Origin of the sequence: Bradyrhizobium diversitatis (assembly GCF_016031635.1) — a bacterium.
In the GTDB taxonomy this organism is placed as follows: Bacteria; Pseudomonadota; Alphaproteobacteria; order Rhizobiales; family Xanthobacteraceae; genus Bradyrhizobium; species Bradyrhizobium diversitatis.
Genome location: NZ_JACEGD010000014.1, coordinates 112715 through 160002, shown reverse-complemented (window position 1 = coordinate 160002; position 47288 = coordinate 112715). Strand labels below are relative to the sequence as shown.

General features: G+C 62.8%; 42 protein-coding genes and 1 tRNA gene (1 of these 43 cut by a window edge). 13 read left to right on the top strand and 30 right to left on the bottom strand.

The window, feature by feature from the left end; all coding sequences use genetic code 11:
* A partial coding sequence (locus tag H1B27_RS17275) for a transposase (protein WP_197966642.1) occupies positions 1-298 on the top strand: 298 nt, incomplete at its 5' end.
* Positions 299-564: 266 nt separating this feature from the next.
* Here H1B27_RS17275 and H1B27_RS17270 read toward each other — a convergent pair.
* Entirely contained in the window at positions 565-1290 is a 726-nt protein-coding gene (locus H1B27_RS17270) for an outer membrane protein (RefSeq protein WP_061879523.1), read from the bottom strand.
* Positions 1291-1544: 254 nt separating this feature from the next.
* Here H1B27_RS17270 and H1B27_RS17265 point away from each other — a divergent pair, with 254 nt between their 5' ends.
* Both H1B27_RS17265 and H1B27_RS17260 read left to right on the top strand, forming a co-directional pair.
* Entirely contained in the window at positions 1545-1853 is a 309-nt protein-coding gene (locus tag H1B27_RS17265; protein WP_028177644.1) for a DUF3551 domain-containing protein, read from the top strand.
* A gap of 1 nt (position 1854) precedes the next feature.
* Entirely contained in the window at positions 1855-2121 is a 267-nt protein-coding gene (locus tag H1B27_RS17260; RefSeq protein WP_197966850.1) for a DUF3551 domain-containing protein, read from the top strand.
* Between the two features lie 54 nt (positions 2122-2175).
* Here the strand turns inward: H1B27_RS17260 and H1B27_RS17255 are convergent, their stop codons facing one another.
* Together H1B27_RS17255 and H1B27_RS17250 are read right to left on the bottom strand one after the other, a co-directional pair.
* A complete protein-coding gene (locus H1B27_RS17255; RefSeq protein ID WP_197966849.1) occupies positions 2176-2814 on the bottom strand; it encodes an HD domain-containing protein in 639 nt (212 codons plus the stop codon).
* 42 nt (positions 2815-2856) lie between these two features.
* On the bottom strand, positions 2857-3318 hold the full coding sequence (locus H1B27_RS17250) for a carboxymuconolactone decarboxylase family protein (protein WP_197966848.1): 462 nt from the start codon (positions 3316-3318) through the stop codon (positions 2857-2859).
* A 116-nt stretch (positions 3319-3434) separates the two neighbouring features.
* On the opposite strand from H1B27_RS17250, the gene pdxR reads away from it, so the two are divergent.
* The gene (gene pdxR, locus H1B27_RS17245; RefSeq protein WP_197966847.1) at positions 3435-4841 is read left to right on the top strand and encodes a MocR-like pyridoxine biosynthesis transcription factor PdxR; all 1407 of its coding nucleotides are present in this window, start codon (positions 3435-3437) and stop codon (positions 4839-4841) included.
* A 77-nt stretch (positions 4842-4918) separates the two neighbouring features.
* Here pdxR and H1B27_RS17240 read toward each other — a convergent pair whose 3' ends face one another.
* Together H1B27_RS17240 and H1B27_RS17235 are read right to left on the bottom strand one after the other, a co-directional pair.
* Positions 4919-8068 (bottom strand): GAF domain-containing hybrid sensor histidine kinase/response regulator, encoded by a 3150-nt coding sequence (locus H1B27_RS17240; protein WP_197966846.1) that lies wholly within the window; start codon positions 8066-8068, stop codon positions 4919-4921.
* Positions 8069-8335: 267 nt separating this feature from the next.
* Positions 8336-9109: a helix-turn-helix transcriptional regulator gene (locus tag H1B27_RS17235; protein ID WP_061879530.1), complete on the bottom strand. Its 774-nt coding sequence runs from the start codon at positions 9107-9109 to the stop codon at positions 8336-8338.
* Between the two features lie 108 nt (positions 9110-9217).
* Between H1B27_RS17235 and H1B27_RS17230 the strand changes: the two genes are divergently transcribed.
* Positions 9218-10297, top strand: a complete 1080-nt coding sequence (locus H1B27_RS17230) for a zinc-binding dehydrogenase (RefSeq protein ID WP_197966845.1) — start codon at positions 9218-9220, stop codon at positions 10295-10297.
* A gap of 94 nt (positions 10298-10391) precedes the next feature.
* On the opposite strand, the gene H1B27_RS17225 is transcribed toward H1B27_RS17230, so the two are convergent.
* From H1B27_RS17225 to H1B27_RS17190, 8 genes are all read right to left on the bottom strand, one after another.
* Entirely contained in the window at positions 10392-11096 is a 705-nt protein-coding gene (locus H1B27_RS17225) for an ABC transporter ATP-binding protein (RefSeq protein ID WP_061879531.1), read from the bottom strand.
* 7 nt (positions 11097-11103) lie between these two features.
* Positions 11104-12384 carry a lipoprotein-releasing ABC transporter permease subunit gene (locus tag H1B27_RS17220; protein ID WP_197966844.1) on the bottom strand — a complete coding sequence of 427 codons (1281 nt, stop codon included), beginning with the start codon at positions 12382-12384 and terminating at the stop codon, positions 11104-11106.
* Positions 12385-12474: 90 nt separating this feature from the next.
* The gene (gene proS / locus H1B27_RS17215) at positions 12475-13794 is read right to left on the bottom strand and encodes a proline--tRNA ligase (protein WP_197966843.1); all 1320 of its coding nucleotides are present in this window, start codon (positions 13792-13794) and stop codon (positions 12475-12477) included.
* A 361-nt stretch (positions 13795-14155) separates the two neighbouring features.
* Positions 14156-14692, bottom strand: a complete 537-nt coding sequence (locus H1B27_RS17210) for a copper chaperone PCu(A)C (protein WP_061879533.1) — start codon at positions 14690-14692, stop codon at positions 14156-14158.
* Positions 14693-14719: 27 nt separating this feature from the next.
* Entirely contained in the window at positions 14720-15217 is a 498-nt protein-coding gene (locus tag H1B27_RS17205) for a TlpA family protein disulfide reductase (protein ID WP_061879534.1), read from the bottom strand.
* Positions 15214-16425, bottom strand: coding sequence for a sialidase family protein (locus H1B27_RS17200; RefSeq protein ID WP_197966842.1), 1212 nt, complete (start codon positions 16423-16425; stop codon positions 15214-15216). Before H1B27_RS17200 ends, H1B27_RS17205 begins: the two co-directional genes overlap by 4 nt.
* Before the next feature lie 26 nt (positions 16426-16451).
* The gene (locus H1B27_RS17195; RefSeq protein ID WP_197966841.1) at positions 16452-18851 is read right to left on the bottom strand and encodes a TonB-dependent receptor family protein; all 2400 of its coding nucleotides are present in this window, start codon (positions 18849-18851) and stop codon (positions 16452-16454) included.
* A 95-nt stretch (positions 18852-18946) separates the two neighbouring features.
* Positions 18947-19324, bottom strand: coding sequence for a DUF2946 domain-containing protein (locus H1B27_RS17190; protein WP_197488716.1), 378 nt, complete (start codon positions 19322-19324; stop codon positions 18947-18949).
* Positions 19325-20308: 984 nt separating this feature from the next.
* Here H1B27_RS17190 and H1B27_RS17185 point away from each other — a divergent pair.
* The 4 genes from H1B27_RS17185 (at position 20309) to H1B27_RS17170 (ending at position 25147) form a co-directional block, all read left to right on the top strand.
* The gene (locus tag H1B27_RS17185; protein WP_028177658.1) at positions 20309-21331 is read left to right on the top strand and encodes a sugar ABC transporter substrate-binding protein; all 1023 of its coding nucleotides are present in this window, start codon (positions 20309-20311) and stop codon (positions 21329-21331) included.
* A gap of 21 nt (positions 21332-21352) precedes the next feature.
* Positions 21353-22855 carry a sugar ABC transporter ATP-binding protein gene (locus tag H1B27_RS17180; protein ID WP_061879538.1) on the top strand — a complete coding sequence of 501 codons (1503 nt, stop codon included), beginning with the start codon at positions 21353-21355 and terminating at the stop codon, positions 22853-22855.
* Positions 22856-22867: 12 nt separating this feature from the next.
* A complete protein-coding gene (locus H1B27_RS17175; protein WP_197966840.1) occupies positions 22868-23893 on the top strand; it encodes an ABC transporter permease in 1026 nt (341 codons plus the stop codon).
* 744 nt (positions 23894-24637) lie between these two features.
* A complete protein-coding gene (locus tag H1B27_RS17170; RefSeq protein ID WP_197966839.1) occupies positions 24638-25147 on the top strand; it encodes a hypothetical protein in 510 nt (169 codons plus the stop codon).
* A gap of 376 nt (positions 25148-25523) precedes the next feature.
* Here the strand turns inward: H1B27_RS17170 and H1B27_RS17165 are convergent.
* A tRNA-Val gene (locus tag H1B27_RS17165) sits at positions 25524-25599 on the bottom strand.
* An 804-nt stretch (positions 25600-26403) separates the two neighbouring features.
* Between H1B27_RS17165 and H1B27_RS17160 the strand changes: the two genes are divergently transcribed.
* Complete coding sequence (locus H1B27_RS17160) at positions 26404-27465, top strand: hypothetical protein (RefSeq protein WP_197966838.1); 1062 nt, start codon at positions 26404-26406, stop codon at positions 27463-27465.
* A 546-nt stretch (positions 27466-28011) separates the two neighbouring features.
* On the opposite strand, the gene H1B27_RS17155 is transcribed toward H1B27_RS17160, so the two are convergent.
* Together H1B27_RS17155 and H1B27_RS17150 are read right to left on the bottom strand one after the other, a co-directional pair.
* Entirely contained in the window at positions 28012-28935 is a 924-nt protein-coding gene (locus H1B27_RS17155) for a hypothetical protein (RefSeq protein ID WP_197966837.1), read from the bottom strand.
* Between the two features lie 369 nt (positions 28936-29304).
* Positions 29305-30165, bottom strand: a complete 861-nt coding sequence (locus H1B27_RS17150; protein WP_197966836.1) for a LysR family transcriptional regulator — start codon at positions 30163-30165, stop codon at positions 29305-29307.
* A 301-nt stretch (positions 30166-30466) separates the two neighbouring features.
* Between H1B27_RS17150 and H1B27_RS17145 the strand changes: the two genes are divergently transcribed.
* The 3 genes from H1B27_RS17145 (at position 30467) to H1B27_RS17135 (ending at position 32825) form a co-directional block, all read left to right on the top strand.
* Complete coding sequence (locus tag H1B27_RS17145; RefSeq protein WP_197966835.1) at positions 30467-31291, top strand: oxidoreductase; 825 nt, start codon at positions 30467-30469, stop codon at positions 31289-31291.
* 51 nt (positions 31292-31342) lie between these two features.
* Entirely contained in the window at positions 31343-32191 is an 849-nt protein-coding gene (locus H1B27_RS17140) for an alpha/beta fold hydrolase (protein ID WP_197966834.1), read from the top strand.
* Between the two features lie 103 nt (positions 32192-32294).
* Positions 32295-32825, top strand: coding sequence for a VOC family protein (locus tag H1B27_RS17135; protein ID WP_197966833.1), 531 nt, complete (start codon positions 32295-32297; stop codon positions 32823-32825).
* A gap of 619 nt (positions 32826-33444) precedes the next feature.
* Here the strand turns inward: H1B27_RS17135 and H1B27_RS17130 are convergent.
* The 14 genes from H1B27_RS17130 to H1B27_RS17060 all read right to left on the bottom strand — a co-directional run.
* Positions 33445-34134: an L-2-amino-thiazoline-4-carboxylic acid hydrolase gene (locus tag H1B27_RS17130; RefSeq protein WP_197966832.1), complete on the bottom strand. Its 690-nt coding sequence runs from the start codon at positions 34132-34134 to the stop codon at positions 33445-33447.
* Between the two features lie 45 nt (positions 34135-34179).
* Complete coding sequence (locus H1B27_RS17125) at positions 34180-34281, bottom strand: RidA family protein (protein ID WP_162131049.1); 102 nt, start codon at positions 34279-34281, stop codon at positions 34180-34182.
* Between the two features lie 91 nt (positions 34282-34372).
* Complete coding sequence (locus H1B27_RS17120) at positions 34373-35287, bottom strand: DUF1127 domain-containing protein (RefSeq protein ID WP_311976954.1); 915 nt, start codon at positions 35285-35287, stop codon at positions 34373-34375.
* A 191-nt stretch (positions 35288-35478) separates the two neighbouring features.
* Positions 35479-36567, bottom strand: coding sequence for a helix-turn-helix transcriptional regulator (locus H1B27_RS17110; protein ID WP_197966831.1), 1089 nt, complete (start codon positions 36565-36567; stop codon positions 35479-35481).
* A 482-nt stretch (positions 36568-37049) separates the two neighbouring features.
* Positions 37050-38831 (bottom strand): B12-binding domain-containing radical SAM protein, encoded by a 1782-nt coding sequence (locus H1B27_RS17105; protein ID WP_197966853.1) that lies wholly within the window; start codon positions 38829-38831, stop codon positions 37050-37052.
* Between the two features lie 453 nt (positions 38832-39284).
* Positions 39285-40595: an S-methyl-5-thioribose kinase gene (mtnK, locus tag H1B27_RS17100; RefSeq protein WP_197966830.1), complete on the bottom strand. Its 1311-nt coding sequence runs from the start codon at positions 40593-40595 to the stop codon at positions 39285-39287.
* Between the two features lie 141 nt (positions 40596-40736).
* Positions 40737-41345: a class I SAM-dependent methyltransferase gene (locus H1B27_RS17095; protein ID WP_197966829.1), complete on the bottom strand. Its 609-nt coding sequence runs from the start codon at positions 41343-41345 to the stop codon at positions 40737-40739.
* 128 nt (positions 41346-41473) lie between these two features.
* On the bottom strand, positions 41474-41827 hold the full coding sequence (locus H1B27_RS17090; RefSeq protein WP_061877851.1) for a hypothetical protein: 354 nt from the start codon (positions 41825-41827) through the stop codon (positions 41474-41476).
* Between the two features lie 216 nt (positions 41828-42043).
* On the bottom strand, positions 42044-42319 hold the full coding sequence (locus H1B27_RS17085; protein WP_194393708.1) for a DUF1467 family protein: 276 nt from the start codon (positions 42317-42319) through the stop codon (positions 42044-42046).
* 9 nt (positions 42320-42328) lie between these two features.
* On the bottom strand, positions 42329-42733 hold the full coding sequence (mce, locus tag H1B27_RS17080; RefSeq protein ID WP_131868161.1) for a methylmalonyl-CoA epimerase: 405 nt from the start codon (positions 42731-42733) through the stop codon (positions 42329-42331).
* Between the two features lie 66 nt (positions 42734-42799).
* Positions 42800-44470, bottom strand: a complete 1671-nt coding sequence (locus tag H1B27_RS17075; protein WP_197966828.1) for a ribonuclease J — start codon at positions 44468-44470, stop codon at positions 42800-42802.
* Positions 44470-45276 carry a biotin--[acetyl-CoA-carboxylase] ligase gene (locus tag H1B27_RS17070; protein ID WP_197966827.1) on the bottom strand — a complete coding sequence of 269 codons (807 nt, stop codon included), beginning with the start codon at positions 45274-45276 and terminating at the stop codon, positions 44470-44472. The genes H1B27_RS17075 and H1B27_RS17070 overlap by 1 nt, the downstream gene beginning before the upstream one ends.
* Position 45277: 1 nt before the next feature.
* Entirely contained in the window at positions 45278-46714 is a 1437-nt protein-coding gene (nuoN, locus tag H1B27_RS17065) for an NADH-quinone oxidoreductase subunit NuoN (RefSeq protein ID WP_197966826.1), read from the bottom strand.
* A 22-nt stretch (positions 46715-46736) separates the two neighbouring features.
* Positions 46737-47288, bottom strand: partial view of an NADH-quinone oxidoreductase subunit M gene (locus H1B27_RS17060; protein ID WP_061877845.1) — the 3' portion only. The gene runs 957 nt beyond the window's last position; 552 of the gene's 1509 nt are visible here — the last part of the coding sequence; its start codon lies beyond the right edge, outside the window; it ends in the stop codon at positions 46737-46739.

Below are 47288 nucleotides of genomic sequence, written 5' to 3'. Positions count from 1 at the left end.
AGCGCTCGAACCCGGCCGCGATCTCGTCGCCGATCGCGGCTATGATGCCCGTGCTCTCATCGACCTGGTCGAAAGCCGTGGTGGGCGGGCTCATATCCCGACCTGCCGCGACCGCAAGGTCCAGCGCTCGGTCGATCCCGCCCTCTATCGCCAACGCAATTTGATCGAGCGCTTCTTCAACAAGTTGAAGCATTTCCGCCGTATCGCGACACGATATGACAAGACCGCCCGCAACTTCCTTGCCGCCGTCTTGCTTGCCTCAACGCGAATCTGGATGCGGTTTGAGTCCACGACCTAGAGCTGCGGAATCACCTGCGCCCAGATCGCGATCATCCCGACGAACAGCGTGATAGACGCCAGTGCGGCGGCTTCTTCCACGAAAACCCTGAACATGGCCTGCTCCCTTGTTGGAACGTATGAAGAACATTGTTCTTCTTTTGTTCAGGGGAGTCAAGCGGTCCGAGACCGCGCGAAACGGGATGGTTAACTCGCTGAATGTACAAAATAAAAAAGCCCCGGCCGAAGCCGGGGCTTTCGTCAGCCGCTCGCGTTGAGCGATCTGTCTTAGTAGCGGGCCAGCATCGGGCCGCCGAACTTGTAGTTCAGGCGGACGAGGCCCATGTCGACGTCCTGCTTGATGCGGTCGACTGCACCACTGGCGAAGGTGACATTTTGGTCGCCGAGGAAGATGTGGTTGTACTCGACGCCGACTGTCCAGTTCGGCGCGAAACCGAACTCCAGGCCTGCACCAACCGTGCCGCCCCAGCGGGTCTCGTCCGCGTTGTCGATGTTTGCACCCGTGGCAACGCTGTAGACGTCGTACTTGTTGCTGACGACGGCCGCACCGCCCTTCACGTAGAGCAGGACGTTGTTCCAGGCATAGCCAACCTGACCGGTGATGAGCCCAAATGCGTCCATCTTGGTCCGGTTACGATTGCCGGGGGCGATCAGGCTGATGTTGTCGCCGGAGAAGTCGGCCCAGTTGCCCTGGCCTTCCACACCGAAAACGAACTGGCCGGTCTGAAAGCGGTAGCCGATCTGGCCACCGACCGTGCCGCCGGTCGAGTTGTGCGAACCTTCAGGACCGAAGTTGACGAGGTCCCACGACGTATCCGCCGAACCGCCACCGCCGTTGACGCCGATGTAGAAACCGCTCCAGTCGTAAACGGCAGCGATCGCCGCCGGCGGAGCTTTGGTGTAGGGCCGCGCCGCGAGGTCAGCAGCCATCGCCGGTGCAGCCGCGCTGAGCGCGACGAGGCTGACAGCGGCAAGCAACAAACTCTTCTTCATTTGATTCCCGTTCCAGTTTCTTCAGTAGGCCCCCGGGCCGTGCGCAATGTCTTAGCAGTGGACGACGGAATTGCTGTAACCGCGACGCAACAGTTTAGTCGAAAGGACCTCGCTCGTTAACGAATGTTTATCAGCGGGTGTGCGGAAACCCTATGAAACAAGTGTTTTCACGAGTTCCAATGTCGACTAGAGGACATAAGCTGCACGTGCGCGTAACGACGCCGCGCGCACATTCGCGTGATTGGAGAATCGAAATGCGCGGTCGAGTTCCCTTGCCTATTGTCGCCACATTTTCGCTCGCATTCGTCACATTTGCATTCGCATCGGGTGCAAGCACACCGGCGCACGCATTCGGCAAGAATCATCCATTCTGCCTCACCGGTGATGAATGGCCGGGACTGAGCAATTGCAGGTTCGACACCTACGCGCAGTGTCAGGAGAGCGCATCCGGTCGCGCGCTGACCTGCATCGCCAATCCGTATTTCGTCGGACAGAGCGACGATCCATACGCGTATCAAAATCGTCCGCGCGCACAGACGCCGGGCTACTTCCTGCCGCGCTGAGATGCGCGGCGCCTGGCTCGCGCTCGCCGCCATAGGCCTGCTTCTCCCGGGCGGACCTGCACGCGCGCAGACCTACGATCCGAGCTATCCGGTCTGCATGCAGATCTACGGCCCCGTCGGCTATTTCGATTGCCGCTACGGCTCGCTCGAGCAGTGCAGATATCTCGCCGTCGGGCGCTCCGCGAGTTGCGTGGTGAATCCGTATTTTCCGCCGAGCAAACCGGCGTCCCCTCACCACCCGAGACGCCCCGCCGCTCGCGCCGGATGATCAGAACCGTTCGGCTGATGCCGGGCATCCCGTGACGGAGCCCGTTGCATCCCCTCAGCTCTGCCAGGGCGTGCTGCGGATGCGCGTGCACGCGTTCGGCTTGCGGAAGCCCGGATCGTGATCTTCGATGTAATCGAAGTTGACCGTCCCGAACGTCGTCTGCGGTTTCTTCAGCGCTGAGCAGGTCTGCACCTTCAGGAATTCGTTCTTGAAGTCGCCGCGCGGGAACGCGGAGATCACCTGGTCGCGCTGCTCCGGCGTGTACTCGTCATATCCGATGCCCACGACGTCGACCAGGACGCCTGCGTTGGTGAGCGCGATCTCCGGTCTCATATATTGCGGAATGCCGGGGGTGGTGTGTAGCGCGATCGCTTCCCACACCAGGTCGGCTTGCGGCTCGGCAATGCCGCGGGCCCGCAGAAAGTCGCGCGCGGCGTCGGCGCCGTCGACCTCAAACCGCTTGGTCTCGGTGTGGTAGTGATCGACGAGACCGAGGTCGTGAAACAGCGCCGCGACATACAGCAGTTCGGGATCGAACTTCAGCTTCTGACGCAGCCCCTTGATCGCGCCGAACACGTAGACGCGAACCGAATGGTTGAACAACATCTCGCCTTCGTAGCTGCGCACGAGCTCGGCGGCCTCGCGCGCCAATTGACTGTCGGGAATTTTGACGCCGGAGATCACGCTCGTCATTTTCAGGCTCCTGCTTTCTGTTTCGGCTGATGCCATTCGCCGTCAGGCGGCACGCTCGAGCACGGCCTGCGGCGTTTTCCGGAAGCTGATCGACATGCGATTGTACGCATTCATCAGGCTGATCGCGATCGTGAGATCGACGAGCTCGCGCTCATTGAAGATCTTGCGGGCGGCTCGATAGGCATCATCCGGAACGTTGGTCTCGGCGACGCGGGTGACCGTCTCGGCCCATGCGAGGGCGGCGCGCTCGCGTTCGTCGAAGAGATTGCCGGCCTCCGCCCACGCCTGGACCAGCGCGAGCTTTTCGGTCTTCACGCCGGCCTTGAGCAGGTCGCGCGTATGCATGTCGAGGCAATAGGCGCAGTTGTTGATCTGCGACACGCGGAGATAGACCAGGGTGACCAGCGTCGCGGGAAGCCCGCTTTGCATGACATAGCCGTAGACAACACCCAGCGCCTTCGCGCCTGCCGGTGCAACGTGGTTGTAGTCGAGACGTTCACTCATCTGCTTGCTCCTTGATGATCGGAGGGATGAACACTCCCCGTTACCCCCCTTAGGTGTCCCTGCTCTGGTCTACGAAAAAGTACCAAGAATGCGCAAAAATCGTGTACCATGCAGGCATGACCAAGCCGCTGCGCCTGGAGCTGGATCGATCTGCGAAGACGCCGTTGGCCGAGCAGATCCACAGGGGAATCAGGGCCGCCATCGAGAGCGGCGTGCTCGCCCCGGGCGCGCGCTTGCCCTCCTGGCAGGATCTGGCCGCCCAGCTCGGCGTCGCGCGCGGCACCGTGCGAGTCGCGTACGAAAAGCTCTCATCCGCCCAACTGATCGTCGCAAGGCGCGCGACTGGAACACATGTCGCGGACCGGCCACGCTTTCCGGTGCGGCGGGACAAGGCGCCGGCCCCAGGCTCGTTCATGGAGATGTACCAGGAGCTCACGGCCGGGCCGGCGATCTTCCAGATGGGCGTGCCTGCGCGGGAGACCCTTCCTGCGACGTTGCTGGCGCGGATGCGCGCGCAGGCGGTCCGCATAGAGATGAGCGCGCCGGCGATCTATCCTGATCCGCGCGGTGAGCCGGCGTTGCGGCGCGAGATCGCGGCCTACCTTGCGCTGGCGCGCGGGATCGAATGCGGGCCCTCCCACATCATCATCACCGGCGGTTTCAGCGGCGGCCTTGGCCTGACGCTCCGCGTCCTCGGCCTCGAGCAGAAGAAGGCCTGGATGGAGGATCCGGGCTTTCCATTCACCCGGCACGGCCTCAAGCTCGCGCGAACATCGATCGTGCCGATCCCCGTTGACGCCGACGGCATCGATGTCGATTTCGGCCTGAAGCATGCTCCTGATGCGGCACTGGTGGTCGTGACGCCAGGGCAGCAGGCGCCGCTCGGAGCGACATTGTCGCTGGCAAGACGCTCACGCCTGCTCGACTGGGCCACGCGAAGCAAGGCGTGGGTGATCGAGGATGACTATCTGAGCGAGCTTCAGCTCAAGGGCCGGGCGACACCGGCACTCGCCTCGCACGACCGCGCCGGCCGCGTCATCTACATCGGCTCTTTCAGCAAGACCGTGACGCCTGCGCTGCGACTGGGCTTTGTGGTTGCACCCGCCGCTCTGGCGGCGCGATTTGCCGAAGTTGCGGCGTGCCTCGCGCCTGCGCCCGGACCTGCGGTGCAGCTCGCGCTGGCCGATTTCATCAGCGACGGCCATTATCTGCGGCATCTTCGGCGCACGAAACGGGTCTACGCAGCACAGGCCGATGGCTTGCTGAAATACCTGCGCCCGCGCACTGCCAACGTTGCGATTGCCGGATTGGCGGCGGTCCTGCGGTTGCCGGAGGGAGCACCCGATCTGGCCATCGCCAGGGAAGCGGCACCGCTTGGCCTCGCGCCTACGCCGCTATCGCTCTGGTCTGCGTCGAAGGACACAGCGCGCCCAGGACTGTTGCTCGGTGTCGCAATGTCTCCTCCTAAGAAGATCGAGGCGTCCTGCGATCGGCTCCTTCAGATCATCGATCGACTGACGTGATCAACGCGCGTCGGCAACGACGGAGGTGCACTCCCTCTCCCGCTCGCGGGAGACGTGAACACCCTGCGGCAACGTGCTCAACACTCGTCGAGCAGATTGCGAATTTTGGCGGCCAGGTCTTCGATCGCGAAGGGCTTCGACAACAGATGCTTGCCGGCGTCGAGCATGCCGTTGTGAACGATCGCATTGCGCGTGTAGCCGGTGGTAAACAACACCTTCAGGCCGGGATGTCGTTTCGACAATTGTGCCGCGAGTTCAGCGCCGGTCATCTCGGGCATGACGACATCCGTAAACAGCAGATCCGGAACGGTGCCGTTTTCGATCGTCCTGATCGCCTCCATGGCGCTCGCAGCTTCGATGACGGTATAGCCGAGCTCGCGCAGGCTTTCGGATGAAATGCTGCGAACGCGCTCGTCGTCTTCCACGACGAGAATCGTCTCGTTCTGATGGCTTGCGCCGGGATGGATGACCCCGCGCGACGAGTCCGGGATTGCCTCCTCGCCGATAAAACGTGGAAGGTAGATCTTCACGGTCGTGCCAACGTCGACTTCCGAGTAAATTTTGACATGGCCGCCCGACTGCCGCACGAAGCCGTAGACCTGACTAAGTCCAAGGCCGGTGCCCTTGCCCACGACCTTGGTCGTGAAAAACGGATCGAAGACCTTTCCCAGCATGTCCTCCGGAATTCCCGTGCCGTTGTCCGTCACGGCAATGAGAACATACTGCCCGGGCGCCAGTGCATATTCGCGGGCATATTTTCGATCTATCGACGCGTTGCTGGTTTCGATCGTCAGCCTGCCGCCTTTCGGCATCGCGTCGCGCGCATTCACTGCGAGATTGATGACCGCGCTTTCCAGCTGGGCGGGGTCGGCCTTGACACGCCAGAGACCCGCAGCGAGGACCGTTTCAAGGTGGACCAGTTCGCCAAGCGATCGCTCGAGCAACTCGCTCATCTCGCCGACCATCCTGTTGATGTCCAGGACCTCCGGCGCAAGAGGCTGCTGACGCGAGAACGCGAGCAGCCTTTGTGTCAAGGTCGCCGCACGGTTTGCGCCGTCGATGGCACCCTCGAGGAAGCGGTCAACGTTGACCTCGCCCTTGCTGAGCCGCCGCTTTGCAAGATTCAGGCTACCCAGTATCACGGCCAGCATGTTGTTGAAGTCGTGGGCGATGCCTCCCGTCAATTGCCCGACGGCTTCCATCTTCTGCGATTGCCGCAATTGCTCCTCGGCCTTCATGCGCTCGCCGATCTCATCGGCGACACGCTGCTCAAGCTCGGCATTGAGCGCCTCGAGCCTGGTCAAGAGCCGGGCGTTGTCGATGGCCGTAGCGGCATGACCGGCAATGCCTAGCAATGCGGCCTCATGCTCTTCGTGGAATTGACCTACCTCCGCATGACCGAAGAAGAGCCCACCGAGTACTTCGCCGCTGCGCGAGATCACGGGGACCGCCAGGTAGGAGCGGACCGGTAGATGCCCCTGGGGCATGCCTTTGCGCGGCGCGTTGTTGCCATAGCGCGGGTCCTGCAGAATGTCTTCCGACCGCACCACGCCGGTCCCCTTGAACGTCGGCTCGAACACGGCCGTATTGCGCGGCATCGGAAAGTTCTCGAAAGCGGATCGCGGCGCGCCGGACAACGCATACAGCATGTAGCTGTCGCCGTCCGCCGCCACGACGTTGTAGAAAAAGGCTCCGAATTGCGCGCCGGTCAGCTCGACGCCGGCATCCGTCACGATCTGAACGATCTTCTCGAGATCGCGTTCGCGGGCAACCGATGCCCCTGTATCGTTGAGTATCCTGAGATGACGTTCCGTTTTCTTCTGCGCGGAGATATCCAGCACGGTCCCGATGAAGCGGGTAGCCTCGCCGTTGGAAAAAATTGCGTGGCCAGTTGCGGCGATCCAGCGCTCGACGCCGTCCTCGATCCCGACGGTTCGGTATTCGATGTTGTAGCTCGCCGGAGAAGGAGGTTTCAGGGCGGCCGATACAGCCTCATGGGCGCGCTGCCGGTCCTCGGGATGAATGCCCCTGAGGAATGATCCTTCATAGCTGACATCGGCGTCAGGTGGGAGGCCGAACACCTCCTTGCAGCGGCTGTCCCATCGGAGAATGTCGTTGACCGGATCGTAGTCCCAGGTGCCGATGCCCGCCGCCTTGTTGGCGAGGACCAGCCGTTCGGCAGATTCCCGGGCTGCCTGCTCCGATCGGACGCGCTCGATGTGCGCCCACGATCGCTCCGTCACCTCGGTGAGCAAGGCAAGCTCTCGCGGCGTCCAGAGATGCGGGCCCCGGTGATGTATCGCCATCAAGGCCGTCAGTCGCCCTTCCTTCACCCAGGGCATGCAAATGGTCGAACCTATGCCGATGCGCTGGAAAGCGGCGGCTTCCTCCGGCGCGATCTCCTTCCGATTGTCGTTGATGACAAGGGGCCTGCCGGCGCTCAGCTCTCGCACCGCCTTCTCACCGAAGTCGGCAAGGCTATAGTGCCCCAGGATGTGCATCGCGCCGGGGGCTGCCCAGTCCCCGCGTATGGTGAAGCCGTCCTGATCAGGATCCATGTCGGCATAGGCGCAGTTCGAGACGCGGAGATGCTCACCGACCATCCGCGTCGTCACCGCCATCACGCCATCGGCATCGCCGACCTTGGCCGTCTCCTTGTTGAGGGCGTCCAGGAAGAGCAGCCGGGCTTCGTTTTCGCGCACGGCCGTTTCCGCACGGCGGCGTTCGACCGCAGTGCGCGTGCGCTCGGCGACATCGCGGATGAGGTCCAGCTCATCAGGGCTCCATTCGCGCGGCGCGGCATTGTTGAGGTACAACAGCGCCACAACCCCGTCGGGCTCCGAGATCGGCATGTTGACGAGTGCACGTGCAGAGATCGCCTCGAGAGCACGGGCACGATCGCCGACGCGAGGGTCTTTCTCGGCATCGGCGCAGACGACCGTTTCGCCCCGCTTCAAGTCTTCGATGTAACTGCCATAGTCGCGAAAGCGCAGCACGCCGGCCAGGCTCGAGATCCCGGGAGCGTTCCAGTCGCGAGCGATCGTGATGGTTTCGGCGGAGGTATCGACCGTGCCGTAACCTGCCCGGCTGACATTGAGGCTGCGGCCAAGCAGCTCAGCCGCGGCATAGGCGAGATCGTCGGGGTTGCCGATCTCTCGAATGTAGTCGCCGAGGGTAGCTAAGACGGCATTGCGGTCGGCCGACGGCAGCCCGGTCGCTGTCGTCATCGGTCTTCCCCGGACACTTCCCTGCCTCCACTCAATAGGCTGATGAAACGGTATTCCGCGTTGCGCACTTCAATTCGATCGGGGCAGCCCGACCTGACGTCGATGTCGATTGACCGACCAAATAACCCTCCGGTGACATTTGGGTTCCCCGGCCCCTTGGGATCGGGCTGAAGGCGCTTCATTGCGCTCGGAACAAGATCTGCAGCGGTCGTATTCGAAAGCCTGAATGGCTTCGAAGACAGACGCTCTATTGAATCGGTGTCCGTCCTACACCGGCGTATAGATCACGAGCTTCAGCGCGGGATCGTCGTTGGCCTGGAAGCTGGTGTGCTCGAAGTGCAGCACACCTTTGGTCGGATGGTTCATGGTCTTGCGGCCCGAGATGGTGCTGCGGATATCGTGTGCTTCCCACCATTTGACGAATTCCGGACTGCCCTGGCGCAGCCGCGTGAGCAACTCCGTGAAGGCGGGATCGCCGGCCCAGACGTCGTGGGTCGCGCGAAACATCGCCACCATGGCCCTGGCGACATCCGCCCAGCCGGCGCCGTAGGATCTTCGCGTCTGCTTGTTGGTCATCATGAGGAGCAGCGTGTTGCGATCCTGCTCCGGCAATCGCCCGAAGCCGAAGACGTCCTCGGCCGCCTCGTTCCAGGCCAACACGTCCCAGCGCCGCCCGGTGATGTAGGCCGGCTGGTGCAGGCTCTCGATCATCCGCCGGATCGGCGGCGGCACGATTTCGCGCGTGAACGGGCGCTTGTCGCCGTCGCGCGCAAGCGCCCTCAGGTGCGCGTGCTCGGTCTTGCTGAGGCGCAGCGCGCGGGCCAGTGCGTCGATCGTGGTCACGGACGGGCTGACCGTGCGGCCCTGCTCGAGGCGGATGTACCAGTCGACGCCGATGCCGGCGAGCTGCGCAACCTCCTCGCGGCGCAGCCCCGCGGTACGCCGGCGCCGGCCCATCGGAAGCCCGACGGTCTTCGGCGACAGCTTTTCGCGGCGGGATCTCAGGAAATCGCCGAATTCAATCCGGCGTGGATCGGCCATGACGCGTGTCCTGCAATGGAGGGCCCAACGAATACTAGGATAATACCAGGCCTTCCTGTCCTCTCCAAGGCAGCGCATAGGGCTTTACCCGACCTTGAGGTGAACATCATGAAAGCTGCCGTGCTCAAATCCTTTGGATCGCCGCTCGTGATCGAGGACGTTCCGGACCCAACCATCGGCACCGGCGAGGTGATCGTCGACGTCGTCGCCACGCGCGTGCTGTCCTACATGAACGAGGTCCTCGACGGGACGCGCAATTATGCGCTCGACCTGCCGATCGTCCCGGGCCCCGGCGGCATCGGCCGGGTCCGCGCGATCGGTCCGGACGCGACCAGGCTTGCGGTCGGCGACTGGGTGTTCTGCGACCCGACGGTGCGCTCGCGCGACGACTGCGTTGCGCCCGATATCGCACTGCAAGGCCTCACCGCCGCCGGGCCCGGCGGCATGCTGCTGCAAAAGCACTTTCGCCATGGCTCCTTCGCCGACCAGATGCGCCTGCCGACCGAGAACGTCAAACGCCTCGGCGCGATCACGTCGGAGGAAGCGACGCGCTGGTGCGCGCTGGGCACGCTGCTGGTGCCCTATGGCGGCTTCCTCGCCGCAGATCTTCGGCCTGGCGAGACGGTGCTGGTGAGCGGCGCCACCGGCAATTTCGGCAGCGCTGCGGTATCCGTTGCGCTGGCGATGGGCGCGGCCTGCGTGGTGGCGCCGGGCCGCAACGAAAAGATCCTCGACGACCTCGTCCGCCGCTTCGGCGACCGCGTGAAGCCGGTCAGGCTCACTGGTAACGAGGACGACGACCGCGAGAGCATGAGGCGCGCCGCGCCGGGCCCGATCGACTGCGTGTTCGACATCATGCCGCCTTCGGTGAGCCCGACCGTCGTGCGGGCGGCAGTCATGACGGTGCGCGCTTACGGCCGCGTCGTGCTGATGGGCGGCGTCGGCATGGCGGGCGGCGCGGGCCTCGAGCTGCCCTACCCCTGGATCATGCGCAACTGCATCAGCATCCACGGCGTCTGGATGTACCCGCCGGATGCGGCGAGCCGCCTGATCGCGATGGTACGCGCGGGGCAGCTCAGGCTTGAGGAGTATCAGGCGACGGCCTTCGACCTCGACCACGCGAATGAAGCGGTAGAACACGCCGCGGCCAATGGCGGACCGTTCAAAATGACCGTGATCCGCCCTTGAGCCCTGGGGCGGCGGCCGAGCGCCGTCGCCGATTCTTTTCATCAGTCCCGCCAAGCACTTGGCTACTGTGCATGGGGTTGTTTTCGCAGTTTTGCTAGTCGAGCTCGACCACCTGGCCATTCGAGAGCGAGACTCGCCGGTCCATGCGGCCGGCGAGCTCCATGTTGTGGGTCGCGATCAGCATCGACACCCGCGTCGCCTTCACCAGCTGCATCAGCGCCTGAAACACGTGATCCGCCGTGTGCGGGTCGAGATTGCCGGTCGGCTCGTCCGCGAACAGCACGCGCGGCGCGTTGGCGACCGCACGGGCGATCGCAACACGCTGCTGCTCGCCGCCGGACAGTTCGGCCGGGCGGTGGGTGATGCGGTCGCCGAGGCCGAGATAGCCCAGGATCTCCTTGGCGCGCTTGACGCTCTCGGATTTCTTCAGGCCGCGGATCATCTGCGGCAGCATGACGTTCTCGAGCGCCGAGAATTCCGGCAGCAGCCGGTGCGACTGGTAGACGAAGCCGATGTCGGTGCGGCGAAGCTGCGTGCGCTCGATGTCGGGCAGCTGCGAGGTCGGCGCGCCCGAGACATAGACCTCGCCGGAATCGGGCGCTTCGAGCAGCCCCGCGATATGCAGCAGCGTCGACTTGCCCGAGCCCGACGGCGCCACCAGCGCAACGGACTGGCCTGCCCACAGCGCCAGATTGGCGCCGTCGAGGATCGTCAGCGGCACCTCGCCCTGCAGGTACTGCCGTTTTATCTCGTGGAGATAAATGACCGGTACATCTTCCGCCCCCTGCTGCTGCTCCATCAGCCCCTCACTCGTACCGCAGCGCTTCGACGGGATCGAGGCGCGCGGCACGCCACGACGGATAGAGCGTCGCCAGGAACGACAGCGTCAGCGCCATGACGACCACCGCCGTGGTCTCGCCGACGTCGATTTCAGCGGGCAGCTTCGACAGGAAGTAGAGTTCCGGCGAGAACAATTCGGTGCTGGTCAACCAGGACAGGAATTGCCGGATCGATTCGATGTTGAGGCAGATCACGAGGCCAACGCAGAAGCCGACCAGCGTGCCGACCACGCCGATCGACGCGCCCGTGATCAGGAAGATGCGCATGATCGAGCCCTGCGAGGCGCCCATCGTGCGCAGGATCGCGATGTCGCTGCCCTTGTCCTTCACCAGCATGATCAGGCCGGAGACGATGTTGAGCGCGGCGACAAGCACGATCATCGTCAGGATCAGGAACATCACGTTGCGCTCGACCTGGAGCGCATTGAAGAAGGTCGAGTTGCGCTGCCGCCAGTCGACCAGGAATACCGGCCGACCCGCCGCCTCCGTCACCGCCTTGCGAAAGGCGCCGATCCTGTCGGGGTTGGTGGTGAACACCTCAATCGAGGTCACGTCGTTGCTGCGGTTGAAATAGGCCTGCGCCTCGGCCAGCGGCATGAACACGAAGCCGAGATCGTATTCGGACATGCCGATCTCGAACACGGCGACGATCTTGTACGGCTTGATCCGCGGCGTCGTGCCCATCGGCGTGACCGCGCCCTTCGGCGCCACCAGCGTCACGCTGTCGCCGGCATGCAGCGACAGCTGGTCGGCCAGGCGCCGGCCGATCGCGACGCCTTGCCCGTCATCGAAGCCTTCGAGCGAGCCCTGCTTGATGTTCTTGGCGATCGAGGTGAGGTTGTTGAGATCGTCCGAACGGATGCCCCGCACCAGGACGCCCGAGGCGTTCCATGGCGACGACGCCAGCGCCTGACCGTCCACGACGGGCGCCGCGAGGCGGATGCCCTCGACCTGGCTGATGCGCTCGGCGACGTCCTTCCAGTCGGTCAGCGGCGATTCCAGTGGCTGGACCAGGATGTGGCCGTTGAGGCCGAGGATCTTGTCGAGCAGCTCTTTGCGGAAGCCGTTCATCACGGCCATCACGATGATCAGCGTCGCAACGCCGAGCATGATGCCGAGAAAGGAGAACCCGGCGATGACCGAGATGAATCCCTCCTTCCGCCGCGCACGCAGATAGCGCGCCGACAGCATCCACTCGAATGGCGCAAAAGGCGCAGTTTGCACGGTTTCGGTCATGGTCTCATCCATCGCTCGATAATCCCATGATTCGGGGTCAATTGTGGCCGGATTGGCGGCCGCGATCTCGGGCGATGAACAATATTCAGCCGACCAGCCTTATCAGCCCACAAGTCTTGCGACCGCGTCGGCAGGCGACATCGTCTCGCGCGCGCCGTCGCTGCGTCGTTTGATCTCGACCTTGCCGTCGGCGAGCCCCTTCGGCCCGATCATGATCTGCCAGGGAATGCCGATAAGGTCGGCGGCGGCGAACTTGGCGCCGGCGCGCTGATCGGTGTCGTCGTAGAGCACGTCGACGCCCTTGGCCGTGAGCTCGGCATAAAGCTTCTCGCAAGCCGCATCGACGGCCGCATCGCCCTGCTTGAGGTTGAGAATCGACACGCGGAACGGCGCGACGGCCTCCGGCCATTTGATCCCGGCATCGTCATGGCAGGCCTCGATGATGGCACCTAACAGGCGCGACACACCGACGCCATAGGAGCCGCCATGGATCGGCACGTCGACCCCGTCGGGGCCTGCCACCAGCGCCTTCATCGGCTCCGAATATTTGGTGCCGAAATAGAAGATCTGCCCGACCTCGATGCCGCGGGTGTTGACCCGCTTGTCCGCGGGCACTTCCCGTTCGAAGCGCGCGGCGTCGTGAACGTCCTCCGTCGCCGCATAGACCGAGGTCCATTGCTTGATGATCGGCGTCAGGTCGCCGTCATAATCGACATCCTCGCCCGGCACCGGCAGGTCCAGCACGTCGCGATTGATGAAGACGCCGGATTCGCCGGTTTCGGCGAGCACGATGAACTCGTGGCTGAGATCGCCGCCGATCGGGCCGGTCTCGGCGCGCATCGGGATCGCCTTCAGCCCCATCCGCGCGAAGGTGCGCAAATAGGCCACGAACATCTTGTTGTAGGCGACGCGCGCCGCGCCCTCGTTGAGGTCGAACGAATAGGCGTCCTTCATCAGGAACTCGCGGCCGCGCATCACGCCGAAGCGCGGGCGCTGCTCGTCGCGGAATTTCCATTGGATATGATAGAGATTGAGCGGCAGGTTCTTGTAGGACTTCACGTAGGCGCGGAAGATCTCGGTGATCATTTCCTCGTTGGTCGGCCCGTACAACAGCTCGCGCTTGTGGCGGTCGGCGATACGCAGCATCTCCGGGCCATAGGCATCGTAGCGGCCGCTCTCGCGCCAGAGATCGGCGAGCTGCAAGGTCGGCATCAATACCTCGATCGCGCCGGACCGGTCCTGCTCCTCACGCACGATCTGCTCGATCTTCTTCAGCACGCGGAAACCGAGCGGCAGCCAGGCATAGATGCCGGCGGCCTCCTGCCGGATCATGCCGGCGCGCAGCATCAGCCGATGCGAGACGATCTCCGCCTCTTTCGGATTTTCCTTCAGGATGGGCAGAAAGAACCGCGACAACCGCATGGTAATACTCTGGGAATCAGTGATCGCCCGCAGTGAAACCGGATTGGGAGCGAAAACACAAGACCGGGAATGAGGAAAAGCCGCTAACGCGGCGGAATTCCTGTCATTTTTCCGTCGACTTCAGGTTCGGCTTGAGCAGCAGCATGCCCTGCAAAGTCGGCGAGCCTAGGGCGGCGCCACCACGAGTTCATCTTCCAGCACGATCCTCTCGAAGTAAGTCACCAACGCGTCGATCCGCACATGCCAGCGGCCGGCGAAGGGTAACTCGACTCGAGCGGCGTCCCCTCGCCGGTCATGAGCTGAAGCACGAAATCGTCCGCGCCGGCCGACATGCTCGGTCTCCCGAGAGCAGAGACCGGTCTCACTTCATCTTCATTCCCGAGTGATCCGGCATTTTCTTCATGTCCATGTGACCCGAGTGCCCCGCATCGCCCGGCGCCTGCGCGCCGACGCCCTGGACGTCGAGAGAGACGGCGACCTTGCCGGCCTTCTCGAATTGCAGCGTCACGGGCACCTTGTCGCCCTGCTTGAACGGGCCCTTCAGCTCCTGGAGCATCAGGTGATGGCCGCCGGGCGCGAGCTTCACCGTCTTGCCGGGATCGATCGCCAGTCCCTTGTCGAGCTGGCGCATCTTCATCACGCCGTTGTCCATGGCCATCTCGTGGATCTCGGCCTTGCCGGCGATATCGGCGGACACGCCGACCAGCCTGTCCGCGGCGGTTCCCTTGTTCTCGATGATCAGATAGCCGCCGGCGACCTTGGCGCCGCCCGGCGTCGCACGGCTCCACGCCTGCGAGATGACGAGATCGCCGGCCTTGACGTCGTCGGCGATCGCCGGCGCTGCGCAGAATGCAAGAGCGAACGCAGCGAGCAGCACATCTTTCAGCCTTGTCTTCATATCGGTATTTCCTTTGCAAATTGAATTTCAGTGTTTGGAGAGCTGCTGCGCCGACCATTTCTCCAGGTCGGACATTTCGGCGGAGCCTTCGATCGTCGTGATGCTCCCGTCCCGAGAGATGAGCATCGTCCTGGGGATGTCGCCCTGCCAGGCAGGATCGATCTCGAACCGCAAGCGCTCGACAAAGCCGTCGTTGAAGATGAAGTTCTCGGTCGACGACAGCCCCGCCTTGTCGAGCATCGATTGCGTCGCCGCCGGCAGGTTCGGCACGAGGTCCGCGCTGACCGTGACGACATCGATTTCAGGATGGTCCTTCGCAAACTTCCCGAGCAGCGGCAGCTCGACTTTGCAGGGCCCGCAGGTCACGCCCCAGAAATGCACGAGCGTGGGACGACCTGCATGCCCCCTCAGCACGCCTTGCCACGTGCCGCGTTCGAACGGCTTGAGGCCCGGAGGCGCTCCGAGGGCAGGCGCCGATGCGATCAGGATACCCAGACCTACAATAGCTGCAAATCGACGTCTCATCGTTGTTCCTCGATCGCCGTAAGCCGGTACCCATCCGCTTTCGTCATCCATGACAGGTAGACCTGTCCGCCATTGGAGACGAGTAAGGGATGGTCGGAAGTGTCGGTCGTGCTCGATATCGCCTTCGGCGACGACCAGGTCTCGCCATCGTCGTGAGAAATCGTCATCTGGACCGTCGTCTTCTCGCCATCGAACTCCTTCCACACCATCACCGTCCCCGCCGGGCCCGCGAGCACGAAGGGGCGCGTCGGATTACGATCCGGCCGCCCCAACGCCATCGGCACAGAAAACGTGCGACCTTCGTCGCGCGAGTGCGCGTAGAATAATCCCTTCCGCACCTTCCCGTTCGTGTACCAGGCGACGTGATAGGTTCCATTCTGCCCGACGGTGAGGCTGGGCCCGTGGTGCGGGCAGGCATTGATCTGCCAGTCGTCGTTGCTGACCCGATGGATTTCCCCTGGCGTCGAGACGTCGGTGAACGTCATGATCGCGTGATCGCGCACGCCCCCCTCGAAGATGTTCCTGAAGATCACGGCCGGCCGTCCCGGGGCCGCGAACGCTATTCCCAACCGGCAGCACTCGCAGGTGCCGTCCCGGGCGAGATGGGCCTCGGTGTAGGTGGCGCCGCCATCGCGAGACGAGGCAAAGAACAGCGCTGCTCCCTCGTACTTCCGTCCCGCCTCTCTTGCGGGAACACGATTGCGCTTGTCGAGCCAGGCCGCAAAGACCGATCCGTCCTGATCGAGCGCCAGCGCTTCGAAACGCTGGCTCTCATTGCTTGCGGTGATGGGTTTCAGCTCCGCGAAGCTCTTTCCGCCATCGGTCGAACGCGTGTAGAGCACCTGGCCGTTGAAGGCTTCGTCCCTGAAGATCGAGAACGCGACGGCAATGCCGCCCTTGCGAGCGACCACGATCTTCGGCCGCGCATCCGGCCCCCAATCAAGGTTCAGCCGCTTCGTCGTGACCTGGACGGGGAACGAGAAATTGCGGCCCGCATCCTGCGAGCTCGCGACCGAGACCTGCCCTCCCGCCATCCAGACCAGCCACAGCGTTCCGTCCGGAGCGAATGCGGGCGTCGCCTTGGTTGCACAGCGCAGCGTCGGCTCCTCACACGCCGCTTCGGACGCATGCGGAGCACGCATCTGTCCGAGCGCCGCACCTTGCAGCAAGGCGAAAGCGACGATCCCGAGCAGGCCAGTTCGGATCAATGCCCTACTCCCTTCAATAGCTCGGTTCATTTGAACGCCACCTTCATACCCGCAACGAAGGCGCGCGGCGAGCCGGCATAGATCGATCCTGTGGTGTTTGCGAGCACACTCGCAGGATTTTGAAGGCCGGCCGCCGTCACCGTGTTGGCGATGTTGTTTGCCGAAGCGATGTAGGTCCGGTCGAATACGTTCCTGACCTCGAGAAACAGATTCAGCGATCTGAAGGTGTCCGACACCAGATCGGTCTTGTAGTGAACGTTCAAATTGACCAGCTCATAGCCGGGTGCCTTCAGCAGATTCGCATTGTCCATGTAGAAGGAGTCCTTCCACTGCAGTTCGACAAAGCCTCCGAGACCTGCAAGCGGCCCGGCGAACTCGTCATATCCAATTCGCGCCGTCAGCTCGTTGGGGGAGATGCCGGGAATCTTGTTGCCTGCCCGGTTGAAGCTGAACACCGCCCCATTGGTGATGTTCTCGACATACTCGGTGTAGACCTCGTCGAGATAGGTGTAGGCCGCCGTGAACCGCCAGCCCGGATAGAACTTCCAGTCAACGGCGAGCTCGATGCCGCGGTGCTCCGACCGTGGCGCGTTGAACGTATAGGATATGCCCGCAATCGGAGTCGCCTGACTGACGATCTCGTTGCGGAAGAACTCGTAGAAGCCGGTCGCGCTGAGCTTGAGCGTGTTGTTCGGCGTCCAATCGAAACCGAGGTCGTAACCCAGATTCTTCTGGGTTTGGAGCTGCGTATTGTTGCCGGACAAACCCGTCGGAAGGACGAAGAGGTTCGAAACCTGCGGAGTGCCGTATCCCGTGGCAACTCGTCCGCGGAAGAGCCATTCGTTGTTGAGATTGTACAGCAGCGCCAACTCCGGCGCGGCATTCTGAAACTGCCGGTCTGCGGTCGTCAGGGTTGTCGTGGTGATGCCGGTGGGACCCGCGTACGCATACGCGGTGTTTGTCCCCTTGAGTAGCGTGGTCTCCCAACCAATGCCGGCGACCGCCGTCAGCGAGGTCGTCAGCCTGAGCTCTTCCCTGGCACGCACACCATAATTGATCGTTTCGCTGAAGAGATTGCTCGAGAGCCTGCCGAGCGTGGCATTGCCCCCCGGCATCACATTTCGCGTGTCACTCGACGCCGTCAGAGTGTTGTAGAAGGCGCCGAAGAACGCGGTGGCCTCCATTCCGAGAATCTCGCCGCGCTTGGTGAGATCGCTCATGTAATTGTACGACGGAAAATCTCCGATCGAGCTGGTCTGTCCAGTCGGCTGGCTGATGTTCCTGTCGTCGAACACGAACTGGTTGCGCCACGTCATCGTGTTGTCGAAATCATGCTCCCACCGGCCGCCGACGATGGTCCGCCGGTCGTTGCGGCCGAGGCCCGCCTGCAGGGCCGTTTCCGTGTCGGTTCCGGCAGTTGCGTTGAAGCCGTTGTTGAACAGCCTGACCGTCCCGCATCCCGGCGCGGCGGTGGCACCAGTAGCACATCCCTGCTGGAACGGATTGACGTCGTACTGGTTCAGCGACTGCCGGATCGGCAATCGCGTGCTGAGGTCATTGTTGATGATCTTGACCGTGAAGCGGTCGTCCGGCGTCGCCTTGAGCGTGCCGAGGAAATTGACGGTCTGGGTATTGTACCAGCTGTTGCCGATATAGCCATCGCCCCGCACGTCGCTCGCGAACAGCGAGCCCTCGAAATTCCCGACCTTCTTGCCGGCGGCCAGGTAGTTGTTGAGATAACCGTAGCTGCCGCCGTCCACGCCATATTCGACGCCGTCGATCGTGCCGCCGGGCCTCGTCCGGAAATTCAGCGCGCCCCCGGTCGCGTAGTTGCCGTAGAGCGCCGAGGAGGGGCCGCGGATCACGTCGATCGCGCCATAGGCGTGGGGATCGATCAGGTCGCTCCGCGACAGGCCGTCCGGTTGCGTCACCGGGAAGCCGTCGTCGAAGATCACGAGATTGCGGATGGCGAAGCCGTTGCGGGCGTTGGATCCGCGAATCGAGATTCCGAAATCACGGGGGCCATTGCCCTGCTTGATCGAAATGCCCGGACTGTCGCGCAAGACGTCGCTGACCGAAAACGCGGGGCGATTGTCGAACTGGCTGCGATCGATGGTCGTCGCGGTCTGGCCGGCCGGCGATTGATTGAGTCCAGCCCGCGCTGCGCCGGCAGACCCGACCAGGTTTTGGGCCGGCGCGCTGGCGGTCGCGTTCTGCGCAACGGATCTGGCTGCGCGTCCCGCCGAAGCTGAGCGCAGTCGCGATGGCCGGGTGATTGGTTTGGGGCGCGAAGGCTGCGGCGCCTCAACGGTCACCGCGGGAAGCGCTTCCGAGGCGCCCTGAGCCAGCGCGTCCGAGCCGATCGAGGACACCAGCCCGCAAAGCACGGGCAGGCTCGCGCGGCTGATCGCACGAATGCGTAACATCTCTTGAATTCCTGACATCCGGCACGTCGGCCGGTCCATTGCACACGCCATCGGCACGGCAACGGCGCGCGCCAATGGTTCGGTTTGTCGCTACGTCAGGAGAATCGAGGGGGTGCGCGAGCTTGGGCGCTCGAGCCCTTGTAAGCGGGGATGGCGGACACATCCGCGGCGAGCCACACGACACGTTCGGGGTGACGCAAGGGAGTGGCGAGCGCAACCTGCGGCGGCGAATCGAGCGTCGCGTTGGCCTGGGCCAGGCAACAAAGGGCGCACGCGCCGGCATGCGCGGTCGGCGAGCCGGTCGGATCGTTCAGTCCGCCGCCCTGCTCGCCCGCGCTGTGGCAGATGACGGCGGCGGACAGCGGATCGGCCATAGCCTGGCCGGCCGCCCAGCACGCGGCAATCGGCGCCAGCACCTGCATCACCAGGGCGAGCAGGACGATGGGTAGGAATTTCTGTAGCCGTGCGCGCATCTGCCGAACCATTCGTTCGTCAGCCAACTAAACACTGCGGTCAGGGCTGAGTCGAGGTCAGTTCCGCCGCCTTCTTGGCCCAGCGCAAATTTCTCGAAGACTGTGGTCGGCGCGCTCCAGCACCGGTGCCCGTCCGCCATTTAAGGCAGGGCAACCATCCCCGTCTGTCCACAAATATCTTATACTTGTCATATATTTAGGTGAATTTGATCTCGATCGTTTCGTTAACTGCTCGAATTTTGAACATTCGTTGCCGAAAATGATGACAAGTGAGAAAAGTTGATCTAGCATCCCCCTTGCTCAGGCTGGCCGCGAGGTCGAAGTCTGGTGGTCCAAGTCTCGGGAGGAGCCCCTGGCGCGCAAAACGCAGCGTCGCCCCGTCAATCAAGAGCAAATCTTAGAATCGGGGATAATAGGGTCGACACAATTTTCGAGCGGGGCCAGGGCCCCGCTCTTTTTTTACCCGCGCAGCTGAACTGCCGATGAACGTGGCCTCTCATCCAATCCTAGACCACGCGCGGCGATCACATGCCGCCCGTTAACCAACGTCTGTTCGAGCTCCATCTGAAAACGCAGCGATGTTCCGCTCGAAGGCAGCGAGTTGGCGAGGGATCGACGCTCGCATAGACGATCGAAGCGATCCTCGACTTCGCCGTTGAGCGCCCCGCGGGCATTTCCGGCTGATCGCCTGCGAGGTCGCCTCGCACGATGCTTACGGCACGCCCGCGTCGTCAGGGATACGCTCCGCGATCTGCTTGACATAAGTGGACGCCGGAGATCGCGCAGGCCTGGGATACACTGCCTCATGGATATCGACGCATTCGCCGCCGCTCCGGCCCGACGCTTTGCGCTGCACCAACACTGGCTTGCTGCGATCTCGCGGTTGATTGCAGATTGAGTGCCAACAACTCTTGTGAGAGACTTTCGGAGATCGGTCGCGCAAGCAATGACGCGCCGACGACAAGATATACATGGGAGCGAGCGATGTCCGGGACGAAAGATTTCTCGACGACGAGGCGCGATCTTCTTCAGGCGGCAGCGACCGCCGGCGCCGCAACTGCCATCCTCGGCAGCATGGGCATAAACCCCGCACTGGCAGCCGCGGTCGGACGCAGCGAGAAACCGCTGAAGGCGGCCTTCTCCAATGCCGGCCTCCAGGCCACATGGTGCGCGCAAGGCAAGCAGGCCGCGGAATTCTGGGGCAAGCTGTTCAACGTCGAAGTCACCTGGTTCGACGGCCAGCTCGACGCGGTGAAGCAGCGCGCGGCGATCGACAACATGGCCTCGCAGAAATGGGATTTCGTCGCGATCCAGGCCTTCGGCATCGGCACCCTCACCCAGCCCGTGCAGAAGATGATCGACGCCGGCACGCCCGTGATCGACATGGACACGCTGATCGCGCCGCTCGACCAGATCAACGTCCACTCCTTCCTCGCGCCCGACAACGAGTTCATGGGCGCCTCGGTGACGCAGGCGCTGTGCAACGCCATGGGCGGCAAGGGCAAGATCATCATGACGCAGGGCGCGCTCGGGCATACCGGCGCGCAAGGACGGGCCAAGGGCTTCAACTCGGTGGTCAAGCAGTTCCCCGGCATCGAGGTGCTCGACACCCAGCCGGCCGACTGGGACGTCTCCAAGACCGCCCGCCTCTGGGAAACCTACCTGACGAAATACCCGCAGATCGACGCCGCGTTCTTCCACAATGACGACATGGCACTCGCCGCCGCCAACATCATGAAGGCGCGGGGCCGCACCAACATCCTGATCGGCGGCGTCGATGCCATGCCGCCGGCGATCCAGGCCGTGAGCGAGGGCCGCATGTTCGCCACGGTGCGCAATCCCTCCTGCCGCATCCATGGCGGCGCCATCATTGCAGGCGTGTCGGCCGTGGTCGGCGGCGAGAAGAGCGGACAGGGAATCCCGAAGAACGTCGTCACCGACGGCCCGGTCGTGACCAAGGCCAACGCCGCCGGCATGCAGTGGATGCAGGATCACTTCCTGATCTGAGCCTCCAAGACGTGAACTTTCATGCCTGAGGGACAACAGCCCATCCTGGAACTGCAGGGCATCACGAAGAGCTTCGGCGGGGTCGAAGCGCTTCGTGGTGTCGACTTCGCGCTCTATCCCGGCGAGATCCATGGTCTCGTCGGCGAGAACGGCGCCGGGAAAAGCACGCTGATGAAGATCATCGCCGGCGTGCACACCGAATTCTCCGGCCGCTTCCTGGTCGACGGGAAGGAGATGCATTTCCGCTCGACCCGCGATGCGCACGCCGCCGGCATCGCCATGGTGCATCAGGAGCTCAGCGTTGCGCCCGACCTCACCGTCGCGGAGAACGTCTTCCTGGGCAACCAGCCGACCAACCGGCTCGGCCTCGTGCAATGGCGGCGGATGGCGCGGGAAGCGGGCGAGCAGCTCGCCCGTTTCGGCATCGACGTCGACCCGATGGCGCGGCTCGGCGATCTCCCGATCGGGCTGCAGCAGCTGATCGAGATCGCGCGCGTGCTGTTCTCCGGCGCGCGCATCGTCATCCTGGATGAGCCGACCTCCGCCCTCTCCCCGCCCGAGGTCGAGCGCCTGTTCGCAACGCTCCGGCGGCTGCGCGAGGAAGGCACTGCGATCGTCTTCATCTCGCATTTCATCGAGGATATCCTGCGCGTCTCCGACACGGTGACCGTGTTCCGCAACGGGCGGAAGGTCGCAGAGACGGCCAGCGCCGCGACCAGCAAGGGCGCGCTGATCGAGGCCATGATCGGCCGCGGCGGCGAGGCGCTCGAGCATAGCTACACCGACGATCTGATGCTGCCGCAGCCGAGCGCTAGCAAGGTCGTTCTCAAGGTCGATCAGCTGTCGCTGTCCCGCAGCCTTCAGGACATCTCGTTCGAAGCGCGCGCCGGCGAGGTGCTCGGCATCTACGGCTTCATGGGCTGCGGCCAGCAGGAGCTGTCGCGCATCCTGTTCGGCAAGCTGAAACCGGACGGCGGCACGCTTGCCGTCGAGGGCACGCCCAAGACCTTCGCCAGCACGGCGGCGGCGCGGCGCGCCGGCGTGGCGCTGGTGCCGGAGAGCCGGCGCGACATGCTGTTTCACCAGGAGCCGGTCTACAAGAACATCTCGATCAGCATTCTCGATCGCATCTCGGCCCTGCTGCTCAAGCCGGCGCGGGAGCGCGACATCGCCAAGCGCCAGGTCGAGCAATTGCAGATCCGGCCGCCGGTGGTCGGCCTCGATCTCGGCATGCTCTCGGGCGGCAACCAGCAGAAGGTCGCGCTGGCGAAATGGCTGACCTATCCGCCCAAGCTCCTGGTGCTGTGCGAGCCGACCCGCGGCATGGATGTCGGCGCCAAGAACGACGTCATCAACATCGTCCGCGACCTCCGCGCCAGGGGGCTCGCCATCATCGTGCTGTCGACCGAGCCGGAAACGGTGCTGTCGCTGGCCGACCGCATCCTCGTGCTCAAGCGCGGCACGTTGGTGCGGGAATTCAGGAACGAGCCGGTCAGCAAGGACCGCCTGTTGGAAGCGGCGTGACGGAGAAAGCACATGAGCAGCGAGACGGCTTTGGCGGCGGGACGGAGGGCGCGGGGCCTTGCACCCTTCCTGCGCTCGCAGATGCGCAACATCGCCCCCTTCCTGACGCTGATCTTCCTGACCGCCTTCTTCGCCTTCGCCAGCCCCTCCTTCGCGACGCTCGACAATCTCGGCAACATCCTGACCCAGGTGTCTGTCACAGGCATCATCGCGGTCGGGCTCACCTTCGTGATCCTGTGCGCCGAGATCGACCTCTCCATCGCCAGCATCGCCAACGTCACGGGCATTGCGGTCGCCTACTTCACGCTGCAGGAATCCTACGTCAACATCGCCAACGTCCCCCTGCCCGGCGCGGTCGCGATCATCCTGTCGATCCTGCTCTGCGCCCTGCTCGGCCTCGTCAATGCACTTGGCCTGACCGTGATCGGCATCCCCTCCTTCATCATGACCCTGGCGATGATGCAGATTGCGGCCGGCATCTCCGCGCTCCTGGTGCGCGGCCAGATCGCCTACAAGGTGCCGAGCCTGATCACGACCCTCGGTTCCGGCTCGATCGGCGGCATCCCCTGGATCGTCATCGTCGCCGCCATCATGCTGCTCGGTGGCCACCTGGTGCTGACCTACACGCGCTTCGGCCGCTACGTCTACATGGTCGGGGGAAATCGCGAGGCTGCCGAATATTCCGGCCTTAACGTCAAGCTCATCCTCGGCGCTGTCATGGTGATCTCGGCGGTGTGCTCCGGCATCGGCGGCATGCTCGGCGTCGCCCATTTCGGCAGCGCGCAGCAGAACGAGTTCGACACCTATCTGCTCGACTCCATCGCCGCCGTCGTCGTCGGCGGCACCAGCCTGTTCGGCGGCCGCGGCGGCATCGGCAACACCATCGTCGGGCTGTTCGTGCTCGGCGTGCTCAACAACGGCCTCGACCACGTCAACATCGACAGCTTCCTGAAGATCCTGATCCGCGGCCTGATCCTGCTGGCAGCGCTGGTGATCAACGTCTATGCGCAGCACTTGAGGGAAAAAGCGGCGGAGTAGACGCCGCCAAAGCAAAAATACGAAAACAACCCCATGCACAGTAGCCGGGGCCAGCGGAATCAATGGCTTACCGGCGACCTCGCGAAATTGCGGATTTCGCGAAGTGAATTTTGACTCGTCGGGCAAAACAGGGGTATGGTGTCATCATGGCGGTGGCTTCGATGAGCCGTGGCTTGCCTCGTCATTGCGAGCGCAGCGAAACAATCCAGAACCTCTCCGCGGGTGCATTCCTGGATTTCTTCGCTGCGCTCGCAATGACGACGCGGCAGCGGCGGTGCTGAACAACGTACGGAATGCTGCTTAGCTCCCGATCTCCCGGTCGGCGGCAGCCGCGAGAAGCGGAAACTGCAGTGGCTCGCGTCGGCGGCCACGCTTTTCCAAGATCTATACTCCAGTCGATATTGGATATTGACCGGCACATTGCTTAGTAATCTTGGTGGTTTGCGCCACACTACTATTTGCCGCGACTGCGCACGCTCAGACACAGCCAGCAGCAGCGCCGAAACCAACTGGGGAGCCATCGGCCTATTGCCGCTCCGGCGCTCAGGCAATCTTCTCTGGTTCAGGTGAAGCGGAGCTAGCAAATCTGCAGCAGGCCTGCCGGCGCGGCGAAATCATCGCGGTGTCGACTGCGGGCCAGAGCACGGTCTTTGCGATCGGAAGACTGTGCGACTTCAGTAAGTCGATCATCAACGCCGGGAGCTTCGTGCTCTGTTCTCTTACAGCCACTCGGACCCTGAGATAGTGTTCGGTCTGTTCAAATCACATCGGAAGGTTGGTGCCGAAGCGGCCGTCAACGCCATTCGCCCCCTGATAGCGACGATCCAACACAACCAGGGACTGCCTTCGAGCTTTTGGACGAACTACTATATTCTCGGCTTCTTCACATTTACCGCCGGGCATCACATCAAGCTCGCGACGAGGGGATCGATCAAAGACGCTGAACTGAGCGCGGCGGTCGGTGACGTCCTTACGACGGTTTCGAACCTGAACGGACAGGAGTTGGTCCAGCGCACCATCCAGATGTCTCACAATGATGAGTTTGATTTTAATCGAGGCGCCGACGACGCGGCTGCTATTTGCTTTTACACAATGAGGATTTTGAAGAACGAAGCTGAGCACCCACTAGTGACAATGGCCTCTAAGGACGCACAGCGCTCTACTGACGGCGGTAATACCGAGGCAGAGAGGCGCGCATACATTGCGTCTATGATGATGCTGTCCCTCATGAACGAAGTGCACAGCCTCGCGTGAGGAAAGATGATGGTCGCGGCGCCCGGCAGCCGCAAATCAGACGGCCCCCTTCCCCCGAAACCGCGCCGCAACCATATGAAATGAGCCCGGACGGCTATGCACAAGAAAGCCGACGCCGACAAAGATAAGACATCTCGCATTGGAGTAGTTGCACGAAACTTTTCGGCCACAGCCTGGCCACTACCCTAACTTTGTCTTTCAAGACATGGCTGGAAAGCAAGCACTACAGCCACTACCTGCAATTCCGATCGCGAAGCGACGCCCGGGCCGAAGCCGAGGGTTGGTTTGAAGCCGAAATCCGCGACTACCCGGATTGTGCCGCCGGTGTGCATGAGCCAATCCTACGCCCGCGCCGGCCCGAAGTGAATCCCCTATTTGGTGCGCGCTGACGGAATCGAACCGCCGACATCCTGGATGTAGGCCAGGCGCTCGTTCCGCTGAGCTAAGCGCGCGGCTTCCGACTTTTCTGATCTGGCGACGCTTTCTTTGAAGCGGATGGTTTCGGCTGGCCGATCCAGCGGGATTACCCGACCAGCGGCGGCCGACAATAAATCTGCTCGAGCCTTTCCGGTTGGCCGCGCCGCCTCGATTACCAGATAGGAGGACCAAAACCATGCGCGATTGCGCGGCGGCCGCGTCGCCAAGGCCATGAATTTTGCAGCAGCAATGAGACGACCATGACTGAAACGGCGACGGCAGCGACGAAACAGAGCAACGACCGGCAAGCCCGCAGGGGGTGCGGCCGAAAGGTCGCCCGACCGACGAGACCCGGCGCGGCGCTTCAGCCGGTTGCGCAACCATGGGACGGCAAGCTGCTATTCCGCGCTAACCAGATCGCGCTGTTGGCGCGCGGCAACGCCCAAGGACGATTCCGGAGCGATGAGATTCGGATCCTACCCGTGCTGAGGCGGCGACCTCTCGCTGGCGATGCCGCCGACTGGTAGCACTGCTCAAAGCAGGCCGAGACGCTTCGAGGGAAGGATCATGCGGCCAACCTTTCCCGCTCGGGAGCAGCAGTAGTGGGACAGGATGGCTGGCGGAGCAGTGCGGAAATCTGCGCGCATCGCGCGAGGTGCGCAGCGATGAGCACAGCCCGCCAAACATCGAGCCGCACGTTTGAACCTGGTGGTCCTTTTTCGCGACTAGTCTTTCAAACGAATCAATCTGGAGATTTGGTGGAGGCCCCGACTTCCATCGGCTCCTCCGCCGTCGGTCGAAAATGACGAGTGATCTCCAGACCACCGGAGGACACATAGATGGCCTCTCGCGTTCTTTATCACGGGGCGGAAGCGAACAAGCTCCTGTTCAATATTCGCAATGGCGCATTAACCGCGGACTCCCAGGGTCGCATATTCTTCGCGGAGCGGGATTGGGAGAACTGCCTGATTCACGGTGCGGATCGGCAGATGGGTGAATCCTACGCGGCGAAACTTCGGGTTGATATTCCCGAGGGCGCCCAACTGGTGAAAAACCCAACTTCCGGAAATCCGGACGCCCGAATCTTGAAGGTCGAACCTGGCGCGAAAGTGCCCGCGAAAGTCGAAGAACTTTATGTCCGACGAGGCCGCGTCGGGGCTTTTGAGACGCGCAGGATACCAGGGAGCGGCGCGCAAGCCTATCTGGAACAGAAAATCGCGAGCGCCCCGACGCTCGGTAAGCCTCCAAGTGGGGGCGGAGGGAGCGAGGGCGGCGGCGCCGGCGGTGGCGCAAGCGGGGGCGGAGGTGGCTCGCCGCTGCGCGCGTTTTTTCGGGCGCGAGCAAACATGTACAAAGCTGCCATCCGGGCGGGCGTTGAGGGCGTTTTCACACCTGAGGGTATTGCCGCAGCGGTTCCCGAGTTGATTCTAAAGGTATCCGACAGAGTTGCAGCCCGGGAGGCGATCCGGCAGATCAAGATCAAGTTTTTGAAAGAGGGCTTTGCAAAAGGTGTTGCCGCCGGTGCCATGGATTGGAGTCAAGAGGATGTGCGATTAAATCTCAAGCATCGCGTTACTCATGGTCGGGTTCGAGGTCTTGAAGACGAAGCAGGTATTCTAACGCTGTCTTTTATCCTCCAACTTGCCGAAAACTGCGAAGACTATGCTGTCGATGTCGGCCACAGCTACAGTCTCTCAAGACCATTAGAATGGAGGCAGGACTTGGCCGCGAAGGGCATGAAACTTCTGAAAAAACATGGCTATGACAAGTGGTCTCCTGAGCAACGTGAGTACGAGTTTATCGATAAGCTCGCGTGGGCAATCCGTTCTAGCACTAACGCGATAGTAGGACCCCATCTTGAAATTCAACTCGCTGTAGCAAGGCTTAAAGACGGATATTGATCCGCGAGCTGGTTGAACCAAGAGGAGCAAACTTCGATTACGATTACGCAACGCGCGCGGTAACGAGCGGTCATCGGTCCGGCGTAGAGGCGAGTGGCTCCTCACGCGGCGTGGCGTCCCGCCGCCGCTACCTACAACATCGAGGCAATGCAGCGACGAGCAGCCGCCAGGTTGGTCGTCGAGTGCCGCAAGGCGGTCGACTAGATCGATGGCGCGACAACGCGCGCGGAGTCCATCGCGGCGACTACAAACTGTTCTGAGCCGCTGGACGGTGACGAGCCGCCGTGTGGCGCGGCTCGTCGCCAGCGCACCCCTGCCCCGTCCGCGATAATGACCAGCTCGGCTTCCAGATGCCGCAGGTTACATCCGCTCAACTAACCCTTGGGGTTCATCTGGTCTCTTCTACCAATCATCGTACTCGACGGCTTCGCGCCGCGTGGCACTTGCCAGCACGGAAATGATGTCGGCTCCGCCAGCTATCATTTCATGGAATGACGGCGGTTCAGTTTGGGAACCACGGGCGGACTGCGGCCACGCACCAAACGCCTAGAGGAACGGTGGCAGCTGGAAACTTCGAAGAACGGTATCCGGATCAAGAATTACGAGCACGATCACGTGGAAATGCGAGTCAGCCGTCGTGCCCGGGTCCCGGGTGGTGAGGACATGCCGTTCAATCACTGGACCGAACCGCAGAACGGTAGGGCCAAAGGTACTGAAGTTCTCGTCGGTGCCAGCATAGGTGACCCTGCAACCCGGCATCGCAACCCGGAGGATCTCCTCCACTTCATTCGGGTTGCTATGGACATGGTTCGCAAAAATGGGACTGCTTCGGATTGCGATATTGCTAACGCTCTTAGCTTCGAGCCCGTGGAGATGCGGCGGAGCATTGGTCAGAAATCGTGGAGGACTCGGATCCCCTTGACCTCTCCCTGCGAAGTTCGGATTTGGCGCATAGTCGTCAAATCCTAGATAATCAGTCTCATGGGTCCCGTAAATGTTGATCCTTTTGCCGAACGGGAGTGGGTTGATCGGTGTACCCTTGTGGCCTCCACTTTGCAGAGTTGGACATTTCGAGTGGTCGTGTTTCGGCCCTGCCTCAGTTAGCGTAACCAGCAAGCTCTCAGGTACCTTTTCGAATTCCACCATATCGGCATCGAGACGATCGATCGTCATTTGGCCGACGATGTTGTCCGGCGTTCTTTGGTAATCCGTGTTGATGATGTTGCGGGGAGGCCCCTTGTAACGAAGCACGGCTTGCTGGGTCGATTGCCCGTACAGCTCGGTAGATATCTCACTTGCTCCGATTACTCCCATGCTGAGCTTCGTCAGTGCTTCTTGGATCAGACCGACGTGCTCTCCGCGTGAGCCTGGCAGAACATGATCGGCTGGCGAAAGCAGGCATCGCTGGAGCTTCTGATTGTCCTTGAATTGCTTCGAAACGAGGCGCTTTCGCGTGAGGACCACGACCATGTTCTGCTCCTCTGCTATGCCAGCATGTCCAGTTGATTTGCGTTCCCACAAATAAAGCGATTGATGATGCATCATAAGCAGCAGATCGCAGTTAGTTCAATCCCTGCGAGAGTCGTGATTTCGGGTTCGGAGTTCGGCGACAGTTAGGCGACGATCAAATTTATGCCGGGTAGGTCGAGCTTGGCTTTGAAGGCTCCAGGACTTGAACGTCGCGTTCGACAGCTGGAAGCCTGACGAGAGCTATCCGCATCGCGGGTACATCTACGCGGCGTGGACGGCTGGGGTGGTGCGATGGTGAAAATGACCGCCGAACGACCCTAGCGATCTTGGCGTTTCTCCGGGAGCCTTGAGTCATTTCCGGGCCGCACATCATGCGGTCGCGTTCACGAGATGGTCCGATACCGTCGAGATGAACGCGCGAAGACGCTCGAGACGCCGCAGGTCCCGGTGGTATCCCATCCAAATGTCTCGCGCCGGCGGCGGCGTCGGCAGCTCCAGTCTGCGGATACCCGGGATCTGATTGCCGACCACGCGGGGCAGGACAGCGATGCCGACCCCTTGCCTGCACATGCGCCCCTGGACGTTGCGGTTGTTCGATCGCAGGACCAGTCTGGCGTTGGGGAAACTCTCGATGAGCCACGCGATGTCAGGGAAGTTACCCGTGGATGTGTCATGGGTGATCAGCCGGAAACCGGTCCCATCGCCATACTTGGGATCGGCCGCCTCCTCGGCGATGTAGACGCCGTATTCGAGCCTGAAGAGCCGCCGCTGAACGACATCGGCAGTGTCGAACGGAACGATACGAAAAGCGACATCAGCCTCCCGTTGGGCAAGGTTGACTCGGCGCGTGCCGGTCAGGATCTCGACCTCGACATTGGGGTAGGCTTTCGAGAAATCCGCGAGGATAGGAGGGAGGACATAGGCCCCAAACCAGTCCGCTGACGAAATGCGCAGACTGCCTTTGAGGTTCTGCTCCTGCCCCGCAAGCCGGCGCTCCATGGCCAGCGCGCCTTCCTCCATCTGCTCGGCCAGTGCAACGATCCCGTGGCCCTCATCGGTCAGAACAAGACCGTCCGCTGTGCGCTGGAAGAGCGTGTGACCGATTGCCTGCTCAAGCGCGCGAAGGCGCCTGCCGACGGTCGGATGGCTTGTCTGAAGAGAACGCGCCGCCCCGCCGAGCGTGCCGGATCGCGCAATCGCAAGAAAGATCCTGACGTCGCTCCATTCCATCGCACCACCCACACAAAACTGAACGCCGAGAGTACAGTTATGTCACTCAAAGAACAAATCTAAGCACCTAGATTCCCGCCATCGCCTGGAGGTGGGTCCTCTGTGGATTCCCCCGACCCATGAGGGCGGCCCCTTGGGTGAACTGGCTGCGGAACGCACGGGAAGCTCGTCCGGATCGCAAAGAGATTTGCTGGAGCGGTCGCAGAACGCGGTGGACCGCTCCGATGTCCGCAATTGAGGACTCGATGATGATCACGATGGTGGTGACCCAATCGTCTGAAAACAACTCGGAGAAGAAGTCATGAAAACTTGGCTCATCACAGGCTGCTCAAGCGGCTTCGGCCAGCGGCTCGCGCTCGCTGCAGCACAGCGCGGCGATCGGGTCATCGCGACGGCCCGCAATGTCAAGACAATCGAGGACATGGTCGAGCCTTTCGGCGGCCGCATGATCACTTTGCCACTCGACGTGACCGATGCGGCGGCAGCCAAGGCAGCGGTCGCGAAGGCGGTCGAGGCCTTTGGCGGGTTCGACGTGCTCGTGAACAATGCCGGCTACGGACTGTTCGGCGCGATCGAGGAAGGCACGCCCGAGGAATATCGGCCGATGTTCGAGGTGAACGTCTTCGGTCTGATCGAAACCACCAGAGCCGCCCTGCCCGTCCTGCGACGTTCGGGCGGAACGATCGTCAACATGTCCTCCGGCGCGGGCATCGCGGGCGGCGCCGGCGGAGGTTATTACAACGCCGCCAAGTTTGCCGTGGAAGGGATTTCCGAAGCGCTCGCCGGCGAGTTGGAGCCATTCGGCATACGCGTGCTGATCGTCGAACCTGGGCCATTTCGCACCGATTTCCTCGGCCGTTCGATCACGATGGCGGCCAACGAAATGCCGGAATACGCCACGAGCTCGCGCAAGCCCTATCGCGAAACCAACAACGGCAATCAGGCGGGCGATCCCGACAAGGCGATCGCGGTGATCCTGCAGGCCGTCGACGCCGACGACGCCCCGCTTCATCTGCCGCTCGGCCCGATCGCGCACGCCATCGCCGAGCGAAAGCTGGCTGCCTTCCGCAGCGATATCGACGCCTGGCGCGACATCACGATCGCCACCGATTTCGACCAGCCGTAAGCGCTGGCCACGAGCTCTGTTTGAACGTCAACACCTGACCGGAAAGCGATCATGATCGCATCCTTGAAAGGGTTTACCCAGCAGCTGGTGCCGGTGAATGGCATCAAGATCAACGCCGTCACGGGAGGCTCGGGCTCGCCGATCCTTCTCCTTCACGGCTGGCCGGAAACATGGTGGGAATGGCACAAGGTGATGCCGCTGCTGGCCGAGCATTTCAGCGTGGTGGCCATGGATCTGCGCGGCGCGGGCTTTTCCGACTGCCCGCAGGGCGGCTATGACAAGGCGACGATGGCGCGCGACGCGCATGAAGTGATGGTTGCCCTTGGGCATGAACGCTACGCCGTGTGCGGACATGACATCGGCGGAATGGTCGCCTTGCCGCAGGCCGCCATCTATCGGGAGGCCGTTACCCACCTGGCCGTCCTCGACGTTCCGCTTCCCGGCTGGACCGGATGGGAGGCGACGACCGCAAGGCTCTGGCACTTCAGCTTCCATATGAACCGGGACCTGCCCGAGCGCCTGATTCATGGCCGTGAACATGACTATGTTTCGACCTTCATGGCAGAGCGGTTCTACGATCACAGCACCTTCAATCCGGCGGACATCGAGATCTACGCCAAGGCGATGGCGCTTCCTGGCCGCACGCGTGGCGGCATGGAATGGTACCGCGCCCTCGCCGCCGATCATGCGACTGCGCTCGAGTACAAGAAGCAACCGCTCGAGATACCGGTGCTTGGCCTGGGTGGGGACCAGCGGTTCGGTGCGCAGATGGTGCCGATGCTCAAGGAGTTCGCCACCCATGTGAGGGGCGGCTCGATCGCGCGGTGCAGCCACTATGTCGCGGACGAGCGGCCGGATGAAGTCGCGGCCGTCCTGATCGAATTCGTCAACGCCAGATGAAACTCGGCGCCCGCGCCGTCGTGGGCCGGGCGGATCGCGAGGCTGCGGGCGAATTGCGCCGCGGCGATCGCGATGGATCGAACTAACAGCAAAGGAGACTGTCATGACCGCCCCCGTCATTCGCGGCGTCAATCATATCGGCATCACGGTGCCCGACATCGAAGCAGCAAAATCGTTCCTGGTGGAAGCTTTCGGCGGCCAGGTGATCTACCAGTCCTTCGGACCGCAGGATCCGCCGCGGCAGGGACCCGAATTCGAGCGGGCCGTCGGCGCTTTTCCCGGAACGGTCGTGCGAGCGCAGGCGATGGTCAAGATCGGAACCGGACCCGATATCGAGCTCTTTGAAATGCACGGGCCCGAGCAAGCCCAGCCGATCCGGGCGAGCGACTTCGGCATCACGCATTTCGCTCTCTATACCGACGACATCGACGCATCGGTCGAGCGCTTCGCGAAGGCGGGAGGCACGCCCCTCACCGCGCCGCGCGCTATTCCCTATGCAACCGAGAAAGGTCCTGGAAACAAGGTCTGCTACTGCCGCATGCCGTGGGGCACGACGATGGAATTCATCACCACGCCGGACCGCATGGCCTATCATGACCAGACGGATCTGCGCAGGTGGCAGGACGAGGACTGAGCAGAGGCGCGAAAAGGGATCCGCATCAGTTTCTCCCGCTTGCTTGCGGGCAGGGCAATCGCATATGGAGCGATATCGCCTGTGGCCATCCTTCGAGACGCCCGCCGTTGGCGGGCCCTCAGGATGAGGAGCGAGTGCGTTTGCGCCAGTTTCAACGGGCGCCGGTGCCGCTTAGCCTCATCCTGAGGGACCGCGAAGCGGTCGTCTCGAAGGACGAGGCGCGCGCTCAGGTCTTGCGATAAAGCCATATGCGATTGCGCTGCGCTTGCGGGAGAGGTCGGCGCGTCCGGGCGATGCGCAGCATCGTCCCGCGCGCCGGGAGTGGGCCTTCTCCTCTTGGCGATTGTCCCATTGCGGAAATACCCTCGCCCCAACCCTCTCCCGCAAGCGCAGCGCTATCGCATATGAGATGCCGCTATGGGCACCGGCTGTCTCCACAGCGTCATGGCCGGGCTTGTCCCGGCCATCCACGCCTTTCCACGCGGCACAAAGAACGTGGATGCCCGGGACAAGCCCGGGCATGACGACCTCTGCAAAATTCAAATGCGATAGCCCTGCCCGCAAGCGGGAGAGGGAGCGCACCTTCCCCTGTCGCGATCAAGCCTGGTCACATCATGCTTTAGCTCCCGATCTCCCGGTCGGGTGGCAGCCGCGAAAATCGGAAACCGCAGTGGCTGGCGCCGCTCGCCAGCGTCTGGGTCCGTTCCAGGCGGATGCCTCGCGCGGCGTAGGCGACGAAGTCGAGGCCGCAGATGTTCGGCAGTACCTCCGCGTCGCCGCGGCGCGCCGCGAGCTTGCAGAAGCCGCAGGCCTTGTAGTCGACGCCGAATTCGAAGCTGTCTTGCGGACCCGGCTCGACGAAATCTTCCGGAAACTCCGCTTGGTGAGCTTGTGTAACGCTCCCTGCCGCCTGTTCGCGCATCAAGGCCTGGTTCTCCCGTGACATGAACTGACGCCCTGCGGCGAGACGCTCGGCTTCGGGAATCGTCAGCAGCTGCGCCTTGCAGGTCTCGCGCTCGATCTCACCGATCACGGGCACCGGCGCGCCGTGGCGCCGCAGCACCCGACTGATGGCCATGAAGCCGGTTAGGCGCATGAAGAAATCGCTCATGCGGCTGGCTGCACCGCCGACATAGGGCATCTGCGTGAGGACGATCTCGAATTCGTCCGTCACCTCCTGCCTGACCTTGTCCATATCGGAGAGATGCGCGCGCTCGCGGAGCATCGGTTCAGCGAGGTTTATTCGCTCGCGCATGGCGGCCTCCATCGCGTGGCGGTGCGTCTGGTAGAACGGATGAATCTCAGCCATTGGACACCCGATAGGATTGGCTCATTGCAGCATCGACGAGCCGCCTCATTCGGCGGCGATCGCCTCGATCTCCAGCAGCCATTTGCTGTCGACGGTCTCGACCACCACGACGGTTAGCGCCGGCTGGTGCTTTGCACCAAACAGCAAACCGCGGGCTTGACGGACTTACAGAGTACAACTGACCTATGCGGCTTCCGAATGCCTTCGCCTTCCGGCGAGGCCATGCGGGCTCTGGAAATCAGCGATGGACGAGTGTTGTCTCCGCAGGTGCCGCTTCTTTCGACCGCAGGAACACAAAAACGGACCCAACAAAGATTTCCGCGTCGGCGCGACCATCCTGCCCGATGAGAATGAGTCCTGCTCCGCCATTGGCTACGTTCAGAATGACGGGCGCTCCCTTCGATGTCTTGATCGGGTTCATACCGATGGTGAGAAATTCACCGATCGGCTGATCCAGATACTGAAGCCTCAATTGCGGAGCAATCTCTGCTGGCGCAAGCCCAAAACCCAGTTGTTGGGCACGGGCGTAAATTTGCCCGAGCAACACCGTCTCGGTCTGAAAGCCGAGCTCCGCCGCCGAAACCGTGACAAGCTCCAAGTCTGCTTTCGCGGTGTTTAGGGTAAAGGCTGGTCGAGCCATGATTTCACTAGCCAACTCTCCAACACCACACCCTCGCGCATTCAACGCGTTACGAAGAGCGACCGAATCTGGAAATGTCCCTACCGTCGTCTTCCTCCACACCGGAACATCGGCAGCGGATTCAACGGCAGTCTGCGGCTTGCGAGCTCCGGCAACCTCCTTGAGCGCCAAGCGAGCCTGCAAAACATCTCTCGCCGTGCACTGAGCTTTGGCTTCGTCCGCGAAAAGGAGGACGCAAGCGTTGCAGAGCATTAGAATGACGAGAACGCCGCCGTGCCATCCCCTGGAGTGATGCGATGTTGCAATTCCTCGCTTCGAGGCCACGTAGTCGATCTCACCGCGCGTGATGCCGATATCGGCAAGCTCCCTTTCGGTCAGGCGGCACAATTCAGTTCGCAACGTCTCGCGTTTGCGCCACTCTTGAAATGCATCCCAATATGCTTCGATAGGACTGTAGACCTGTCGCTCTACGGATTCCTGTGTTGGCTCGGTGGTTCGGTGGATTGAGCTCATTGTGGCGTCTCCCAGTCACGGCCAATGTCTCCGGCCGATCTGGACGCGCTTCGGCGCTCGGCGCCCCATCCGTTTTGGGGGGGCGGCCGAATATTTTCGATCGGCTACCTCGAGAGCGTGCGGAGGAATTTGGCGCTAGTGGCCCTCTGGGAGCCGCCCGGTCGCCACGCTTCCGGGGGAACTACATGATTTCAGGAATCGTTCACGCAGCCGGGCGGGCGAAGTCCATTCAGTAGCGCCACGACGTCAGACTGCCGATTGTAGCCCATTTTGCTCAACACAACCTTGACATGCCAACGAACAGTATTCGTGGATGTGCCGCTCTCTGTTGCCATGGCCTTGACCGTCTGGCCTCCGGCCAGGCCCCGAGCGATGCGAGCTTCGGTGGGGGTCAAATCAAAAAGGGAGCGTATGAGGTCGACCGAGGGAGCCTCCGGCCTGGTCACGGGTGTCAGCATCAACATGGCCGCGCATCCGGAAAAGGTGTCGCGCGCCGAACCGCGAATCGGCACGACGTGCGCGATCATCGTGGAGCTGATGTCGCGGGTTGGAAATGAGCGCACACCGGGGGCGTCGTCTTGATCCACCGTTGCGATGGCGTCGCGCAACAGTGCGTCGGCGCGCACGTCCTTCAGCGCAATGCGGTCTTTCGCTCGCCAAGAGATGAAGCCACTCAAGCCTTCGATTAACGGATTCGCAGCCAGGATCTTCCCTTCGCGCGAGAACACGAGCGCAGGAATGCCAAGTAGAGCGAGTGCCTGGGCCGCGGCCCGGGCACGTTCCAGCTGCATGCGGGCCGCAACCAACGAAGCCCTGGCCAAATGAGCGTGCACCTCGTTGAGTCGTCCCAGCACAGCGGGAGACGCCGATCCTCGGTCGTATGCTCGCTCCAACGCGATCACCATGTCATCGCCCGTCGGCAGCGCGATCGCGGTAGCTGAGGCCCATCCCATACCGCGGGGGTACAACATGTCCCTGTAGGCCGGATCATTGCGCATCTCTTCGGGCGTATACAAAATGCTGTCCGGTATGAAGCCGGTCTGTTTCGCGCGAAGCAGGCGGTTGAAACGCTCCGATCGCGGGACCCATCCGCTCTCCATTAATGGCCGCAGATCATCTCTTGCCTGCTGGCTCGAAGCAGACCATCTGATGACGCTTCCGTTCGAGATACATAGCCAGCCGGCCAGCGCGCCGTCGATCTGCACTAATTCAGCGAGAATGCCCGGCCACAGTTCAGGTACAAAGGCGCACTCGTAAATTCGATCGATGAGGTGGGACATCGCATACCCTCCCTGCGTATGTTAACGCAGGTCATGTTGTGCGGCCAGCCTTTCTGAAAATGCTGCTCTCTGAAGTTGAGACGGGCCCCTCAATCAGCAAGCTTGGCCGGGGCTCGGCATCGACTGTCTCGTAAGCCCAAAATCGTGACCTACTCTTTTCGACAACGTTCCCAACTGACCCGCAAGACGACATTGGAAGCCTCGCGCCGTCTCTCGCTAAGTTGGCGTACCGCTAAACGGGAACGCGGCCACCTGAAAATCACCCTCGTGTAGAATGTATCCTGGTCGCTTAGCTAATCATCTCGACTGGCACGCCGGAGCGTCCAGTCTAGACAGCTGCGATCAATTCATGCCCGACAGCCGGCGCGCCAACGAGCATTCGGCTGGGTCGCGGCGGGCCAGAAGCCGAAGTGATGGTTTGGGCTGTTCGGCGCAACTGGACGTCGGTCAATCTGATCCGATGGTTCGCGGCGAGTGAGACATCAACTAACACCGGTCGGCAACGATCCCCCGGCCAACTTAGCTTTCTGTGCCTCTTCGACATGCCGCCGTTGATCGAGAAACGCCTGGCTGGACCGCGTCTTGTACAAATCCAGACTCGCGGTCTCGTCGGCCTGCAGTGTGATCGCCGCATCGACATAGGCGAGCCGGTGCGGATCCGACTTGACCTTGCGCGCCAGCCGGTGCAGGCGCAGAGCGAGCGAAGCCCATTGTACGGCCTTCACGGCGGTGTCGGCCGCATAGCGAGGATAAAACGACCAGGCCGGCTCGACCGGCAGATGCGGACGGCGCTCGTCGCGGCTCTTGAGCCGCAGCACACCCCCTTCGAGCGGATGAACGCGCTCGATGGGATGGTAGCCTTTGAAATAGAGCGCGTAGGTGCCGATCTTGCCGACATTATTGCCCATCGCCGCGGCACGCCGCATCAGCGTCTCGATGTGCTCCCAGCTGTAATAGGTGTTCCAGGCGAGCTCGTTGGCCCGCTCCCAGTCCGCCTTGGACATGGCGGGGTGGTCCGTCGTGACGTGGTCCAGGTCGTATTTGTTGAGGTCCACATCCATCGCGACGCCCTTCAAGTAGAGCGTCTTGTGGTCTTCCGAGCCCGGCAGCGGCGTCAGGAAGAAGAACTCCAGCATGTCGATCGGCAGCTCATGCTTGATGATCTCGATGTCGCGGACGATCGATTCCGGCGTGTCGTTGGGAAAGCCGATAATGTAGCCGCCGATGGTCATGATCCTGGCCCTCTTCCAGGCCAGCATCATCTCGCGATAGTCAGTGATCTTGTTCTGCCGCTTCTTGGCGCCGAGCGGACTGTCCGGGTTGATGTTTTCGAGACCGATGAAGCATCGCCGGACGCCGGCCTTGGCGCATTTCTCGATGAAGTTAGGCAGCTTGTGGCAGAGCGTGTCGACCTGGATCGTGAAACGGAGGTCCCAGCCCTCCTTCTCGCGCAGGGCGATGATCCGGTCGAGCAAAATTTCCCAATCCTTGTTGCGCGCAAAATTGTCGTCGGTGAGAAAGAAGGCGAAGACGCCCTGAGCGACGTTGGCGCGGATCACGGCCTCGATGTCGTCGGCGCTGCGGCGTCGCGACTTGCGGCCCTGCACGTTGATGATGGTGCAGAACGAGCACTGGAACGGGCAGCCGCGCCCCGCGTCGAAGCTCGTGGTGTGGCCGATGACCCTTCCGATCTGCTGGCGGGGAATGATCGGCAAAGGCTGGCTCTCCAGGTCTGGCAGATCGTCGATGTAGTTGTAGAGAGGCTGCAATCGCCCGGCGACCGCATCCTGCAACAGCCCCTCGAGCCGTCCCTCGGCTTCGCCTGCGAAGACCGACACACCGAGGTCCATCATCTCCTGAACGCCGACATCGCGCTCCGGCAACATCGAGAGGGTGCCGGACACATGGAAGCCGCCGATCGCAACGTGTATTCCGAGCTTGCGAAACTGTCTCGCCAGATCGAGCGATCGGGGAAACTGGTTGGACTGGACCCCGACCAGCATCACCATGCCGGCATCCGCGGCCTTGATCGCGCGCGCCAGATCCGCGACACGCACCTTCCAGTTGGTCTCATCGATGGCGTCGATCTCGATGTTGCAATCGGGCCCGAGAACCCCGCGTTCACGACAATCGAGCGCGATGCCGTAAAGGCAGGCTAGTGAATTCGAAGGCAGGCCGCCGCGCCACCATCGAATGACATAGCCTTCGTCGTCGTAATGTGACGGCTTGATCAGAACGAGCCGGAAAGTCTTGCTCTTCCTCATGAGCAAGGGTAGCTCGATCTCGGTCAAAGGCCAATCGGTTTCCGTCAGCTCCTCGCAAAAGACGACGAGCTGTGGCACGAAAACATCCGGTCAGCTAACCGCAGACGGCGCTATGGCATGTTCGGCACAAATGGGGCTGCATCCTCGCCAGCTAAAGCATGATCCGGAAAAGTGCGAAGCGGTTTTCCGGAAAGATCATGCGTAAACAACAACCTGAAGCGCGATGACGATTCATCCAAATGTCATCGCGCTTTAGTGCGCAAGACGTCCGCTCCGGGGCACGTGCGATAATGCTCTGATTGATCCCAAGATTCCCCTGACATATTCGCCTTTTGTGAGTACACGCCGTGGTGGAATAGACGCGACTTTCCCCTTCGGCGCATCAGCCCAGCGCCCGGGCGCATCGAGCGAGCATGCCGACGGGACCCCTGATGCGCGCGGAGAAGCTCCGTCTCAGCCTGAAAGCTCCGGCTGCCAATCCCGCAGTTTTCGCGCGGCGCCGGTGACGTCGGCGATCGTCCGAAACGGAGCCGTCTCCACCATCATCGCCCGCGCCAGCCGCACCGCACGCGCCTCGCTGGTTGCCCGTCGTCGCGGGTCCTCGATCAGCTCGAAGTCGATGTTGTGGGCGAGGCCGAAGATGCGGCGGACGATCTTGGCGGCGGCGAAGCCGACCGTATCGGCGAACAGGCGTTGCATGTAGGCGTGGCGCTCGGCCTCGAGACGTGCGGCGCCCTGCTCACCGGCGAAGAGGGAGATGGGATAGGCGTCGCCGGCGGCCCCACCGCGCCAGAGGTCGAGGAATTTGCGCGCGAACTCGTTCCAGACCTGCGCGACCGTCTCCAGCATCCAGCCTTCGAATGCGTGCCGCTCGCCCGGTGCGCGTTCATGGCCGGCGGAGGCGAAATAGGCCATCAAGAGGTTGGCCAGCACCGCGCCGACGTCGAATCCCATCGGACCGTAGAAAGCAAACTCCGGGTCGATCACCCGCGTCTGGCTTTCCGTCACCATGATCGAGCCGGTGTGGAGGTCGCCGTGGATCAGCGCCTCGGGGCCCGCCATGAATTTCAGCTTCAGCCGGGAGATCGCGACGTGCAGGTCAAGGTCGTCGCGCAAGGCCGCAGCCAGACCATCGAGATATGGCTCGGTCCAGCGGTTCTGCTCCGCGATGCGGTAGGGATCTGTGAAGATCAGATCCTCCGTGATCTTGCACAGCGCGTGGTTGCCGGCAAAGGCCGCGATGCCCTCTTTCTTCTCGGCGGCGGAGAGCGCGAGGTCGGAGGTGAAGAACAAGGTCCTTGCCATGAACGTGGTGATGTCGTCCACGAAGCGCGGATATTGCGTTCCGGCGACCAGCCCCTTGCGCATGATGATGTGAGGTTCGAGCAGCTCCATCACCGTCAGCGCCAGCCCGTCGTTGTGATGCAGCACGGTCGGAACGAGGCCGGGCGCCAGTTCAGCCTGCCGCGTCAGCGCCAGGTATTCGTAGTGAGCGCGGGACAGCGGCAGCGGCCAGCTTTCACCGACGAGACGGACATAGGGCAGCGCCTGCTTCACGGCGACGCCGCTGCGCGCGCCCTTGACGATGAAGACGAGGTTGAGATTGCCGTCGCCGACCTCGGTGATCGCCCAGGAGGACGGTTCACCACCAAGTCCGGCCGCAAGCACCGGAATTCGGGCGACGTAGTCCCGCAGGTCGGGTTCATGGAGAATTCGATAGTCTTCCTGCCCCGGATCAGCCGATGGTCGGTGCGCTGAACTCATGCCGGTCCCCCCGTGCCGGCGCTGGAGTAGTTGTCCACTCCCGTTTCAGGAACTCAAGCCGGCCTGTTCTTTGACCGCCATCTTATCCATAAGGCGCGACCGGCGGCTAGCACGACTCCTGCCGCGACTTGCCGCAGCGTCTCAAAGGCGCTGCGCCAGCCAGATGGTGTGCCCACCGCAATCGGGGTCCTCGACCACATGCGAGACGACGCGGAATCCATTCCGCTCCAGCAGTGAACGATATTCGGCCGGATCCAGGCTGGCATGATACAGCGGCTCGCCGCCGAACGCTCCGATCGCCTCGCCCTGGGCCGGGCCGCTCGTGAACATCAGCGCCGCATCCGGCCTCGCATGGTCGCGAAAGATCGGGAACATGCGGCGCTGGTCGTCAAAGCAGAGGTGGAAGAAGCTGTCCCAGGCAAGGATGCCGCCAAATCGCCGTCCCAACGCAAGCCGGCGCATATCGGCGACGATCCATTCCTGCTTGGGGAAGCGCTGTCGGCACGCATCGATCATCGCCGGCGAGGAATCCACCCCCGTCACGGGATGATCGAGTCCGATCAGGTATCCCGCCATCGGCTCTGCCGAGCCGCAGCCGAGATCGAGGACGGAGCCGGCGGGTGGCAACAGCGCACGGAAACGGTCGAGCCAGGCCTGTTCGAACAGACCGCTCCGTGCACGGCTCTCGATCCAGTCCGATGCCTTGCGCTGATAGAGATCGATGATGTGGTCGGCGGCGTCCGATGCCATTCGAGAACTCATGCGCTTCGTTCGCGACTAGAGCATGATCCGGAAAAGTGTGCAGCGGTTTTCCGAAAAGATCATGCTCAAACAATAACCTAAAGCGCGATGACGATTCATCCCAATCGCATCGCGCTTTAGAAGGTTTCCCGCTCCAGGAAGCTGGAGCCGATGTCGGCCTTCCTTTTGATCGGATCGAAATCACAATAGACGCCGTCCGCCACCAGCGTGTAGCTGGCGCTGACGTTGTATTTATCGAGCTTGACCGAGCTCAGGCCGATCACCGAGGTGCTCTTGCCTCCGTTCCACCTGAACGGCGTCGAGCTCTTGGCCTGCTCGCAGGCCATCACCGCCTCGTTGAAGACAGAGCCCTCGACGAACGCCTTCAGGGTGCGGACCTGCACGGCCATCCTCCATTCGAAATAGCCGACGGCACCAAGGCCGGCGACGATCAGCACCAGAAGCGCGACGACGATACGTTGAAAAGTCATTTGTTTTCCCCGAGCAAGCAAACAAGCGCAAAATTCTAAGCACGCAGTGAGATGAAGCAAGCGCCTCGTCCTTCGAGACGACCGCTTCGCGGTCTCCTCAGGATGAGGCTAACCGACAGCGATGCCCGTTGAGACTGCTGCCGCGCACTCCTGTCCTCATCCTGAGGAGCCCGCCAAAGGCGGGCGTCTCGAAGGATGCGCCGCACGACGATGGATCTAGAACGGCATTCCCATCAGTTTCGACAGACGCTCGATCGAGAGATATCCGGCATGATAAGCCGCCAAGCCGAGGCCGTAGATCACCGCCGAGATGATCGTGGTCCAGATCAGCTTGCGGCCCATGCGCGTCAGGATCGGCGCGCCGGGATCGGTGCCGGGCGCGCCGACGCCATCCTCGTGCTGGCTGCGCACGCCGAACGGCAGCGTCAGGAACAGCGCGACCCACCAGATGACGAAGTAGATCGCAAGCGCGGTCGATATCTGAATGGCCATGGGGCGGCCTTACGCCTGCTCGATCTCGACAAGCGCGCCGGAAAAGTCCTTCGGGTGCAGGAACAGCACCGGCTTGCCGTGGGCGCCGATCTTCGGCACGCCGTCGCCCAGCACCCGCGCGCCTTCCTTCACCAGCGTGTCGCGCGAGGCGATGATGTCGACGACCTCGTAGCAGACATGGTGGATGCCGCCGTCGGCGTTGCGTTCGAGGAACTTCGCGATCGGCGAGGCCTCGCCAAGCGGCTCGATGAACTCGATCTTGGTGTTGGGCAAGGTCGCGAACACCGTGGTGACGCCGTGCTCGGGCAGCGGAACGGCTTCCGAGATCTCGGCCCCGAACGCCGCTCCGTAAATCTTTGCGGCCTTGACCGCGTCCCTGGTCGCGATCGCGACATGGTTGAGGCGACCCAGCATGGTTCTTCTCCCTCAGCGCGTGATCCGGACAGGCGGCGGGCCGCCTTCCCGGAGATGCTGACACAATTACACTGTCAGTACGTGTACCAGACAGGGAGGCTTTTTGCCCCAATGTTCGTTGATCACGGCCCGGACCGCGCGTCGCACCGACTCGCCCAAGGCGTCGGGATCGCGGCGACGCGCCTTCGGCAGGCCCTCGATGGTGGACATCACGGCATCGAAGACGATGTCGTCGAAGAGCTCGCCGGCCCTGTTCTTCTCGGGGATGCCGACGAGATCGACCTCGGGATCGTCGGCGAGCTCGCCCTGCGCCGTCATGGCGATGGCTACGAAGGCGCAGCCGGAAAAGGCCATGCGGCGACGCTCGATCACCGCGCGGGACTTGGAGTCCTCCAGAATCGTCCCGTCCTTGTAGAGACGTCCCGATGGCACCTCGCCGACGATGCCGGGATCGCCGGGGCCGAGCTTGACGAGGTCACCGTCGCGGCAGACCAGCACGCGCGGCACGCCGGCGGCGCGCGCCAGCTTTGCGTGCTCGTGCAGATGCAGGGCCTCGCCGTGAACGGGAATCAGCAGTTGCGGCTTCACCCAGGAGATCAGGTCCCGCAGCTCGTCGCGGCGGGGATGGCCGGAGACGTGGACCAGAGCGTCGCGGTCGGTGATGATCTCGACGCCCTGGAGCACGAGATTGTTGACGATCGAGCTGACAGCCTTCTCGTTGCCTGGAATGGTGCGCGAGGAGAAGATGACGCTGTCGCCGCGGTTGAGCGTGATCTCGGGATGGTCGTCGTTGGCGATGCGTGCCAGCGCCGCACGCGACTCGCCCTGGCTTCCGGTGCACAGGGCCAGCACCTTGTCCGGCGGAAGGTGACCGTAGACCTCGGGCGAGCGGAAATTCTGCACGCCGTCGAGATAGCCGGTCTCGCGGGCGACCTGCACCACGCGCTCCATGGCGCGGCCGACCACGACGACCTCGCGGTCGGCAGCCTTCGCCGCCTCGGCGACCGCCTTGATGCGGGCGACGTTGGAGGCGAAGGTCGTCACCGCGACGCGGCCCTTGGCTGACTTGACGAGCTCGATGATGGTCCTGGCGACCTCGGCTTCCGACGGCGAGCGGCCGTCGCGCACGGCGTTGGTGGAATCGCCGATCAAGGCCAGCACGCCCTGCTCGCCCAATTCGCGCAGCCGCTTCTCGTCGGTCGGCGCTCCAAGGGTCGGAGTCGGGTCGATCTTCCAGTCGCCGGTATGCAGCACGATGCCGGCTTCGGTGTGGATCGCCAGCGCATGCGCTTCCGGAATCGAATGCGCGACGGGAATGAACTCGACGTTGAACGGGCCGATATCGACGCGGCCGCCCGAGGGGACCACGGTGACGGGGATCTCAGGCGCATTGCGCTCGGCAGCACATTTGGCCTCGAACAGTGCTGCGCTGAACCTGGTGGCGTAGATCGGGCACTTCAGTTTCGGCCAGAGATCGATGATCGCGCCGAAATGATCCTCATGGGCGTGGGTCAGCACGAGACCCATGAGGTTCTTGCGCTCCTTCTCCAGGAAGCTGATGTCGGGCATGATCAGGTCGATGCCCGGCAGATGCTCCTCGTCGCCAAAGGACACGCCGAGATCGACCGCCAGCCAGGCGCGCTGGTGGCGGTTGCCGAGGCCGTAGATCGACAGGTTCATGCCGATCTCGCCGACGCCGCCGAGGGGCGCAAACACCAGTTCGTCGGACCTTGCCATCACGCAGCTCCCACGGAGGCGACAGGGCCGAAGAACACCTCGCCCGCGGCCACAGGCACAAGGCGGCCCTCCGCGGTGCGGACGATCAGGCAGCCGGTGTCGTCGATGGTGTCAAAAATGCCTTCCAGCGTCATCGCCCCCGTGTGGATCGCGATCTTCTCCCCAAGGCCGGCAGCGCGCTCGAGCCAGAGCTTCCGGATCTCGGCAAAGCCGCGGCCATTGTCCCAGATGCCGCGGAACTCGACCCAAGCGTCCGAGAGGGCCGAGAACAGCTCCTCCGCGCTGATCTGGACGCCGAGGGCGGCCAGCGACACCGCGGGCGTCGGGGTGCCCTCGGGCGCTGCGACCACGTTGGTGCCGATGCCGACGACGACAGCGAGGCCGCCACTGACGGCCTCGGCCTCGAGGCCAATGCCGACCAGCTTCTGGCCGCCGGCCAGCACATCGTTCGGCCATTTCAACGCGTAGCGGGGGCGGCCCTCGCCGAGGCGCAGCGCGGCCTCGAGGCTGACCTTCTCCAGTGCCGCCTCCTCTGCCAGTCCGGCGGCAAAGCCGAGCGTGGCGGCGACGGCCGGGGCAACGTCCATCACTTCGAGGATGCTGGCTGCGAGATTGCCCCTGGGCGCAATCCAGGCGCGCTGGCGGCGGCCGCGGCCGGCGGTCTGCTCCGACGTGACGAACCAGATCGGGCCACGCTCGCCGTCCCTGGCGCGCTCGATCGCCTCGGTATTGGTCGAGCCGGTCCGCTCGAAAGCTGCGAGCTTATAGCCCGCCGACAGTGCGCGAGAACCGAGCGCGAAAGCCATCCTAGAACAGCGACTTTGCCGCGGCGGAGGCGACGCTCACCACCGGACCTGCGAACAGCGCGAACAGGATGTTGAACAGGCCCGCGACCGCCAGCACCGTCCGCACTTCGACGCGCACCGGGTCGACCTCGCCGGCCGGCTCGTCGAAGTACATCGTCTTGACGATGGCGAGGTAGTAATAGGCACCCACCACGCTGGTCAGCACGCCGATGACGGCGAGCGTGAACAGGTTCGCCTTGATGGCGGCGACGAAGACGTACCATTTGGCGAAGAAGCCGGCGAGCGGCGGGATGCCGGCGAGCGAGAACAGCAGCATCGCGAACATGAAGGCGAGCAGCGGATTGGTCCGCGACAGGCCGGCGAAATCGCTGATCTGCTCCACCGCCTGGCCGTTGCGCTTCATCGCAAGGATGATCGAGAACGAGCCGAGCGTCATCGCGACATAGATCACGATGTACATCAGGACGCCCTGCGCGCCCTCGACCGTGCCCGAAGCGAGGCCGACCAGCGCGAAACCCATGTGGCCGATCGACGAATAGGCCATCAGGCGCTTGATGTTGGTCTGGCCGATCGCGGCGAAGGAGCCGAGCGCCATGGAGGCGATCGACACGAACACCAGGATCTGCTGCCACTGCGAGACGATGCCGGGGAATGCGGTCAGCGTGACGCGGGTGAAGACGGCGAGCGCGGCCACCTTCGGCGCGGACGCGAAGAAGGCGGTGACCGGGGTCGGCGCGCCCTCATAGACGTCGGGCGTCCACATGTGGAACGGCACCGCCGAGACCTTGAAGCAGAGGCCGACGAGCAGGAAAACCAGGCCGAAAAGAAGACCGACATTCGAGACCGTTGCGACCGCGGCGATCCCGGTGAAGCTGACCGTGCCGGTGAAGCCGTAGATCAGCGAGGCGCCGTAGAGCAGCATGCCCGAGGACAGCGCGCCGAGCACGAAGTACTTCAGGCCGGCTTCGGTCGACTTGGCGTTGTCGCGGTTCGAGGCCGCCACGACGTAGAGCGCCAGCGACATCAGCTCGAGCCCGAGATAGAGCGAGATCAAATCGCCGGCCGAGATCAGCACCATCATGCCGAGCGTCGAAAGCAGCACCAGGATCGAATATTCGAAGATGCGGCGCGACGGATCGGACAGGAACTCGGTCGACAGGACCAGCGTTACCGCCGAACCGATCAGGGCCAGGATCTTCATGAAGCGGGCGAAGTCGTCGACGATGAAGCTGCCGCCGAAGGTCACCTGCCTGCCCGCAGGCTGCATGTAGACGAGCGCGCCGACCACGATCAGGAGCACCACCGACAGCGACGTGACCGTCCTGGTCGTCTCCTGCCCGCGATAGGCTCCCAGCATCAGGAGCGCCATCGCGCCGACCGCGAGCACGAGCTCGGGCAGCACCGGCGCCAGTTGATAACCTGCAGTCTCAAAGCTCATGGCGATATCCTGACCTGCCCGATCACTGGAGCAGTGCGGCGGCCTTCATGGCCGTCACGGCGGTGTTGTAGTTGTTGACGAGTTGCTGGACCGAGGCGGCCGACATGTCGAGCACCGGCTTCGGATAGACGCCGAACAGGATCGTCAGCGCGATCATCGGGAACAGCGTCAGGCACTCCCGGAAGGTGAGATCCTTCATGCTCATCAGCGACGGCTTGACCAGGGCCCCGAACACCACCTTGCGGTAGAGCCACAGCGCATAGGCCGCCGACAGGATCACGCCGAAGCTGGCGAAGAACGCGGTCGGGATCGAGACCTTGAAGGTGCCGAGCAGCGTCATGAACTCGCCGACGAAGCCGCTCGTTCCGGGCAGGCCGACATTGGCCATGGTGAAGACCATGAAGGTCATCGCATAGAGCGGCATCCGGTTGACGAGGCCGCCATAGGCCGCGATCTCGCGGGTGTGCAGACGGTCGTAGACGATGCCGACGCAGAGGAACAGCGCGCCGGAGACGATGCCGTGCGAGATCATCTGGAACACGCCGCCGGCGACACCCTGCATGGTGCCGGCGAA

Bases quoted from the DNA above. Each gene is read 5' to 3' on its own strand.
- mtnK (WP_197966830.1), bottom strand. From the start codon at position 40,595: ATGAGTTCAGCGCACCGACCATCGGCTGATCCGGGGCAGGAAGACTAT.
- H1B27_RS17265 (WP_028177644.1), top strand. From the start codon at position 1,545: ATGCGCGGTCGAGTTCCCTTGCCTATTGTCGCCACATTTTCGCTCGCA.
- pdxR (WP_197966847.1), top strand. From the start codon at position 3,435: ATGACCAAGCCGCTGCGCCTGGAGCTGGATCGATCTGCGAAGACGCCG.
- H1B27_RS17240 (WP_197966846.1), bottom strand. From the start codon at position 8,068: ATGACGACAGCGACCGGGCTGCCGTCGGCCGACCGCAATGCCGTCTTA.
- H1B27_RS17195 (WP_197966841.1), bottom strand. From the start codon at position 18,851: ATGTTACGCATTCGTGCGATCAGCCGCGCGAGCCTGCCCGTGCTTTGC.
- H1B27_RS17235 (WP_061879530.1), bottom strand. From the start codon at position 9,109: ATGGCCGATCCACGCCGGATTGAATTCGGCGATTTCCTGAGATCCCGC.
- H1B27_RS17105 (WP_197966853.1), bottom strand. From the start codon at position 38,831: ATGAGGAAGAGCAAGACTTTCCGGCTCGTTCTGATCAAGCCGTCACAT.
- H1B27_RS17190 (WP_197488716.1), bottom strand. From the start codon at position 19,324: ATGCGCGCACGGCTACAGAAATTCCTACCCATCGTCCTGCTCGCCCTG.
- H1B27_RS17085 (WP_194393708.1), bottom strand. From the start codon at position 42,319: ATGGCCATTCAGATATCGACCGCGCTTGCGATCTACTTCGTCATCTGG.
- H1B27_RS17255 (WP_197966849.1), bottom strand. From the start codon at position 2,814: ATGACGAGCGTGATCTCCGGCGTCAAAATTCCCGACAGTCAATTGGCG.
- H1B27_RS17225 (WP_061879531.1), bottom strand. From the start codon at position 11,096: ATGGAGCAGCAGCAGGGGGCGGAAGATGTACCGGTCATTTATCTCCAC.
- H1B27_RS17270 (WP_061879523.1), bottom strand. From the start codon at position 1,290: ATGAAGAAGAGTTTGTTGCTTGCCGCTGTCAGCCTCGTCGCGCTCAGC.
- H1B27_RS17220 (WP_197966844.1), bottom strand. From the start codon at position 12,384: ATGGATGAGACCATGACCGAAACCGTGCAAACTGCGCCTTTTGCGCCA.
- H1B27_RS17130 (WP_197966832.1), bottom strand. From the start codon at position 34,134: ATGGCTGAGATTCATCCGTTCTACCAGACGCACCGCCACGCGATGGAG.
- H1B27_RS17250 (WP_197966848.1), bottom strand. From the start codon at position 3,318: ATGAGTGAACGTCTCGACTACAACCACGTTGCACCGGCAGGCGCGAAG.
- mce (WP_131868161.1), bottom strand. From the start codon at position 42,733: ATGCTGGGTCGCCTCAACCATGTCGCGATCGCGACCAGGGACGCGGTC.
- H1B27_RS17230 (WP_197966845.1), top strand. From the start codon at position 9,218: ATGAAAGCTGCCGTGCTCAAATCCTTTGGATCGCCGCTCGTGATCGAG.
- H1B27_RS17135 (WP_197966833.1), top strand. From the start codon at position 32,295: ATGACCGCCCCCGTCATTCGCGGCGTCAATCATATCGGCATCACGGTG.
- H1B27_RS17070 (WP_197966827.1), bottom strand. From the start codon at position 45,276: ATGGCTTTCGCGCTCGGTTCTCGCGCACTGTCGGCGGGCTATAAGCTC.
- H1B27_RS17180 (WP_061879538.1), top strand. From the start codon at position 21,353: ATGCCTGAGGGACAACAGCCCATCCTGGAACTGCAGGGCATCACGAAG.
- proS (WP_197966843.1), bottom strand. From the start codon at position 13,794: ATGCGGTTGTCGCGGTTCTTTCTGCCCATCCTGAAGGAAAATCCGAAA.
- H1B27_RS17150 (WP_197966836.1), bottom strand. From the start codon at position 30,165: ATGGAATGGAGCGACGTCAGGATCTTTCTTGCGATTGCGCGATCCGGC.
- H1B27_RS17145 (WP_197966835.1), top strand. From the start codon at position 30,467: ATGAAAACTTGGCTCATCACAGGCTGCTCAAGCGGCTTCGGCCAGCGG.
- H1B27_RS17110 (WP_197966831.1), bottom strand. From the start codon at position 36,567: ATGTCCCACCTCATCGATCGAATTTACGAGTGCGCCTTTGTACCTGAA.
- H1B27_RS17155 (WP_197966837.1), bottom strand. From the start codon at position 28,935: ATGGTCGTGGTCCTCACGCGAAAGCGCCTCGTTTCGAAGCAATTCAAG.
- H1B27_RS17260 (WP_197966850.1), top strand. From the start codon at position 1,855: ATGCGCGGCGCCTGGCTCGCGCTCGCCGCCATAGGCCTGCTTCTCCCG.
- H1B27_RS17210 (WP_061879533.1), bottom strand. From the start codon at position 14,692: ATGAAGACAAGGCTGAAAGATGTGCTGCTCGCTGCGTTCGCTCTTGCA.
- H1B27_RS17205 (WP_061879534.1), bottom strand. From the start codon at position 15,217: ATGAGACGTCGATTTGCAGCTATTGTAGGTCTGGGTATCCTGATCGCA.
- H1B27_RS17090 (WP_061877851.1), bottom strand. From the start codon at position 41,827: ATGACTTTTCAACGTATCGTCGTCGCGCTTCTGGTGCTGATCGTCGCC.
- H1B27_RS17075 (WP_197966828.1), bottom strand. From the start codon at position 44,470: ATGGCAAGGTCCGACGAACTGGTGTTTGCGCCCCTCGGCGGCGTCGGC.
- H1B27_RS17095 (WP_197966829.1), bottom strand. From the start codon at position 41,345: ATGGCATCGGACGCCGCCGACCACATCATCGATCTCTATCAGCGCAAG.
- H1B27_RS17140 (WP_197966834.1), top strand. From the start codon at position 31,343: ATGATCGCATCCTTGAAAGGGTTTACCCAGCAGCTGGTGCCGGTGAAT.
- H1B27_RS17175 (WP_197966840.1), top strand. From the start codon at position 22,868: ATGAGCAGCGAGACGGCTTTGGCGGCGGGACGGAGGGCGCGGGGCCTT.
- H1B27_RS17120 (WP_311976954.1), bottom strand. From the start codon at position 35,287: ATGAGCTCAATCCACCGAACCACCGAGCCAACACAGGAATCCGTAGAG.
- H1B27_RS17160 (WP_197966838.1), top strand. From the start codon at position 26,404: ATGGCCTCTCGCGTTCTTTATCACGGGGCGGAAGCGAACAAGCTCCTG.
- H1B27_RS17185 (WP_028177658.1), top strand. From the start codon at position 20,309: ATGTCCGGGACGAAAGATTTCTCGACGACGAGGCGCGATCTTCTTCAG.
- nuoN (WP_197966826.1), bottom strand. From the start codon at position 46,714: ATGAGCTTTGAGACTGCAGGTTATCAACTGGCGCCGGTGCTGCCCGAG.